Raw genomic sequence first — 56,471 nt, 5'->3', positions numbered from 1 at the left:
CTGGAGCTGCTTTTGAACACGATCGGTTTTGCGGCAAAGGTTGCGAGCGACAAGCTCGGGGTTTCCTCGGCGGTGAAGATGTGCCGCAGCGTCATGATCAAGGGCCTGGAGGCCATGGTCATCGAAAGCTTTACCACCGCGCGCGCCTATGGAGTCGAGGATGCGGTGCTGGCTTCATTGGCGGAAACCTTTCCCACGATCGATTGGGAGAAGCAGGGCGCTTATTGCTTCCAGCGCGTGATCGAGCATGGCCGCCGCCGCGCCGAGGAAGTACGCGAGGTCGCCGGGACCGTGCGCGAAGCGGGGCTGGCGCCGTGGTCCGCGCAGGGCACTGCCGAGCAGCAAGCCTGGGTGGCGGACCTCGCCGACGAGGGCCTGTTTGGAATGAAGGGCACCGAGGAATTCGCCCGCAGCGCCGACTGGCGCACCGAGGCCGACCGAATCCTGGCGAAGATCAATCGCGAGAAATAGGGCGGCTCCTGCTCAGGACTTTGCCGTGCGACAGCCGGTGAGCTCGTCGCGGGCGCGTTCGATCAACGCCATCAGGTCTTCGGCCTTGCGGGCCAGCCGATCGTTCGCGACTTCGGTCCGGAATTCTGCGCGGATCGATCGAATACATTTGTCGGCGGTATCGAGCGTCAGGAGCATGCGCGTCAGGTCATCCTGTGTCCCGACGCCCGCCAGATCGAGCTCCGACAGGACGTGCCCGATGCCGTCGAGCCGCTTCACGGCAGCCTCGCTGGGCGTTCTCGCTCGCTTGGATTGGTAGTCGATGTCGCTGAATGCGCTGAACATGTCGATGCTTCCCCGTTGAATGCAGACATCAGTGCCGGTCCTACTATGACCGGCACCGCGGGACTTGCAATGCGCGCAGCTATCGAGAATCAGCAAGAATCTACTATCCGGGAATCTACCGGATTCGGAATTGCGGAACGATGAGCGGTAACATCGAACGGAAGCTGCTCGGAAATCAGCCGCCCTTCAATGCAGATATGCATTGAGAGCGATCAGGAGCCGGGGCCAAATAGAGTGGGCCGTTGCCGTGCAAAAGTCTGCCGACCCCGCTTGAAGCCCATCACGATATCCGGCAGCTCGGCGATCGCGAAGCGGCTGTCTTGCGTATCGAGCACGACGAGATCGGCAGGGTTTCCGACCTTGATGCCGTAATCCCCGAGGTTCATCAGCCGCGCCGGCAGCTCGGTCACGAGATCAAGGCAGGTATCGAAGTCGTTGACCGAGGCATGCGCCACGTTGGCGTAGAAATTCGCCATTCGCAGCAGTGAGGCGTCGCCGAACGGCGTGAAGGGATTGAGCACGTTGTTGGTCGCGACCGAGCACACCACGCCTTCGCCGGCGAGCTTGTGGGCGAGCGTCAACCCGCGTGGCGCGTTGTGGGTCGCCTCGCGCCCCATCAGATAGAGATCGGTCGCCGGCAGCACGGTGACGGCAACGCCGGCCTTCACGAGTTGCGCGGTGGCGGCCCTCAGCCGCTCCGGTGGCAGTGCGGAGAGTTTCGTCGCATGGCCGATTGCCACGCGCCCCCCGTAGTTGCGCCGCTCGGTCTGCCGGCAGACCTCGTCGAGGTGCCACCAGGAGGGATCGAGATCGAAATCGAGATGGAGATCGACGTCCACGTCGAACGCCTCGGCGAGGTCGAAGATGCGTGCGAGATGGGCGTTCGGGTCGGTGTCCGTGTAGGGACAGCCGCCGATCACCTCGCCGCCGTCGCGCAGCGCCTGGATCAGAAGCTCCTCGCTGCCGGGATCGTTGGTGAGGCCTTCCTGCGGAAAGACGCAGAGCGACAGGTCGATCGCCCAGGCATAGTCACGCTTCAGCGCCTTCACCGCCTCGAAGCCGCGCAAGCCGATGCGCGGATCGATCTCGACGTGGGTTCGCATGCGCGTGGTGCCGTGGACGATGGCACGTTCGAGCACCCGGGCGCCGCGTTCATATACGTCCTCTACCGTAAAGTCCTTCTTCATCCCGGAGACGGCGCGGATCGCTTCCGAGACGCTGCCGTGATCATGCCCGCAGCGGCCGAGCAGGCAGGCCTTGTCCAGATGGATGTGGCTGTCCACGAAGCCGGGCAGGGCGAGGCGCCCGCCGACATCGACCTCGACGGCCTCGCAGGCGAGCGTCGGTTCGATGGCGGTGATCCGGCCGCGCGTGACGCCGATGTCCATTGGGTCGGCGGCACCACGCAGCAAGGCGTTGCGAAAGATGAGGTCAAAGGCGGGTTGCGTGGTCATGGCTCTTGCGGAAGGAATTTAGTGCGGTCGGCCGCGTTTGGCGGCTCCAGATTGTCGGCAGTGTAGCGACGGAAATGTTCAAAATATATGCACGTATTCCCCGAGCGCGGCGTTAGTATTCCGCAAACCCGGGAGAATGAGCCATGTCCGCTACCGCAAAAGCCGAAGCCGGTCCGTCGTCCGATGCCGAGATCGTGGAAGCCTATCTCACGGCGTCGATGATCCCCGATCCGGACACCGCGGCGGCCTATATGGCGCCCGGCACGGTGATCACCTTTACCGGCGGGCGCGAGTTCGATCATCCGCGTGGCCCGACCGGGTTCAACGCCAAGCGCTACCGCTGGGTCAAGAAGAAGATGGACCGGTTCGACGTCTGCCCCGGCGACGGCGAGACCGTGGTCTATAGTGTGGGCACGCTCTACGGCGAATGGATGGATGGGACCCCATTCGAGGGCAACCGCTACGTCGACCGCTTCGTCGTACGGAACGGCCAGATCACCAAGATGGACGTCTGGAACGACAGCGCCGAGCGCATCCTGGTCCAGCGCGGCATCGACGCGTAACAGCCATACTAGCGCTTGAGCCGCCCTGACTTCACGGAGACAAACGGCTGGTCACCGTATCGCAAGCCGCGATAGCTGATAGACGCAAGCTCGTCTGGCGGCTGCGGCGCGCCTGCGCTATCAACGGTGCGATTGCTGCGCCCGGCATGGAGGCGTGAGCCTCCTCGAGGAGTTCCCGATGCGTTTACCCACTGTTGTCCTGGCTCTCACATGTCTTGCAACTGCCGCCTCCGCCGAAGACCTGTCGGGCACGCTTCAGAAGGTCAAAGAGACCAAGAAGATCACGCTGGGCTATCAGGAGGCCTCGGTCCCATTCAGCTATCTCGACGGCAACCAGAAGCCGGTCGGCTTTGCCATGGATATCTGTCTCAGGATCGTGGATGCCGTGAAGAAGCAGCTCGGCATGCCCGACATCGCCGTCGATACCCTCGCCGTGACGTCGTCGAACCGGATTCCGCTGATGGTCAACGGGACGCTCGACCTGCATTGCTCGGCGACCACCAACAATGCCGATCGCCAGAAGCAGGTCGCCTTCACCAACACGCACTTCCTTAGCGCAACGCGATTTGCGGCCAAGAAAGCCGCAAAAATCAACACCATCGATGATCTCAAGGGCAAGGCGGTGACGGCGGTGGCCGGCTCGGTCAACCTGACGCAGCTCGCCAAGGTCAACACCGAGCGCAATCTCGGCATCAACGTGATGCCGGCCAAGGACCAGGCCGAAGCCTTCCTGCTGCTGGAAACCGATCGCGCCCAGGCCTACGCGCTCGACGACGTGCAGCTCGCGGTCGCGATCGCGCGCTCGAAGGAGCCGCAGCTCTTCATGATCAGCGAGGAGACGTTCTCGAAGCCGGAGCCTTACGGGATCATGCTGCGGCGGGAAGACGCGCCGTTCAAGGCGCTCGCCGATCGCGCGACCGCGGAGCTGTACGCGAGCCAGGAGATCGAGGTCCTCTACAAGAAGTGGCTGGAATCGCCGACGCCGCCGAACGGCCTCAACTACAACGTCCCGATGTCGGGCGCCTTGCGCAACGCCTTCAAGAAGCCGAGCTCAAGCTTCGACCCGGATGTCTACGTGGTGAACTGAGGCGAGGGCTGTCGCCGCCGGAAGCGTGTTGCGCGCAAGCGGTCCGCCGAGATGTCAGTAGGCCGTCGGGAACCCCCGCCTCGCCGCGGGGCCGGCCTGGGGGCCGGGCCAGCCTGCTGCATGATATCGCCCCGAGGAACTTGCGGTCACCTTCGCGACTCTCCAGCGCATAGAACGGTGGGCAAGCCGCCAAGACCGACGCCGAAGCGAAATAGCCATGCGCGCAAATGAACCGTTCCTGGTCCGCCACGCGGACCTTATTTTCGCTTTGAAGACGTTCGCCGCGTCGATCCTGGCGCTCGTCATCGCGCTGGCGATGGATCTGCCACGGCCATATTGGGCGATGGCAACCGTCTACATCACCTCGCAGCCGCTGGCGGGCGCGACCAGCTCGAAGGCGTTCTTCCGCGTGATGGGCACACTGGTCGGCGCCGTCACGACGGTGGCGCTGGTTCCAAACCTGATCGATGCACCCGAGCTGCTGTGCCTCGCCATCGCGCTCTGGGTCGGGCTCTGTCTTTATCTCTCGCTGCTCGACGGCACCCCGCGCAGCTACGTCTTCATGCTGGCCGGATACACGGTGGCGCTGATCGGCTTTCCCTCGGTATCCGAGCCGGGCGCCATTTTCGAAACCGCGGTGGCGAGGCTGGAGGAAATTTCGCTCGGCATCATCTGCGCCAGCCTGGTTTCGACCATCGTCTTTCCACGCAGCGTCGCGCCGGCTGTTGCCAATCGCATCGAGAATTGGGTGGCGGACGCGCAGCGCCTAAGTCAAGTCGTCCTGTTGCGCCACGGGACGAACGAGACCCGCCGCGCCAAGCGCATCAAGCTTGCGACCGACATCGTCGAAATCGACACGCTCTCCACCCATCTTGCTTATGACCGGTTGACCGACCGCAATGCCGTCGTCGGACTGGGTGAAATCCGGCTGCGCATGCTGATGCTCTTGCCGGTGATCGCTTCGCTTGAGGACCGGCTCGCTGCGCTGGGCGAGGAGGCGTTGTGGCGGCAACCCGAGCTGAGGCGGCTCCTGGAAAATCTCGCGGAATGGATCACCAGCGACGCCAACGCACGGCAGCCGGCCGAGCGGATTCGCGCCATGATCGCACGGCAGCAGGCGGTCCTCGACGACAGCGCCTCCTGGGAGCGGATCATCGTCACCAGCCTGTTGTCGCGGCTGCGCGATCTGGTCGACCTCTCGCGCGATTGCCGCGCCCTGACGGAAGCAATCGCCGAGAGCCGGAACGTCTCGACGCTCGATCTGGATTTCCAATCCGAAGCAGGTGCCGCGCCGGTGCGCCATAGGGATCGCGGCCTTGCCCTGTGGTCGGCTGCCGGCGCGGCGGCGGCCATCCTGATCTGCTGCGCGTTCTGGATCGGTACCGGCTGGCCGGACGGCGCGTCGGCGCCGATGATGGCGGCCGTCGCCTGTTCGTTCTTCGCCGCGCAGGACGAGCCCGCGCGCTTCATCCGCAGTTTTGGCCTGTGGTCCCTGGTCGCCATTGTCGTCGTGGCGATCTACCTTTTTGCGCTGGTGCCCGCAATCTCGCATCTCGAGGTTTTGGTCGCCGCGCTCGCGCCAACGTTCCTCTTCTATGGCTTCCTGATCGCACGGCCCGCAACGACCGGAACCGGCATGGCGCTCGCGGCCAACACGGCGACGCTGCTGGCGCTGCAATCGACCTACAGCGCGGACTTTGCGTCATACGCCAATTCCGCCGTTGCCTTCTTCGTCGGCGTCGCCATCGCCGAGTTGGTGACGCGGATCGCGCGTGGGGTGGGGGCGGAGTGGATTGCCAATCGCTTGGTGCTGTCGAACTGGAAGACGCTCACCGTTGCCGCCGAGCGGCGCGGAAGGGGCGATCGCGCCGTATTTGCAGGCCTCATGCTGCACCGGCTCGGATTGCTCGTACAGCGCATCGCCTTCCTCTCCGAGAGCGACCGGCGCGATACCGACAGCCTCGTCCAGCTCCGTATCGGAATCAACATCATCGATCTGCGCCGTGCCCGCTATGCGCTCGCGGCATCCACCATTGCCGTCATCGACGACATGCTCGACGAGCTCGCCATCGCCTGCCGCAAATATGCGGGCGATGGAATGCCGGCCGAACTTCTGGCAAGCGTCGATCGGGCACTGGCCCGTGCGGTGAAGGATCCCAATGAGAAGGCGCGCGAGGACGCTCTGGTCGGCCTCGTCGGCATAAGGCGCGGCCTGTTTCCGGATGCGCCGGCCTATCGGCCGCGGGCAGGCGAGAGTGTTGCAGCATGAGATACGTGATCGATATCTATGGTGTGCTCGTGCCAGCGCTGCTGTTGTGGATCATCATCGCCTACGGGCTGAGTGCTCTGCTGCGCCGTTTCATGCAGCGCTTTGATCTCTACCGGCTAGTTTGGCACCGCGCGCTGTTCGATTTCGCGATCTACGTCTGCATTCTCGGCGTCGTCGTCTATCTCTCGGAGTACCTTGCATGAAAGGGAATCTTGCCTGGCTCGGGCGCCTCGCGTTGACGCTCCTTGCCGTTGTCGCCGCGCTCGCCGTCGGCCGCGAGCTCTGGGTCTATTACATGGAGCAGCCATGGACCCGCGACGGCCGGGTGCGCGCCGACGTGGTGCAGGTCGCGCCCGACGTGTCCGGCTTCGTCACCGAGGTGCTGGTCAAGGACAATCAGAAGGTCCATCGCGGTGACGTCCTGTTCAAGATCGATCGCGAGCGATTTGCGCTGGCGCTGCGGCAGGCCGATGCGTCCGTGGCAGGTCATCAGGCCACGCTCGATCAGGCCAATGCCGATTTGAAGCGCTACAGCGCGCTCACGACGGATGCCGTGTCGCAGCAGAAGCAGGAGCAGGTCCTGGCGACCCAGCTCCAGGCCAAGGCTGCCTTCGACCAGGCCGTTGCCGACCGCGCGGTCGCCCAGCTCAACCTCGATCGCAGCGAGGTGCATGCCTCCGTGAACGGCGTGATTACGAACATGAATCTGCGTCCCGGTGCTTACGTCACGGCCGGGAAGGGCGTGATGGCGCTGGTCGACACCGACACGTTGCATGTCGAAGGCTATTTCGAGGAGACGAAACTCGCGCGCATTCGTATCGGCGACAAGGTGCAGGTCCGACTGATGGGCGAGAAGGTGACGCTGCTGGGTCATGTCGAGAGCATCGCGGCCGGCATCGAGGATCGCGACCGTGCCGAGGGGGCCAGCCTGCTTGCCAACGTCAACCCGACCTTCAGCTGGGTGCGCCTCGCCCAGCGCGTCCCGGTGCGCATCGCGCTGGATCATGTGCCTGACGGGATGTCGCTGGTGGCCGGGCGTTCGGCGACGGTTGAGGTGTTGAACTAGGCGCGACTGCCATCACTCGCTTCAAGCGTTCGAATATTTCTTCAGCTCGAACCGTGCGATCTGGTTCCTGTGGACCTCATCCGGGCCGTCGGCGAGACGCAGCAAACGCGCGGTGGCGTAGGCCTGCGTCAATCCAAAGTCGTTCGACGTGCCGCCGCCGCCGTGGGCCTGGATCGCCCAGTCGATGATTTGGCAGGCCATGTTGGGCACGGCGACCTTGATCATCGCGATCTCGGCTTTCGCCACCTTGTTGCCGACGGTGTCCATCGCGTAGGCTGCGTTGAGCGTCAGCAGCCGGGCCTGCTCGATCATGATGCGGGATTCCGCGATGCGTTCCTGCGTCACCGTCTGCTCGGAGACCGGCTTGCCGAAGGCGACGCGACTGCGCACCCTCCGGCACATCTTCTCCAGCGTGCGCTCGGAGAGCCCGATCAGCCGCATGCAGTGGTGGATACGGCCGGGGCCGAGGCGCCCTTGCGCGATCTCGAAGCCGCGGCCCTCGCCGAGCAGCATGTTCTCCTTGGGCACGCGTACATTGGTGAAGACGACCTCGGAGGCGCGATCGGGCACGCCGTAGAAGCCGAACACGGGCAGGGCACGCTTGACCTCGACGCCCGCTGTGTCCATCGGCACCAGGATCATGGATTGCTGCTTGTGGCGGTCCGCATTGTCAGGATCGGTCTTGCCCATGAAGATGCAGATCTTGCAGCGTGGGTCAGTCGCGTTGGTGGTGTACCATTTGCGGCCGTTGATGACGTAATGGTCGCCGTCGCGGACGATCGAGCTTTCGATGTTGGTCGCATCGGACGAGGCGACGGCAGGCTCGGTCATGGCGAAGCAGGAGCGGATTTCGCCTGCGAGCAGCGGCTTCAGCCAGCGCTCCTTGTCCTTCTCCGTGCCATAGCGCTCCAGAACCTCCATGTTGCCGGTGTCCGGCGCCGAACAGTTGAAGACCTCGGGGGCGAGATGCGAGCGGCCCATGACCTCGCAGAGCGGCGCATATTCGAGATTGGTCAGGCCTGCTCCGTGGCCGGAGTCCGGCAGGAACAGGTTCCAGAGGCCCTCAGCGCGCGCCAGCGGCTTCAGCTCCTCGACGACAGGATAGACCTTCCAGGGCCCCAGCTCCTCCGCCTCGCGATAAAAGCGCTCCTCATTCGGATAGATGTGCCGGTCCATGAAACTTTCGAGCTTGCGCTTGAGCTCGACGACTTTGGGCGACATCGGGTAGAGCATCTTTGTCTCCTTGATCGATGGACAGGCCGGGCGCGATCGGCTCACGCGACGCGATACTCTCTGAATTTCTCGCGCAGCGCCGATTTGAGCACCTTGCCGGTGCCGGTCATCGGGAATTCGTCCATGAACTCGACGGCGTCGGGCATCCACCAACTCGCGATCTTCGGACGCATGTGGTCGAGCAGCGTCTTGCCGTCGACCGTCGCGCCTTTCTTGCGGACGACGAGGAGCAGAGGCCGCTCCTGCCATTTCTCATGGTTGATCGCGACCACGGCGGCTTGCAGCACATCGGGGTGGGACAAGGCGACGTCCTCGAGCTGGATCGAGGAGATCCATTCGCCGCCGGACTTGATCACGTCCTTGGAGCGGTCGGTCAGCGTGACGTGGCCCTGGGGGTCGATCACGGCCATGTCGCCGGTGATAAGCCAGCCGTCGCGGTCCAGGCCTTCGTCGAGCTTCATGTAGCCGGATGCAACCCACGGTCCCCGCGCGCGCAGATGACCGACGCTCTTGCCGTCGCGCGGCAGCTCGTTGCCGCCGTCGTCGACGATGCGCAAGGCGGTACCGAAACAGGCGCGGCCGGACACCTGGCGGCGGTCGAACTTCTCCTTGTCGTCGAGATGCTCGGAGCCCGGCCGCAAGCCCGGCATCGAGCAGCCCAGGGCCTCGGTCATGCCCCAGGCCTGGATGTAGTCGACGTCATACTCGCGCTTGAGCTTCTCGACCATCGCGCGGGGCGGCGCCGAGCCTGATGACAATGTTGCACGAAGGGTCGAGAACCTGTTGCCGGTGCGTCCGAGCCAGTCGAGCAGGATCAGCCAGAAGCTCGGCACGCCCGCCGACAGCGTCACCTTCTCGCCTTCGAGCAGCTCGTAGAGCTTGTCGGGCTCGTAATTGCGGCCGGGCAGCACCAGTTTCGAACCGGTATAAGGCGCGGTGAACGGCATGTTCCAGCCGTTGCCGTGGAACAGCGGCGCCATCGGCATCATCACCTCGCGCACGCCTTCCAGGTGCCCGGGCAGGAAGTCGAAATTGCAGGAGACCATGGTCTGCAGGATCGCGGCGCGGTGCGAATAGATCACGCCCTTCGGGTTACCCGTCGTGCCCGAGGTGTAGCAGATGGTGGACGCCGACTTTTCGTCGAACTCCGGCCAGGCAAATCCGGCGTCGTTCTCGTTGTCCAGCAGATCCTCGTAGCAATGGACGTTGGCAAGCCTGGTCTCCGGCATGCGCTCGCGCGAGCACATCACGACATAAGCTTCGATCGATTTGAGCTGCGGCGCGATGGCCTCGACGATTGGCAGCGTGGCGCGGTCGATGAACAGCAGCCGGTCCTCGGCGTGATTGACGATGTAGACGAGCTGCTCGGGGAATAGCCGCGGGTTGACGGTGTGCAGCACATAGCCCATGCCCGGCGCGGCATAGAACATCTCGAAATGCCGGTGCGTATTCCAGGCCAGCGTGCCGACGCGGTCGCCGGGCATCATGCCGAGCCTCTTGAGCGCCAATGCCATGCGCTTGATGCGCGGATGGGCGTCCGCATAGGTGTAGCGATGGATGTCGCCCTCGATCTCGCGGGCGACGACCTCGGCCTCGCCGTGATAGTCGGCGGCATACTGGATCAGGCCGCTGATCAGGAGCGGCATGTCCATCATCAATCCCTGCATCGTTTCCTCCGGACCGCCATGTCGTTGCATGACGTACGCTTTGATGTGCGCTTGAGGTTAGCGGAACGCCGCGCGACGTTCACGCAAAAAGCGAGAGACGCGATTGCATGCGTCACTTTTTCAGGGCTAAGTGATGCGAGCTGCCGGCGAAGCAGTGTCCGCCGGGGAGGAAATCGATGTCAGCGGAAAGACACAAGACCGGTGCAGCCGGCGAATCTACAATCGACATTGACGCACTCCGTGCGCGCTATCGCGATGAGCGCGATCGTCGCCTGCGCACCGAGGGCAAGGCGCAATATGTCGAGGTGACCGGCGAGTTCGGGCGCTATCTCGACGATCCCTGGGCCAATTCCGGATTTGCGCGCGAGGCCGTCAGCGAACAGATCGAGGTGCTGATCGTCGGCGGCGGCTTCGGCGGCCTTCTGTGTGGCGCGCGACTGCGCGCGGCTGGCATCGATGATTTCCGGGTCGTGGAAAAGGCCGCTGATTTCGGCGGCACCTGGTACTGGAATCGCTACCCTGGTGCGGCCTGCGATACCGAGAGCTACATCTACCTGCCGTTACTGGAAGAGACCGGCTACATGCCGGTGCGCAAATATGCGCGAGCCCCCGAGATCTACGAACATTCGCGCCGCATCGGCCGTCACTTCGATCTCTACGAGCGCGCGCTGTTTCAGACCGTCATCACGCGCATGGAATGGCAGGAGTACGAGGCACGTTGGCTGGTCGAGACCGATCGCGGTGATTGCATCCGCGCGCGCTTCGTCATCCTTGCTGGAGGCCCACTGAGCCGTCCGAAGCTGCCGGGCATTCCCGGTATCAAAAACTTCAAGGGACACAGCTTCCACACCAGCCGCTGGGATTACGCCTACACCGGAGGGACGGCCGAAGGTGGTCTGACCGGTCTTGGCGACAAACGCGTCGGGATCATCGGCACCGGCGCCACGGCCGTGCAATGCGTGCCGCATCTCGGCCGCTCGGCCAAGGAGCTCTACGTCTTCCAGCGTACGCCGTCGGCGATCGGCGTGCGCGACGACCGCCCGACGGATCAGAGCTGGGCGCAGGGGCTCAGGCCTGGCTGGCAGCGCGAGCGCATGGACAATTTCACGGCGGTGATCTCGGGCGAGCCATTCGAACAGGATCTGGTGCAGGACGGCTGGACCGGCCTGCTCGGTGAGATCCTGCTGGCGCCGCGCCGCCAGCCCCAGCCGGTGACCTCGATCGAGGAGGCGCTGAAGGTCATCGAGCAGGCCGATTATCGCAAGATGGAAGAGATCCGGGCGCGCGTCGATGCGATCGTCAAGGACGAGGCGACGGCTTCGGCGTTGAAACCCTGGTACAAGGCCTTCTGCAAGCGGCCGTGTTTCCACGACGAATATCTCGACACCTTCAATCGCCCCAACGTGCATCTCGTCGACACCAGGGGACAGGGCGTCGATCGCATCACCGAGAACGCGGTCGTGGTCGACGGCCACGCCTACGAACTCGACTGCCTGATCTATGCCAGCGGTTTCGAGGTCGGCACCGACTACGCCCGCCGCATGGGCTTCGAGGTCTACGGCCGTGACGGCGTGAGCCTGTCCGAGCGCTGGCGCGACGGCGTCAAGACGATGCACGGCTTCTACAGCCGCGGCTTCCCGAACTGCTTCCTGATCGTCATGGTGCAGGCCGGCCAGAGCGCCAACTTCCCGCACATCATTGACGAGCAGTCGCAGCACATCGCCTACGTGATCGCCGAAGTGCGCAAGCGCAAGGCGCGAACCCTCGAGCCGACGCTAGCGGCCGAAGACGCCTGGGTCGAGGAGGTGGTCAAAGCCGCGCTCGGACGCCAGACCTATCTCGCCGAATGCACGCCCGGCTATTACAACAATGAAGGCGTGTTCGATCCGATCGCGGCGAGAAACAGCCAGTATTGGCGCGGGCCGGTGGCATTCCTGCGGCTGCTCGACAAGTGGCGCAAGGAGGGCAATTTGGACGGACTGGAACTGTCGTATGATCACGCCATGGAGTCGGCGCCTTCGTCCGGGTAAGCTCGGGCATTGGATCGCGCCAGAGAGAGGACATTGGACATGATCAGGGGCAGAACTGTAACTGCGGCGGTTTTCGGGGCGATGACGCTGCTCGGCTGCCTCTCGCCCGCCGCCCACGCCGCGCAATGCGGCAGTTCGCCGGCCGGCTTCGAGGCCTGGAAGCGCGAGTTCAGTGCGGAAGCGCAGGGCAAAGGCGTCGGCCAGACCGCGCTCGGGGCGCTGATGCAGACCAATTACGCCAGTGCCACCATCGCGGCCGACCGCGGCCAGCGCAGCTTCTCGCTGACACTCGACCAATTCCTCGCCAAGCGCGGCGCCACTACCATCGTCGCCAAGGGGCGCCAGCTCAAGCAGTCGCAGGCCGCCTTGTTCGCCTCGATCCAGCAGCGCTATGGCGTTCCGCCGGGGCCGCTGATCGCGATCTGGGGCATGGAGACCGGATTCGGCAGCCAGCGCGGCAACCAGAACATGCTCTCCTCGATTGCGACGCTCGCCTACGACTGCCGCCGTCCCGAATTCTTCACCGACCAGCTCTATGCGGCGCTGAAGCTGATCGATCGCGGCACGCTGTCGGGGGCAACCCGCGGCTCGATGCACGGCGAAGTCGGCCAGACCCAGTTCATGCCCAAGAACATCCTGGCCTACGGCACCGGCAATCTCGAAGTTGCCGCCAATGCGCTGAACTCGACGGCGAATTTCCTCAAGGCCCATGGCTGGCGCGCAGGAGCCGGTTACCAGCCGGGCGAGCCGAATTTCGCCGCCATCGAAGCCTGGAATGCCGCCGGCGTTTATCAGAAGGCGATCGCCCTGATGGGACGGCAGATCGACGAGGGCGGAGGAGCGGCCGCCTCGCGTTGAGCAGCTCAGCAAGGCGTGATGCGCCGGCAAGAGAAAGTTGTTGCCAACTGGAACCGACGGCACGAGGTTTGCTTTGATCGAACAGGGCTGGGCATGAGGAGACTCAACATGGCAACCCAGATCGTGATGGACCAGACTGGCGACACGCGCCACGAGTTTGATCCTGGCAATGCCGAAGCGCTGGCGCGGGCCGAACGGCGCTTTCGGGAGCTCACCGGAGCGGGCTTCACCGCCGCGCTGCGAACCGGACCCGGCGAAGTCACCCGGATCCGATCGTTTGACCCGACCGCGCAGGAAACGCTGTTCTATCCCCGCCTGGTCGGCGGTTGATCTGAGCTGCTCATGATCGCGGCAGTCTGGCTCCGCGCGCCGGCGCGTGCGCGTCTGCATGCGCTACGCGAACTCTATCGGCGCTTCTTCGGCGAGAACACGCCGGATGCCCGCGGCCGCCGGCTTCTGGCCGAATGGCTGTCGCCTGCGCAGCGCGCGCAGTTCGAGCAGCACCGGCATTTCGATGTCGTCGGCTGTGATACCGGTAAGACCTATCGCATCCACTATGGCACGGCCGCCAATGTCCATGAGATCGACGCGGCCGGAAATGCGACGATGGGGTGGTGCTTCGTCCCGTCAGGCTTTCTCGTTCCCGGCGACGTGATGCTCGCGCAGAAGATCGCGCTCGAAACGGACGAAAGGGGAGCTCTCGCGCTCGCCAACAGGTTTCCGCCCGCAACGCATTCTGAACATTTCTACCGGCGGCCGTTCTAGGGCAAGGCTGTCAGTGCAAGGCTATTAGTAATGGGTGGTGCGATAGGCATCCACCGCGTGCGCTGCAAAAACACCGACGCTGCAAAGCGCGAGCAAGGCCGAGATCAGCTCGATCATAGCTCGTCCTCCTGCGGCGGCAGGGCGACGAGGTGCTGACAGCAGGAATAATCCCAGATCAGGTTGAGGAAGAATTGCATGGTGGCCGTCCCTGTATGATTTTGACAACCAGATAACCGACGATCTGTTTCAGGCGTGTTTCGTCGCATCTGGAAACGGGTTTCGTGGGGGAACCCGGGCTGGTTTGTGCGCTGCGGAGCCGCTACATCCCGCTCTTGCTCAATCCTGTTAGCCGCGAGGCGGCGCATCACACTGCGAGGCGAAATCATGGCGCGGATCGAGTGGTTCGACGATCTCACCATTGGAATGCAGTTCAAATCCCCCGAAGTTCATGTCACCGAGGCCGACATCAAGCCGTTCGCGGCCGAGTTCGATCCGCAGCCGATGCATCTCGACCACGAAGCCGCCAAGCAGACCCTGTTCAGGGGTCTCGCTGCCTCGGGATGGCACACCGCCGCGATTGCGATGAGCCTTGCGATCCAGACCCGCCCCTTCGGCCCGCATCCGCTGATCGGCGCCGGCGTTGACGGGCTGCGCTGGACCATCCCGGTACGGCCCGATGACCGCCTGCATCTGGTCGGGGAGGTCATGAGCCTGACGCCGTCGAAATCGAAGCCGCAGGGCATCGCGCTGGTGAAATGGACGATGTTCAACCAGAACGGCGAGGAGGTTTACACCTTCACCCCGATCGCGATCGTGCCGCGGCGGGAGTAGGGCAGGGGCAGCGCCCTACGCGGTCGCCGAAGCCCTTGCGGGTCACCGGCAGAGGTGGTCATCTCGGTCCGGGGAACACGCTGGAGGCTGACATGAAACGATTTCTCCTCGCCGCTGGGTTGCTGGCCGGCGCCTTGGGCGCCGTCGCTTTGACCGCAAGTCCGGTGCAGGCGCAACAATCCAAGGTTGGCGACTGGACCATCGAGAAGCGCACGCAGGACGCACATTGCAATGCGAGCCGCGGCTACAAGGACAAGCAAGACGAGAACCGGGACTACGTCATCGTCATCACCTATTCCGAGAAAGCTATCGTCATCGTGATGATCTATGACGGCTGGGAGTGGGACAAGGTCGGCGAGATCCTCCGGGCTGACGTCGGTACCGACGACGCCGATATCATGAAGAAGGCCAAGTGGGAGGTCATGGACAAGACCACCGTTCGCGGCATCTTCGAATACGATCAGTCCATGATGGACCGGCTGTCCAAGGCCAAGCGTCTCTCGCTCGATTTCGAGGACGATGATGACGACAGCATCGAGATGCAGGTGCCGCGTGCCGGTGAAGCGCTGGCGGCGCTGAAATTCTGCGAGGAGAATCGCAAGTAAATTGCCGGAGCCGCATGCGAGGCCCAGGGGATCGGTGGCGACAGGGTTCTGCAGCGCGACCGACGCCTGACTGATCGCACGCGTGACTCATCGCACACAGTCCGCGCGCTGTTCGCTTTTATCCTAGTCTTTGGCGAAAACGTCCAAGCCGCATCCTGCGGTTGACGTTACGCAAGGACGATGTTCGATATTCCAGCATTTCGTTGCAACGTTTTCTCCCCGTCGAAGCCGGCCATTGAACGGCCCGTCTCCTTCGCCAGTCCCCCAGGGATAGCGATCTTTCTCGCACGCCCGAGCCATACGCAGATTGCGTCGGCCGGCCGATGACAATCCTCCACGCAAATCGGTTCTCGTCCCTCGTCGGCGCGATCTACGACGCGGCGGTCGATCCCGCGCTGCGCAGCGGGGTGCTGGAACGGGTTTCGCATTTCGTCGGCGGATGTGCCGCGACCATCCTGTCCAGGGACAGAGCCAGGCTTTCGATCGAGATCCAGGAGCATTTTGGCACCGAATCCCGCTTCCGCCAGCTTTATCGCGACCGATATGTGGAGCTCGACCCTCTGCTCGATCGTCATCTCACGCTCGCAGCGGGGCAGACGATCGGCGTAGCCGACATCATGCCTCATGCGGATTTCCTGGCAACGAGCTTCTATCGCGAGTGGGTGGAACCGCAAGGAGCGATAGACCTTGCAACGGTCGCGATCGAGACGTCGGCCACGCGCACCACGATTCTGCAGGTGTTGCGCCACAGGTCGCACGGACTCGTTGACGAGCCGATGCGTGAGCGCATGCGGCTGCTTGCTCCGCACCTCCAGCGCTCCAGAGCCATGGGCCGGCAGATCAGGGCCCGCTCGCATACCGTTGACGACCTTGCCGATGTCTTGGATGGGCTGAGCACGGCGATCTGCCTGCTCGACGCAGATGGCCGGGTCGTGCACGCCAACGCAGCATGCCGCGAGCTGTTCGCCAATGGGAGCCTGCTCACAATGGTCGGAGACCGGATCGTGGCCCGCAACACCCAGACCGACAAAATATTCCGCGGCCTGTGCGGAATCGATGCAGGCCGAGAAACTCGTTCCGCTGCCCGCCGTCAGATCGAGCTTGCGACATCAGTTGATGGGCAGCACTATCTGCTCCACGCTTTTCCCTTGAAGCGCGATCGCAGTCCATCGCGAGATGCTGCAGCCACGGTGCTGTTCGTGCAGAAGGCATCGGCGGCGACATGGCTCGCAGCCGATGCGATCGCTGCGGCCTTCAGGCTGACACCGTCAGAACTGCGCGTATTGATGGCCATTATCGAGATCGGCGGCGTTCCCGACATTGCGGCAAAGCTCGGCATCGCCGAAACGACCGTGAAGACGCATCTCGGCCGCCTGTTCGAGAAGACCGGCGCCGGCAGGCAGGCCGATCTGGTCAAGATTGCCACCGGCTTTGCCGTTCCATTCGCGCCTCGAACGAACGACGGTGACGATACCTTGTGATCCATTTCACATGGTTCGCCGGGTATGTGCCGCAATCTCAATCCATTGTGATGAGCCGAGCTCCCCTGTCCTCCGAATGCAGGACGCGAGTCATTTGATACTTTCGTATATCGCTTCCAGAAAAGTGAAGAGCAGCAAGCGCCGCGAAGCGATGCCGCGACGGAATCGAACGCGAGTGTGAGGAAACGACAGCGCGTGGCCGGACCTGCTCGTCGGTTGGAGGATTGCAGTGAGCCAGTTTGATTTTTCAGTTATTAACGTTTCAACGAACGAAATTCCCGAAAACGAGCGTATCCCGCTGCTTCGCGATTTCTATTGCCGCGGGGTGTTGAAGGCGGAGGTCGAGGTGAGGGAAGGAAAGCCGTTCGCGGCGAGCTTCACGTCCCACGTCTTGCCGGAAGCCCAATTGCTGATCGGAGGATTGTGCGGAGCGCGCGTCGTTCGCACCAAGCATCTGGTTGCCGATGGGGACGACAGCCTGGCCCTGATCGTGAATCGATCTGGCGTGCTTGGGATATCCGAGCGGGGACACGATCTGAGCCTTCGTGCGGGAGAGGCGGTCCTCACCAGCGCGGAGGACGTCACGACGTTCGAGCGATTGTCGCTGGGTAGCTGTTTCTCGCTCCGTGTGCCGAGACGCGTGCTGGCGCCGATGATCGTGGACGTCGATGACGCCGTGATGCGTGTCATGCCGGAGAGCTCGACGGGACTTCGATTGCTGGTCGATTACGCGGTGACGCTGGTGCGGGAGAAGGCGTTCGCGATGCCAAATTTGCGCCAGCTCGGGGTCGGGCATCTGCACGATCTTCTGGCAATGGTCCTCGGTGCCACCAACGAGCCGCGGGAGCTGGCCGGGCGCCGCGGCGTCAAGGCGGCACGGCTGCAGAAGGCGAAAGTCTCCATCGCCAACAATTGCTGGCGGCAGGACCTGTCGGTGGCCACGGTCGCCCAGGAGCTCGGCGTGACGCCGCGCTATCTCCAGCGCCTGTTCGAGGCCGACGGCAAGACGTTCTCGTCCTTCCTGATCGAACAGCGCGTCAAGCGTGCGCATCGCATGTTGCGCGAACCCGGATACGCTGAGCGGACGGTCAGCTCGATCGCCTACGATGTCGGCTTCGGCGATCTCTCCTATTTCAACCGCTGCTTCCGGCGAACCTATGGCGCCACTCCGAGTGACGTCAGGAGCGGTGACATGCCGTGACCGTGCGCGATTGAATTTCAGTCAAATGCCGATTGGAGACGGCACGGGCGTGCGCCGCCCGCAGTTGGAGTGTTGCATGCGCCGTTTTTTCTTTGATCTTATGCTCGGCAATATCGTGAAGATCGATCCGGGTGGCATGGTGTTCGAATGCCCCGAAGCGACATTCGTGGTGGCCAACGAGATGGCAAGCCACCTGTTCGTCTGGCGCGACGATTTGCGCGGCCGCGATGCCTGCATCCGGGTCAGAGACACCGACGGGCGCGAGATCTATCGCGCCGCGGTCTGGTCGGAGAATGTGGAGAAGGTCGGCTGGGACGAGATGTGAGCGTCCCGGTGCGGTATCGCGACTCTGCATCAGTAGCACCCGAACGGATATCCGTTCGTTGCCCGGCCGGCGTCCTCCGATCGGAGGATGCCGCATGCTGAGGTTGTGGTATGCTTGGTGATATTGATCACCCAGGCCATTTATAGCCATGCACGGACCGCGGAAGCTGCCCGACCTCGTCGAGGCCATCTACGATGCCGGACTCGATCCTTCGCTGTGGCACAACGTCGTCACCGGCATCCGCGACTTCGTCGGCGGCCAGGCCTGCGGACTGTTTTCCAAGGATTCCATCAGCAAATTCGGCGTCACGCACTATTATTGCGGGGCGGACCCGCACTATATCCAGCTCTATTCCGAGACGCATTCGAAGTTCGATCCGCTGACCGTCCTGCCGCCGCACGGCCAAATCGTCAGCATTCCGGATCTCGTCAATTTCGATGAATATCGGCGCGGACGCTTTTACCAGGAATGGATGCGGCCGCAGGGTTGCAGCGATGCGGCCAACGTCGTGCTCGACAATTCGAATGCGAGCTGCCCCGTGATGATGACGGTGCTGTCGGGCCGCCGGATGGTGGATCCGGTGATGAAGCACCGCCTCTCGCTGATCGTCCCGCACGCCAGCCGTGCGTTGCTGATCAACCGCGCCATGACCTCGCAACTGACGTTGGCGACGGCGTTGGCGGAGGTCCTGGACAATCTGGCCTGCGGCATCTTCCTGCTCGATGGATTCTGCCGGGTGGTGCACGCGAATTCCGCAGGGCACGTCTTGCTTGCGGCCGACGATCTGGTTCGGTCCGTTGCCGGGCAATTGGTGACCAGCAGTGCGGAGGCCAATCAGACGCTGCGGGAAGCGTTCGCGACCCGCAATGAAATTGCCCTGCTTGCCGCAAAGGGGCAGGCGTTTTCGCTGCTTTCGCCCTCGGGCGAGCGCTACGTCGCGCACATCCTGCCGCTGTCGTCCGTCCTCCGGGACGGTAGCAAGCGGGTGGTCGATGCCGTCGGTGCGCTGCTCCTGCGCAAAGTATCGATCGGCGGACAGTCCTACGGCGAATTGATCGCGCGGACCTTCGACCTTACACCGGCCGAGCTGCGCGTGTTCCTGTCGATCGTCGAGGTTGGCGGCGTCCCGGAGACGGCGGTCGCGCTCGGTATCGCAGAAACGACGGCGAAGACGCATCTGCATCGCGTGTTCGCCAAGACGGGCGTTTCGCGTCAGGCCGATCTCGTCAAGCTCGCGGCAGGATTCTCCAATCCGCTGATCAACTAGGCTGCCAATTGGGCCCTCAGGATTGAACCTTTCGCTCCATCGCCAGACTCACAGGAGCCGCCGGGCATGAAGAACATGTCGCCATCTCCATGTGTCACCATTGGCTCTTCCGATGCCCCGACCTCCAAAACCGTCCGAGTTGATCGAGACTATCTATGACGCGGGTCTCCAGCCGGAGTTGTGGAGCGAGGTCGTTGTCAAGCTCAATGCTTTCATCGGCAGCCAGGCCTGTGGTCTGATTTCGAAGGACCCGGTCAGCAAATCAGGCGCGACGCATTATTATTGCGGGGTTGATCCGCACTACATTCAGCTCTATGCGGAGACCTACGCCCGGTACGACCCGCTCGCTCGGCTTCCGCGCTATGGCGAGGTGCGGAACATCCCCGATCTCGTGGATTTCGACGAATATCGCCGCGGCCGCTTCTACCAGGAATGGCTGCGCCCCCAGGGCTGCGTCGACGTCGCCAATGTGGTGCTGGAGCAGTCGAAGTCGCCGTGTCCGATGCTGATGACCGTGATCCCCGGCAGGGAGATGCTCGACGCCGAGCAGCGGGCGCGGATGCAGTTCCTGGCTCCGCATGCGAGCCGGGCGCTCTTGATCAACCGGGCGATCGAGCGGAAGCAGCAGCGGGCGATCGCGCTCGCCGACGTCGTGGACCGACTGAATGCCGGTGTCATCCTGCTCGATTCGACCTGTCATATCGTCCACAGGAATCCGGCTGCGGACACGATCCTGGCCGTCGACGATGTCCTGCGGTCTGTCTCGGGCCGGCTGGTGGCAAGATCCTCCGCTGCAAATTCGGCCCTGCGCGATATTTTCCGTGACACAAGCGAGGTCGCGTCGGCGGCATCTTCGGGACGGAAAATTCCGCTGATGTCGCATGACGGTTCTTACTATGTCGCGCACGTGATCGCGCTGCCGTCATTGCTGCGCGAGGGTGTGGCCGAGCGAAGTTCGGCCATCGGAGCCTTGTTCATTTGGAAGGCGGAACTCGACGGCCGCTCGAGTGCCGGTCTCATTGACCACACCTTCCAACTCACGCCTGCGGAACTGAGGGTCTTGCAGTCGATCGTCGATGTCGGCGGCGTGCCGGAGACGGCGGTTGCGCTCGGCATCGCGGAGACGACGGTGAAGACGCATCTGCATCGCGTGTTCGCAAAGACCGGCGTTTCTCGTCAGGCCGATCTCGTCAAGCTCGCTGCTGGATTCTCCAATCCGCTCGTGCACTGAGATGCGTTCAAAAACGCAGGCGAGTCGCTGCAGCTCGCAATAGGTTCAATCAGAAGCATCATTAGAAAGTTATCGCGCGTCGTTCGATCGAATGACGCGATGTTCTGCGCTCTATTCTACTGAACATCACACGGTCTGTTGTTCGACGGGTCAGGAATTCGTGTGAAGCAACTCACTGCAGGCGGAAGTGGATCCCGTCAATCTCTCGAACAGGTTGAGAGGAGATTGTCATGCGAACGGGGTCACCAGTTCTGACAGGCAGGTTCCGCGATATCGTCGCCCGCATAGGCGCGATACTCCGCGCGCAGCGGGAAATCGACGCGCAGCGCGTGTTGCGGCGCTATCGCCACCTGCTGGACCAGCCGCACGAAGCGCCGTGTCTGAATGAAATTATGCACGTCTCCCGTGAAGAGGATACTTTTGAAAATGCCAACGGAGTTGATCCGCGCGAGCGCACGGCCGGCCACCCCAAATTCGAACGTGCGTGACGTCAGCATCGTCGCGATCGCGCTGACCGCGGCGCTCGTTGCTCTCCAACTGGTCGGCCTCGCGATGCTGGAGCGATCTCACGCTTACGCGATGCATCCGTCGGCTCCACTTGAGCCGGCCGTCTGCACGGAGAGCGCCGGGGTCCCTGTCTCGCAAATTCCGTACGACTGACCCGGAGGGCGGATTGTGCCTGATGTCACGACTCTGATGCTGCTCAGCGTTGCCGTGTTCGCCGGCGCCTTCGTCTCCGGGCTCTCGGGCTTTGCCTTTTCCGCGGTGGCGGGCGCCATCCTGCTCCGGGTGTTTCAGCCGCTCGAAGCCGTGCCGCTGATGATGGCGTGCAGCATCGGCGTGCAGGCCACCAATCTGTGGGCGCTTCGGCGCAATATTCGCTGGGAAGGCAGTCTGCTGCTGATCGTCGGTGGCTTGATCGGCGTTCCCATTGCGGTGTCGCTGCTCCAGAACACGGATACGCATCTGCTCCGGCGCGGCTTCGGCATCATCGTTGCGCTCTATGCGGCCTACATGCTGCTGCGGCCGACGCTGGTGACGGCCGGCGAGGCGGTCGGGCGGCACTGGGTCGCGTTGATCGGGTTCGGGGGAGGACTGGTCGGCGGGTTGACTGCGATGCCCGGCGCGATTCCGACGATCTGGTGCGACATGCGCGGTATGCCCAAGAGCGAACAGCGTGGCTTGGTGCAGCCGTTTATCGCCGCGATGCAGCTGTTCGCGATCGCGCTGCTGGTCGGACATCAGGATCTGTCGTCAAAAGTCTTCGTCGATGTCGCGGTGAGCCTGCCGGCGCTGTTCGCAGGCTCCGCGCTCGGCGTGATCGCGTTCCACAAGGTCAACGAGACGGTCTTTCGCAAGACCGTGCTCGTTCTGTTGTTGCTGTCGGGAATTTCCCTGATCTAATGCCCCACGGTTTGCACCGGCGCCGCGCTGGTGTCGCTGCCGTGATGCGTCAGCGGCTTCATGCCGGTGACGGTCCGCAGCAGCACATAGAACACCGGCGTCAGGAACAGACCGAATACGGTGACGCCGATCATGCCGGAGAACACGGCGACGCCCATGGCGCGCCGCATCTCCGAACCTGCGCCGGTAGACAGCACCAGCGGCAAGACGCCCATGATGAACGCCATCGACGTCATCAGGATTGGACGCAGCCGCAGCCGGCTCGCCTCGATCGCGGCCCGGATCGGCGTGCGGCCTGCGAATTCGAGCTCGCGCGCGAATTCGACGATCAGGATCGCGTTCTTGGCCGAGAGTCCCACCAGCACGATCAAACCGATCTGGGTGAAGACGTTGTTGTCGCCCTTGGAGATCCAGACGCCGAACATCGCAGCCAGCAGACCCATCGGCACGATCATGATGATCGAGAGCGGCAGGGTCAGGCTCTCATAGAGCGCAGCCAGTACCAGGAAGACCAGGAGGATCGCCAGCGGGAACACCCACAGTCCGGAATTGCCGGCGATGAACTCCTGATAGGTCAGGTCGGTCCATTCGAAGGCAAAGCCGGGCGGCAGCGTCTCCGCCGCGATCCGCGTCGCGACCTCCTGCGCCTGTCCGGAGGAGAAGCCGGGAGCAGCCGCCGCGTTGATATCGGAGGACAGGAAGCCGTTGTAACGGATCGCGCGCTCGGGTCCGGCGCTCTGGCGAACGCTCAACAGCGCCGAGAGCGGCATCATATCGCCCGAGGACGAGCGCACCTTCAACTGCCGGATGTCGTCGGCGCGCGCGCGGAACGGCGCGTCGGCCTGCACCCGGACCGAATAGGTGCGGCCAAACTTGTTGAAGTCGTTGACGTAGTAGGAGCCCAGGTAAATCTGCAGCGTATTGAACACCTCGGTCACGGGCACGCCCAATTGGAGCGCCTTGGTGCGGTCGATGTCGGCGAACAGCTGGGGCACGTTGACCTGGAAGCTCGAGAACACGCCGGCGATCTCCGGCGCCTTCTGCATCGCCGCCATGAACGCCTTGGTCGCCTCGTTCAGCGCCTCATAGCCGAGACCGGCACGGTCCTCGATCTGCAGCTTGAAGCCGCCGATGGTGCCGAGGCCGTTGACCGGCGGCGGCGGGAACATGGCGATGAAGGCTTCCTGGATGCCGGCATATTTCTTGTTCAGCTCAGCCGCGAGCGCGGGGCCGCTGAGCGAAGGATCCTTGCGCTCGTCGAACGGCTTGAGCGTGGAGAACACGATGCCGGCATTGGAGGAGTTGGTGAAGCCGGCGATCGACAGGCCCGGAAAGGCGACGGAACTCTCCACACCGGGCTGGGTCAGCGCGATGTCGCTCATCTTGCGGATCACCTCTTCAGTGCGATCGAGCGATGCACCGTCGGGCAGCCGCGAGAAGCCGACCAGATATTGCTTGTCCTGGCCCGGCACGAAGCCGCTCGGCACCTGCTGGAACAGGAGCGCGGTCACGCCGACCAACACCACATAGAGCCCCATCACTGCGGCCTTGCCCGAGATCACCTTGGTGACGGTTCCGCTGTAATTCTCCGACGAGCGTGTGAACACCTTGTTGAAGCCGCGGAAGAACCAGCCGAGGCCCTTTTCCATGATGGTCGTCAGCCGGTCCTTCGGCTCGTTGTGTCCCTTGAGCAGCAAGGCCGACAGTGCCGGCGACAGCGTCAGCGAGTTGACGGCGGAAATCACCGTCGAGATCGCGATCGTCAGAGCGAACTGCTTGTAGAATTGCCCGGTGAGGCCGGAGATGAAGGCGAGCGGCACGAACACCGCGATCAGCACCATCGCAATCGCGATGATCGGCCCCGACACTTCGCGCATCGCCTGGTAGGTGGCGTCGCGCGGCGACAGCCCTCCCTCGATGTTGCGTTCGACGTTCTCGACCACGACGATGGCGTCGTCGACGACGATGCCGATCGCAAGCACGAGGCCGAACAGGCTGAGTGCGTTGATGGAGAAGCCGAATACGTGCATCACGGCGAAGGTGCCAACGATCGACACGGGCACGGCCAGCAGCGGAATGATCGAGGCGCGCCAGGTCTGCAGGAACAGGATCACCACCAGCACCACCAGCGCGATCGCCTCCAGCAGCGTGTGGATCACCGCCTCGATCGACGAACGGACGAATTGGGTCGGGTCGTAGACGATTTGGTAGGACACGCCTTCCGGCATGTTCTTCTTGATCTCGGCCATGGTGGCACGGACGTGATCGGAGATCTCCAGCGCGTTGGAGCCGGGCGCCTGAAAGATCGGGATCGCCACTGCCTGCTTGTTGTCGAGCAGCGAGCGCAGGCCGTATTCGGACGCGCCGAGCTCGATGCGGGCGACGTCGCGCAAGCGCACGACTTCGCCACGCGTACCGGTCTTGACCACGATGTCGCCGAATTGCTCTTCATTCGCGAGCCGCCCTTCGGCATTGACGGACAGTTGCAGGTCGATGCCCTTGATGTTCGGGGAGGAGCCGACTACGCCGGCAGCGGCCTCGACGTTCTGCGCCTGGATCGCCTTGACGATGTCGCTCGCAGTCAGTCCGTGTTCGGCGGCCTTCTGCGGATCGACCCAGACCCGCATCGAATAGTCGCCAGCGCCATAGAGCTGGACGTCGCCGACGCCGTCGATCCGTGCAAGGCGGTCCTTGACGTTGAGCACGGCGTAATTGCGCAAATACGTCATGTCGTAGCGGCCGTTGGGCGACAAGAGATGCACGACCATGGTGAGGTCGGGCGACGACTTCTTGGTGATGATGCCGAGCTGGCGCACCACGGCCGGCAGGCGCGGCTCGGCCTGCTGCACGCGGTTCTGCACCAGCTGCGTCGCCTTGTCGGGGTCGGTGCCGAGGCGGAACGTCACCGTCAGCGTCATCGCGCCGTCGGTGGTGGCCTGGCTCGACATGTAGAGCATGCCTTCGACGCCGTTGATCTGCTCCTCGATGGGAGTCGCCACCGTCTCGGCGATCACCTTGGGATTGGCGCCGGGATAGGTCGCGCGCACGAGGACGGAGGGCGGCACGACGTCGGGATATTCCGAGATCGGCATCGCGAACAGCGAGATCAGGCCCGCGAGAAAGATCAGGACCGACAGCACACCGGCAAAAATCGGACGATCAATGAAGAACTTCGAGAGATTCATGGCTTTGCCCCTGCGCGAGAGACAGCTCTCCCGTCATTCCCGGGCGCGGGCCAAGCCCGCAAACCCGGAAATCCAGAAGTGATGTCCTGGTAGTTCAACGAATTCGACATTCCGGTTCGCGCTGCCCGCGCGCTCCGGAAGCGGAGAATGCTAGCGTTGCACCACGTCCTGGTTGCTGTGGTTGGAGGCCTGCTGCGGCCCACGCGCGCCCATCGCCGCGACCTCGGTCTTGAGGAGGGCGCCGGGACGCACGCGCTGCAGGCCGTTGACCACGATACGGTCGCCGGACTTCAGGCCCGCGGTGACGATGCGCAAGCCATCGACCGCGCCGCCGAGCGTGATCGGCCGATAGACCGCACGGCTGTCGTCGCCGACCGCCATCACGAACTTCTTGTCCTGGTCGGTGCCGATCGCGCGCTCATCGATCATCACGAGCGATTGCTGCTTGGGCTGGCCCATGCGCACGCGGGCGAACTGGCCGGGGATGAGGCGCCCGTCCTCGTTGTCGAACACCGCGCGGACACGGATGGTGCCGCTCTGGCCGTTGACCTGGTTGTCGATGAGCTGGATGTGGCCCTTCGCCGCGAGGCCGCCGGAGGTCGCCATCGCGACCGGGATCTGGTCGAGATTGCCGCGCTTGCCGGAGACCTCGGAAATCGAGTTCAACGCCCGCACCACCAGCTCTTCATCCGCATCGAATGACGCATAGATCGGGTTGACCGAGACTAGCGAAGTCAGCACCGGAGAGGCGGTGCCGGCGGCGACGAGATTGCCGACGGTGATTTCGATCTTGCCGACGCGGCCGTCCACGGGCGCACGCACCTCGGTGTAATCGAGATTGAGCTTTGCGGTCTGGAGCGTCGCCTCGGCCGCCTTCACGTTGGCGATGGCCTCGCGGTTGGCGTTGTCGCGCTGGTCATAGTCGCGCCGCGTCACGACGGCGTTGCCGACCAGTTGCGCGCCGCGCTCGAGTTCATTCTGCGTGAACACGACGCGCGCTTTCGCAGCTTCGAGCTGGGCCGCGGCCTTGTCGACCTCGGCCGCGTAGGGTGCCGGATCGATCTTGAACAGGATGTCGCCTGCCTTCACCAGCGCGCCTTCGGTGAAGTTGGTCGCAAGGATCGCACCCGCGACGCGCGGGCGAAGCTCGACGCGGTTGATGGCCTCGAGCCGGCCGGAGAAGTCGTCCCACAGCACGGTCTGCTTTGCTTCGATCAGCGCGATCGTGACAGGGACGGCTTGCTCGGCCGCGGCGGCCGTCGCGGTCGCCTGGGCGGCACGAAAGTAATGGCCGGTCGCAATCGAACCGGCCGCGGCGAGGGCGCCCACGATGGCCACGCCGCCGAGGAGGCGGCGGAAACGGCCGGTGCGGCGAGCATTTTGGGCAGTGTTTTGGGAGGGATGCATTTGCGCGCTCCAGATATGTAGTGTTCACTACAGATGTGGAGCTGGATACCGCAGCGCAAGATACTTATGTACCATTCACTAAGAAAATTGTAGCCCCTTACCGCAAGAGTTGGCAAGCGGAAGAGAAAATAAAGCGAGAACAAATAGATAGGATCAGGCGTTAGATCAGCGACGACGCCGATTTCGAGGAGAACAGGCACATGGGCATGGGACGCCCCCGCGAATTCGACGCCGAAACGGCGTTGGACCAGGCGATGGAAGTGTTTTGGCGTCATGGCTATGAGGGTGCCACGATCGCTCAGTTGACCGAAGCCATGGGGATCAACCCGCCCAGCCTCTATGCCTGTTTCGGCAACAAGGAAGGGCTGCTGAAGGCCGCGCTCGACCGCTATACAAAACTGCGCAATGTCTGGATGGACGAGGTGGTCGCGGCACCCACCGCCCGCGAAGTCGCCGAGCGGATGTTGATGGGCATCGCCGACAAGCAGACCGATCCCGCCAACCCGCCCGGTTGCCTGCTCGTGCAGGGCGGCATTGCATGCGGCACCGGATCAGAGAGCGTCCCCTTCGAGCTCGCCGCCCGTCGCGCCCAGAACGAGGACCAGCTTCGCGATCGTTTTGTTCGCGCCAAGGCCGAAGGCGATCTCAAGCCGACCTCGGATCCCGCGGCACTCGCGCGCTACGTCTCGGCCGTCTCGGTCGGCATGGGCGTGATGGCGTCCTCGGGCACCGACCGCGAGGCATTGCAGCAGGTCGCGAGTGTCGCCGTGCAGGCGGTCGAGGCGCAGTCGACTGAAAGAACATGACGACCGTTGGCGTCTTCGCCCCGATCATTTGACGGGTTGCGTGGCAGCCAACGACGGCGGCGGGACGAAGCCGCCGAACTCGCGTTCGATCAGTCCGGCGAGGGCAATCGTGGTGCGGTCCTCGAGATAAGGCCCGATGATCTGGACGCCGATCGGCAGGCCCGATGGTGTGCGCTCGATCGGAACGGCCGTTGCAGGCAGTCCGCAGGTCGAAGCGGGATCTGCCCAGATGAAGCACGCATCGGCATAGGGATAGAGCTGTCCGTCGATATCCAGTTGCCGCGCGTCGAACGGCTCGGACTGGTCCTGTGGAAAGGCCGGCACGGCGGCGGCGGGGTAGATCACTGCGTCGAAATCGCGGAACAGCTCCTGCCATCGTTGCTGCAGCCGCAAGCGCGCCGCATCGGTCGCCAGCCATTCACGATGAACCATCGCCCAGCCGCGCGCGCGCTCGGCCTGCAGGCTGCGGTCGTCGGGCGAGAGTGCCGCGGCAACTCCTTGCGCCTCTGCGAGGGCGGCCGGTGTCAGGCGCGGACTTCGCGCCGCGTTCAACAGCTTCATGTAGAGCCGCGCGGATTCGGCGAGGTCGGGCAGCGACGCACTCGAGCGCGCGACCCGTGCGCCTGATCGTTCGAGCCGTTCGGACAACCGCCCGATGGCGGAACGGACGGGATCGCCCGTCGGCATCAACGGATGCGTATCGATCACGAGAATCCTGAAATCCCTGAGCTGGTCGTGTCGCGGGGCGGGCAGCGCAAGACGATAGCCGATCCCGTCGCGCGTCTCGTCGGGGCCGGCGATCACGTCGAGGGCCAGCGCGAGATCCGAGGCAGTGCGCGTCATCGGTCCAACGACGGCGAGATCACCCTGGCCGGCAACGGGCGGCGCCGGCGGCAGGCTGTATCCGCGCAGCGGCACCAGGCCGAGGGTCGGCTTGTGTCCGAATACACCGCAGAAATGCGCGGGCACCCGGATCGAACCGCCGATATCCGAGCCGATCGAGAGCGGTCCGAATCCCGCAGCCAGCGCCGCGCCCGATCCGCCTGAAGAGCCGCCGGGCGATCGGCCGAGATCCCACGGATTGTTCGTCGTACCGTAGATCTCATTGTAGCTCTGGAAATCTCTGAGGCCGATCGGGATATTGGTCTTGCCGATGATGACAGCACCCGCCGCCTTCAACCGCGAGACGACAAGGGCGTCCACCGCCGGTTGGAAATCTTTGAAATGCGGAAAGCCCCATGTCGTCGGCAGGCCGGCGACGTTGAACGGTTCTTTCAACGTCACGGGGATGCCGAGCAACGGCAGGCGCTCGCCCCGGCCAAGCGCGGTATCGGCGGCGCGCGCGGCGTCTCGTGCGCGATCGAAATCGCGAACGATGACGGCATTGATCCGCCCGTCCAGCGCCTCGATGCGCGCGATCGTATGCTCGATCAACTCCGACGCAGAAAGCTTGCGCGCGTGCAGGGCGCTCAGCAATGTGCTGATCGAGCCGTAGTCCCAGTCAGTGGCGGTCAATCCGGGCGGCATCACGATCTCCATTGTCTTGCATCGCCGCGTCGATGTCGTTCGGCTGCAAATCGATCCGAATATCGAGCATGCAATTTGGCGGATGGGCTGAGGAGGCCGCGCAACGGGAACCAGATCTGTCCGCCGGTCGGGGGCCGGAGGCGGCGCCTGGCCATCAGATCGCGGGATACGCGCTTCCTGCCGCGGTCTATGCGGGATCGATGGGCTCTGTACGCGCTGCTGCTCACGTGGCATTGGGGGCGGTGAAGCCTGGATACTGACGAGCATGTTCGCCCTGACATTCCTTGGGACTTCGGCTAGCGTTCCGTCGGCGGAGCGCAACCATCCCGCTCTCCTCGTGGAGGCAGGGGGCAAGCGCGTCCTCATCGATTGCGGCGAGGGCACGCAGCGCCAGTTGCTCCGCAGCGGCACGGGATTTCGGCGGCTTGACCGCATCCTGCTGACGCATGCCCATCTCGATCACGTGCTCGGCATCCCCGGTCTCTTCTCGACGCTGGGGTTGCGCCAGCAATCCGACGCGATGACCGTTCATGGAGGGCAGGGCACCCTCGACATCGTCATCCGCATGCTTGCCGGGCTGTGGGGCGCGGGCAGGGCGCCGATCCCTGTGGAGTTCGCACCGCTGGCCGAAGGACAGGTTATCGACGCCGGTGACTTCACCATCGATTGCTTTCCGGTTCGCCACCGCGACACCGACAGCTTTGGTTTTTGCTTCCAGAGTCCGGCACGCCGCCATCTTGAGCAGGCGCGCCTCGCCGAGTTCGGTGTTCCCGATGGGCCGATGCGCGGAGAACTGGCCGCGGGACGACCAGTCGTGATCGCCGGCCGCACGATTGATCCCGAAGACGTCATGGGGCCGCCGAGCGGCGGCAGGAAGCTCGTGCTGATCGGCGACACCGAAACCACCGACGGGCTGTCCAAACATGTGGCCGACGCCGATCTGCTGGTGATCGAGGCGACCTTCCTCGAGCGCGACGCCGCGACCGCACGGGACTATGGCCACCTCACCGCACGCGAGGCGGCTTCATTTGCCGCCGCGAACAACGTCGGGCAACTCGTGCTGAATCACATGTCCGGGCGTTATCGCGACGAAGAGATTCTGGCCGAAGCGACAAGCGTTTTTCCAAACACGCGGATCGCCGCCGACTTCGATCGCATCGTGATTTAGCGGCACCGCTCAAAGAGAGCGCAACCTCTGACGGTCTGATTGTGGGCTGCTTAACCTGCGGTGGCTGGGGAACTAGGATTCGAACCTAGACAAACAGAGTCAGAGTCTGTTGTGCTACCGTTACACCATTCCCCAACGGAATAGCCGAACAAATTCAAGGACTTGTTGATTTGTCCGGCTGCGGCCGATGGCACTTATCGCGCAAATCACGGCTCAGGCGTGGAGGGTTTCTACCCGCTCGGCTGTGGGCTGGCAAGCGCTGCGACGCAGGGATGTTTTGCGGTCCACATGGGACGTGCGGGCCGTGGCATCGTGGGCTCCGGCGGAGCGCCGCGGCGGCGCGCGACCGTTTGCCTCATCCGAAAATCACGTTTCATGGTCGGATCGTCACGCACCGCATCGTCCTTCGGACACACGATCCAAGGAGATCCCTGATGCCCTATGTCGATGGTTTTGTGCTGGCCGTGCCGAAGGACAACATCGAGGCCTACAAGGCGCTGGCGAAAACGGCCTGCGCGATCTGGATGGAGTACGGTGCGCTCGATTACGTCGAGTGCATCGGCGACGACGTGCCCTATGGCGAGTTCACCTCGTTTCCGCGTGCCGTGATGGCGAAGGAGAACGAGATTGTGGTGTTTTCCTGGATCGTCTATCGCGACCGGGAGACTCGCGACGCCGTCAACAAGAAGGTGATGGCGGACCCTCGCCTGAAGTTGGACAGCATGCCGTTCGACGGCAAGCGCATGATCTATGGCGGCTTCACGACGCTGCTGAGGGCGAGCGACCCCGTGGGGTGAGGGCGCTGATCCGGCCCACATATCGGTGCTTGTCCATGCAGCATCGTGGCAAGCCGTTTTACTTGCCGGTACCGGGCCAGCATGCCATCCTCTCGTCGCCAGGCATAAACAAAGGGAAGCGGGCGCTTAGCCGGGCTTCCAAAAAATCTGGTTGGGGAAACCCTTTGGGAGGTCTGATTTCATGAGATTGAAGCACGTCACCGGGCTGCTTTGCGCGGCCGCGATGTCCCTTGCGCTCGCTTCAGCCGCGCAGGCCCAGGACAAGGTCGTCAAGATCGGCGCGATCCTGCCGATGTCGGGCGGCACCGCCTCGATCGGGGCGCACGCCAAGGCGGCGCTCGAGGTCGCCATGGACATCATCAACAGCGCTCATCCCGAACTCGGCGCTCTGCCGCTGGCCAAGAACGCAGGCCTTGCGGGCCTCGGCGGCGCCAAGATCGAGATCGTGTTCGCCGACAACCAGGGTAACCCGGCGACAGGCCAGAACCAGGCGCTGCGCCTGATCACGGAAGACAAGGTGGCCGCCGTGTTCGGCTCGTATCAGTCCGGCGTCACGCTGACCTCGAGCGCGATCGCCGAAAAATACGGCATTCCCTTCCTGAACTCCGAGTCGGTCGCCGCCAATCTCACCGAGCGCGGCTTCAAATGGTTCTTCCGCACCACGCCGATCGCCACCGACTTCGCCAAGGCCTATGTCGATTTCCTCGCCGACATCAAGGCGCAAGGCGCCAAGACCGATGCAATCGCGCTGGTTCACGACAACACCGAATACGGCACCTCGGTCGCCAACACGATCAGCGCCGCCTTCAAGGAGAAGGGCCAGGCCATCGCGGTTGACGTGGCCTATCCCGTCAACGCGACCGATGTTCAGGGCCAGGTGCTCCAGCTCAAGGACAAGAAGCCCGACGTGATCATCATGATCAGCTACACGTCGGATGCGATCCTGTTCGCCAAGACCATGCAGTCGCTCGACTACAAGCCGGCGGTGCTTTTGGCCGACGACGCCGGCTATTCAGATCCCTCCTTCATCAAGGCGGTCGGCAAGATATCGCAAGGCGTCTTCAACCGTTCGTCATGGTCGGTGGGGCCGGCCGGCTCGCCATCGGCCATTATCGCCGACATGTACAAGAAGAAGAGCGGCGAGGAGATGGACGACACCGTCGGCCGCCAGATGCAGGGCTTCTTCGTGTTGGCCGACGCGATCGACCGCGCCGGCTCGACCGATCCGGCGAAGATCCAGGCCGCGTTGAAGGCGACCGATCTGAAGCCCGAGCAATTGATGATGGGCTACAAGGGCGTGAAGTTCGACGACAAGGGCCAGAATATCCTCGCCTCCGGGCTCATCATCCAGCTCCAGGACGGCGAGAACTACAGCGCGGTATGGCCGAAGGCCAATGCCGCGAAGGCGCCGGTGCTGCCCTACAAGGGCTGGTGAGATTTGAAGGCGGGGCCGCGGGCCTCGCCTTTCCCGAAATGATTGATCAGAGCAACGCTGGCTCATGTCCTTTGTCCTCGTGCAGGTGATCGTCGGCGGTCTTCTGCTTGGCGCTGTCTATGCCCTGTTTTCCTCAGGCCTCACGCTGGTGTGGGGCATGATGAACATCGTCAATTTCGCGCATGGCGATTTCGTCATGCTCGGCATGTACGTGGCCTACGTCGTCTACACGCTCATGGGGGGAGGGCCGATCCTCGGCGCGCCGCTGGCGACGCTGGTGCTCGCGACCGTCGGCGTCGTGGTCTATTTCACCCTGATCCGCGACATCATGAAAGGGCCGATGCTGGCGCAGATCCTCGGCACTTTCGGGCTTGCGCTATTGCTGCGCTATTCCGTGTTCTGGTGGTTCGGCGCCAACTTCCTGTCGATGCCTCCGAACATCGTCGGCGGCACCTATGCGTTCGCGGGCTTGCGCATCGAGGCCTCGCGGTTGCTTGCCGGCGTGGTCGCGCTGCTCGTCACGCTCGGGCTGCATCTGCTGCTGACGCGGACGTCGCTCGGCTCGAAGATGCTGGCGGTGGCGGAGGATCAAACAGCGGCGCAACTGATGGGCATCCGTCCCGATACCATGCAGGCAATCGCCTGGGCGATTGCGGCCGGCGCCACCGGGCTTGCCGGCGCGCTGATCGCGAACTTCTTCTACATCGTTCCGACCGTCGGCGAGACGCTCGGCATCGTCGCCTTCGTCACCGTGTCGCTCGGCGGTTTTGGCAGTGTGCCGGGCGCCCTTGTCGCAGGCCTGCTGATCGGCGTGATCGAGTCCCTGTCGGGCTATCTGATCGGCGCGATCTACAAGGACATCGTCGTCTATGTCCTGTTCCTGCTCTTCCTCTGGTTCCGGCCACAGGGCCTGATGGGGAAGATGTGATGAGCAAGCTGTGATGCGGCGCTTGATCTGGCTCTCGGTTGTCGCGGCGATTGCGATCGCCTATCCGCTGCTGCTGTCCTCGCCGTTCCAGCAGCGCCTGGGCGCGCTGGTGCTGCTTTATGCGATTGCGGCATCCGCGTGGAATATCGTCGGCGGCTATGCGGGCCAGGTCTCGGTCGGCCACGTCGTGTTCTTCGGTTGCGGTGCTTATGCCGCGATGGGATCCTACGCAAAGTTCGGCCTGTCGCCCCTGTTCGGCATTCCCGGTGGGATCGTGCTCGCCGTGGGCCTGGCCGCGATCATCGGCGTGCCGACGCTGCGCCTGTCGGGCCATTATTTCAGCATGGCGACCATCGCGGTTGCCGAGACGATGCGGCTGATCGTGACCAACACCGACTGGCTCGGTGCGGCCGTCGGGCTCTCCGGGCCGACCGTGCCGCGCAACATCTTCGATCTCTCGTTCCTGTCGTCGCTGCCGTATTATTATCTCTTCCTCGCAATCCTCGCGATCACGCTGCTGATCACCTGGTGGATGACCAACAGCCGCATGGGATTTTACCTGCGCGCGATCAAGGATTCCGAGCGTGCGGCGCGCTCGCTCGGCGCACCCGCCAGCCGCACCAAGCTCTACGCCTACATGCTGAGTGCGGCGCTGACGAGCGTCGCCGGCGCGCTCTATGCCATGATGTTCGGCTTCGTCGATCCCGAGTCCGGGTTCGGCATCCTGATCTCGGTGAAAATCCTGATCATGGGGGCGCTGGGCGGGGCAGGGCTGCTGTTCGGGCCGCTGGTCGGTGCCGCGATCCTGGTGCCGCTGGAGGAGATCTCAAACAGCTGGCTCGGCGGCAAGGGCGCCGGACTCACCTTCGTGCTCTATGGCGCGATCATCGTGGTGATCGCGCGCTTCCAGCCCGGCGGTCTGCTCAGCCTGTTCACGCGGCGCAGCAAGCCGACAAAGGACACCGGAGCTGGCCATGCTCCTTGAGGCACGCGCAATCACAAAAGCGTTCGGCAGCTTCAAGGCGGTGGACGACGCCTCCGTGACTTTGGAGCAAGGCGATATCCTCGGCCTGATCGGCCCGAATGGCGCGGGCAAGTCCACCTTCTTCAATTGCCTGACTGGCGATCTCAAGACCACTTCGGGCCGTGTCCTGTTCGAGGGTCGCGACATCACCGACTTCACGCCGGAGCTGCGCGCCGGGCTTGGGCTTGCCCGTACCTTCCAGGTGCCGCAGACCTTTGAGGGCATGACGGTGCTGGAAAACGTCATGATCGGCGCGTTCCTGCGCACCTCGCATCGCAAGGACGCCGAGACCAGAGCGCGCGCGGTGCTCGAGCGCGTCGGCATGATCAGGCTTGCGGATGCGCCGGCGCGCTCGCTCGGCACGCCTGGTCGCAAGAGGCTGGAGATCGCGCGGGCGCTGGCAACCGAACCGAAGGTGCTTCTGCTCGACGAAGCCATGGCCGGCCTCAACGCCCATGAGGTGAGGCTCGCCATCGACCTAGTGCGCGACATTCATCGTTCCGGCATCACGCTCGTGATCGTCGAGCACATCATGGAAGTGATCATGTCGCTCGCCAGCCGCGTGATGGTGTTCCACCAGGGCAAGGAGATCGCCCGCGGCTCGCCGCGCGAGGTGACATCCAACCCGGCGGTGATCGAGGCCTATCTCGGCAAGCGCGCAGCCAAGGCAGCCGCCGGCCACACGCCGGTCGAACTGATGGGCGGGCCGGACCTATGAACGGGCCGTTGCTGCGGATCGAGCACCTCGAGGTGCGCTACGGCGATCTCATCGGCGTGTCCGACGTCTCGCTGGAGGTTCCCGAAGGCAGCGTGGTCGCGCTGCTCGGCTCTAATGGTGGCGGCAAGACCACGACGCTGAACGCGATCGCCGGCCTCATTCCCGTGCATTCCGGATCGATCCGCTTTCGCGGCGAGGACATCGCCGGCGAGAGGGCCTTTGCGATCGTGCGCAAGGGGCTGGCGCTGTCGCCGGAAGGCTGGCGGCTGTTCGTGCAGCAGAGCGTCGAAAACAATTTGATGCTTGGCGCAACGCCGCTGCGCGACAAGTCGCGCCAGGCCACGCTGCTCGAACGCGTCTACGAGATCTTTCCGCGTCTGAAGGAGCGCCGCAACCAGCGCGCCGGCACGATGTCCGGCGGCGAGCGGCAGATGCTCGCGGTCGGGCGCGCGCTGATGAGCGACCCGAAGCTGTTGATGCTGGATGAACCTTCGCTCGGTCTCGCGCCGGCGGTGGTCGAGTCCATGTACGAGACGTTCGGCCGCCTGCATCGCGAGGGCCTGACCATTCTGCTCGCCGAGCAGTCGATCGAGCTCGCACTGGAGGTCTCGGATTTCGCCACAGTGCTCCAGGTCGGCAAGAGCGTGTTGTCAGGTACGGCGGCGGCGCTCGCGGAGGACCCGCAGGTGCAGAAGGCTTATCTCGGCGTGGACTGACTGATTGCCGCCCATGGCCTGCAGCAGAAGAGGGATGACGCGCAGCTTCTACGTCGGCTAGGGCCATCTCGTGCACGCCCCAACATCGGCGGCAGTCACCAGATCATCCGCCTGGGCGCAAGATGCCGTCAGGTTCGCGTCGAGAAAAAGCGTCAAAAGAAGAGACTGGAGCTCCGTTCCGTTCCGTCGGAACGGAAATGGCTCTAGCGGCGCTACTTGATCTTATCGTAGGCAGCCGCGAAATCGCCGAGCGGCATCGGGATCGCGATCGTTTCCTTGGCCATGTTCTGGAAGGAGACCTTGAGCTGTTTGCCCGACCGCAAGGTCGCAAGCAGGTCCGGCGCGATCGGCGTGGAGGCGTAGCAGCCGCGGTTCTCGCAGGTCTGGATCTGGAGATCGACCGTCTTGCCCTCGTCGACCTGGAGCTTGGCGCCGATGGGAAGGTTGAGGCCGAGCGGCAATTGCAGCAGCGCGACTGGTGTGCGGGTGTCGGGCGCGACACGGATGTTGATCAGGACGATGGTCTGGCCGGTCTTGGTCAGCACCGCGTTCTGCTCCATCGCGCATTCGAGCGGCGCGTCGCGGCTGACGCTGGTGCAGCGCACGACCCAACCGGGCTGCTGCGCCGGAGCGCCGTCAGCCTGCGGCTGCGTCGGAGCCGGCGCGGGCTGTGCCGCCGGAGCAGAGGGAGCCGCGCTCTTCTTGGCGCCCTGCTGGGCATGCGCGGCACCCGCCGACAACAGGACAGCGGCGGCAAGGGCGACAAGTCTGGATTGCATGGGCATGGCAAGACCGCGTTCACGTGAACCGAGGGCCTCGCTGTAACGTCGTGAGACGCGCGGTGCAAGCTGCTACTCGGCAGCCTCCTTAACGGTGCCGTGCTCGACTGTCTCGTCGCCTTCGCCGTCACCCTTACGGCCCCAGCCCGAGAACCAGTTGTTGAGCTCGTCGAGATAGAGATAGACGACCGGGGTGGTGAACAGCGTCAGCGCCTGGCTGACGATCAGACCGCCGACCATGGCGTAGCCGAGCGGTTGGCGAATTTCGGCGCCGGTGCCGTGGCCGAGCATCAGCGGCACGCCGCCGAGCAGGGCAGCCATTGTCGTCATCATGATCGGACGGAAGCGCAACAGCGCCGCCTGCCGGATCGATTCCGCCGGCGTCTTGTGCTCATCGCGCTCAGCGGCGATGGCGAAGTCCACCATCATGATGCCGTTCTTCTTTACGATGCCGATCAGCAGAATGACTCCGATCAAAGCAATGAGGCTGAACTCGAAGCCCGCCGCCATCAGAATCGCGAGCGCGCCGACGCCTGCCGAGGGCAGGGTCGACAGAATTGTGATCGGATGGATGTAGCTCTCGTAGAGGATGCCGAGGATCAGATAGACCACGACCAGCGCGGCGAGGATGAGGAGCGGCACGGTGCCGAGCGACTGCTGGAACGCCTGTGCCGTGCCCTGGAAGCTCGAATTGAGCGTCGGCGGCGCGCCGAGATCGGCCATCGCCTTCTGCACGGCCTCGGTGGCCTGGCCGAGCGCGACGCCCTGGGCGAGGTTGAAGCTGATCGTGATCGCCGGGAACTGGCCCTGGTGGCTGATCGAGAGCGGGCGAACCGGATCGGTGCTCCAGGTCGCAAACGTCGACAGCGGCACCTGGTCGCCGGTCAGCGGAGATTTCAGGTAGAGCTTGTTCAGGCTCTCGAGGCTGCCCTGCATCTCCGGCAGGATCTCGAGGATCACCTTGTAGGTGTTGAGCTGGGTGAAATACTGCGTGACTTGGCGCTGTCCGAAGGCGTCGTACAGCGTGTCGTCGATCAGCTGCGGCTGGATGCCGTAACGCGCAGCCGTATCGCGGTTGATCTTGAGCTGAACCGTGGTGCCCTGGGTCTGCTGGTCGGTCGCGACGTCGCGCAGTTGCGGCAAGGTCTGCATCTTGGCGAGGATCTTCGGCGCCCAGTCGTTGAGCTCGGCGAGATCGGCGTCCTGCAGGGTGAACTCGAACTGCGTACGCGTCGGCCGGCCGCCGAGCCGGACGTCCTGGGCCGCCTGCATGTAGAGGCGGGCGCCGGACACCTTCTCGAGCTTGGGACGCAGCCGCGCGATGATCTGCTGCGCGGAAGCATCGCGCTGGTTGCGCGGCTTCAGCGTGATGAACAGGTTGCCATTGTTACCGGCCCTCCCGCTGCCGCCGATCGCCATGGCGACGCTGGCAATGTCCGGATCCGCCATGATGACCTTGCCGAGAGCTTCCTGACGCTCCTGCATGGCCTTGAAGGAAATATCCTGAGAGGCCTCGGAAGTCGCAGTGATCAGGCCAACGTCCTGCTGCGGAAAGAAGCCCTTCGGGATCAGCACGAACAGATAGACCGACAGGGCAAGAGTCGCGAAAAAGATCGCGAGCGTGGTGCGGCGCCAGCTCAGGGCGTGGTCGAGCACCCATTCGTATCCGCGCAGCATCGCATCGAAGCCGCGCTCGCTCCACTGGTAGAACTTGCCGTGGGTGACCTCGCCATGGGCGCGCAGGAAGCGCGAGGCCATCATCGGGGTCAGGGTCAGCGACACGAACATCGAGACGAAGATCGTCATCGCCAGCACGACGGCGAATTCGCGGAACAGGCGCCCGATGATCCCGCCCATCAGCAGCAGCGGAATCAGGACCGCGACCAGCGAGATGCTGATCGACACGATGGTGAAGCCGATTTCCTTCGAGCCCTTGAAGGCCGCCGCCATCGGCGATTCGCCTTCCTCGATGTAGCGCGTGATGTTCTCGAGCATCACGATGGCGTCGTCGACGACGAATCCGACCGCGATGGTGAGCGCCATCAGCGACAGATTGTCGAGCGAATAGCCGAATACCCACATCAGCGCGCAGGCGCCCAGCAACGCCAGCGGCACCGTGATGGTGGGAATGACGGTTGCCCAGAAGCTGCGCAGGAAGATGAAGATGACCATGACCACCAGCGCAATGGTCAGTAGCAGCGTGAACTGGACGTCTTCGACCGCGGCGCGGATCGTGGTGGTGCGGTCGCTGATCACCTCGATCTTGATCGCGGGCGGGATCGCTGCGACGAGGCGAGGCAACGTCGCCTTGATCCGATCGACGGTCTCGATGACGTTGGCGCCCGGCTGCTTGAACACCACCAGGAACACGCCGCGCTTGCCGTTGGCCCAGGCCGCCTGCTTGGCGTCCTCGGGGCCGCTGACCGCCTGGCCGATGTCGCGGATACGCAAGGGACCGCCGTTGCGATAGGCGATGATGACGTCGTTCCAGTCCTTGGCCTGGGTGAGCTGGTCGTTGGCGTAGATCGTGTAGGCACGCTTCGGGCCGTCAATGTTGCCCTTGGGGCTGTCGACCGTGGTGATCGCGATCTGGCTGCGCACGTCCTCCATCGACAGGCCCTTGGCGACGAGTTTCGCCGGGTCGATCTGAATGCGGATGGAGGGCTTTTGCTGGCCGCCGATGAAGACCTGCGCCACGCCCGAGAGCTGGCTGATCTGCTGGGCGAGCTGGGCATCGACCGCGTCGCTGACGCTGGTCAGCGGCATTGTCTCGGAGGTTGCCGACAACAGCAGGATCGGTGCATCGGCCGGGTTGACCTTGCGGTAGGTCGGCGGCGAGGGCAGGTTCTTCGGCAGCTGACCGCTCGCTGCGTTGATGGCGCCCTGCACGTCGTTGGCGGCGCCGTCGATGCTGCGGTTGAGGTCGAACTGGATGGTGATCGACGCGGTGCCCAGATAGCTCGTCGAGGTCATCTGGGCGATGCCCGGGATCTGGGCGAATTGCCGTTCGAGCGGCTGGGCCACCGACGAGGCCATGGTCTCCGGGCTGCCGCCCGGCAGATTGGCGGTGATCTGGATGGTCGGGAAGTCCACCTGCGGCAGGGGCGCGACGGGCAGCAGGGGATAGGCGACGAGACCGACGAAGAGAATGCCGGCCATCAGCAGCGAGGTGCCGATGGGATAACGGATGAAAGGTGCCGAAATCCCGCCCGCGTTCATTCCCGTCGAACCTTGTTCTGGGCCGGATCCGTACTCGCCACGGCCGTGGAGACGAGGCTTCCGGGCTGGACCTTGAATTGGCCGCCGGTGATCACCTGCTGCCCGGGCGTGAGCCCTTCGTCGACGACCGAACGTCCGTCGATGGCGTAGCTGACCTTGATCTTGTGCACCTCAGCCTTGTTGTCCTGATTGACGGAATAGGCGTAGAGGCCGTTGGTGGAGTGCTGGACCGCGTCATCCGGGACAACAGTCGCATCCTTCAGGGTGCGCACCAGCAGGCGGGTCGACACCGACTGCCCGGGCCACAGCGCATGGTCCTTGTTGTCGAACACCGCCTTGAGCCGGATCGTGCCGCTGCTGGTGTCGACCTGGTTGTTGATGACCGCGAGCTTGCCCTCGGCCAGCGTCTTCTTGCCGTCGGTCGTGAAGGCGATCACCCTGAGCGCGCCGGCCTTCTGGCCCTCGCTGATATAGGGCAGCTGATCCTCCGGCGCGGTGAAGATCACCGAGATCGGCTCGACCTGCGAGATCGTGACGATGCCGGTCTGCGTCGAGGAATTGACGATGTTGCCGACGTCGACCTGGCGCAGGCCCGCGACGCCGGTGATCGGCGCCTTGACCTGGGTGTAGTCAAGCTGGGTCTGCGCGTTGGAGATCGAAGCTTCGTCGGCGGCGATCTGCGCGGTAAGCTGGGCGACCGTGGAGCGCTGGGTATCGACCCGTTGTGCGGTGGCGAATTCGCCGAGCTTCATGGCGCGCTGGAGCTCGAGATTGGCGTTGGCCAGATTTGCCTCGTCCTGGGCCTTCTTGGCCTTGGCCTGGTCGAGCGTGGCCTGATAGGGGCGGGGATCGATCGAGGCGAGGAGCTCGCCCTCCTTGACGATCTGGCCTTCGGTGAAGGCGATCTTGTCGATTTGGCCGTCCACCCTGGTCCGGACTTGGACGGTGTTGAAGCCCGCAACCGTGCCGAGACCGGTCAGATATACCGGAAAGTCCACCGTCTGGACCGGAGAAACGCTCACGGGGACGGCGGGCGGGCGCTGCGGCCCCTTCTGCGCGGTCTGGGTTTTTCCGGCGTCGGGCGAGCCGAATTTCTGCCAACCATAGTAACCCGCGGAGGCCACGGCCGCGATGATCAGAATCCAAAGGATCGGCCGGGACTTTTTCATATCGTCTCGTGTCGGCTCTTATGCCTTAAACTACGAATTATGAGGCAATCATAGGGTTCCAGCGCGCTTGTATAATACACGCCAAGTTCCAGTGTAAACAGCACTATCGGTTGAGAATCCTAAACAATCGGAAAGCTTTGCACCGGTTAGGCAGCTCCGTGTCACTACGGTGTGCAGTGCTGCATTCTCCCGTCAGGAACGATCAGCGTGCAAAGTTTGTGCAATGCTCGAAAGCGGTGTGCTCTGGACTGAGCGGCGCCGCGCATGGGCCGCGAGGCGACGGCTCGCAAGAACGGTTCTAAATCGAGCGGAGGTCGTTTCGGTTGTCAGGAAAACCGGCATCGGTCATATCGGCGCGCCACAACGGGAGCGCAGCATGGACGAACTGAACGGCAAGCTGATCGCGTGTCAGATCCTGATCACGGGACTGATCGCACGCGTCGCCAACGAGCAGCGTGATCCCTTGCGCTTTCTCACTGACTTCCGCGACGAGATCAGAGCAGTCGTCAACGGCGTCAACATCGCTGGCATGGACGATAGCGATCGCGTGCGCGCGGTGGCGCAGAAGACCGTCGATGAATTGTTCTCGCTGATGAAGCCGCCGAGCAGCGATTGACGATGCGCGCGCGACCGCCGGATTTCGCAGCATTTTCGCGCTCTCTTTAGAACTAATCCAATCTCGATTTAGAACGGTTTCAAACTGCAATTTAGAATCGCTTTGATCTGGACTTATTCAAGGGTTCTCGCGGCTTACTCGCATTGACCCGCTATTTTGCGGCCGATACCAACACTCCAATCGCTCATCGAAGTGAATGGGCGAACAGGAATATGGGGCGTGTTTGGTGATGGGGCAGGTGGTCGCACCGAAGTCGTTGCGTTCGGTCGCAGCATTCGATGAAAAGTTCACGGGCGTTTCCGGCAAGAAGGTCTCCGCTGTCGCGGGCCTGATCGCGGCAGCATCGGTGTCGAGCGGCGCAGAGGCGCAGCAATCGAATCTGCCCCCGGTAACAGTCGACGCGCCGGTCGCGCGTCCGCGCCCGGTGGCTTCGAAGCCGACGGCGGACCAGGTCCGCGCGCGCAATGCGCTTCGCCGCGCCGCGCAGCGGCAGCAGGCGGCGCAGCAGACCGCTCCTGCGACGCCGTCCGGTCCCGCCGACGCCAATCCGTATGCGGATCCGGCCGCGCCCTACAAGGTCGATCACGTGCAGGCCGGCGGCAAATTCCCCGAGAAGCTGGTCGATACGCCGAAATCCATCACGGTTCTCAGCAAGGAAGTGCTCGCGGACAAGAATGCCACGTCGCTGAAGCAGGCAATTCTGAGCACGGCCGGCGTGACGCTCGGTTCAGGCGAGGGCGGAAATGCGTTCGGAGACCGTTTCTTCATTCGCGGCTTCGATGCTCGCAACGACATCTTCATCGATGGCGTGCGCGATTCCGGCGTGAGCGTTCGCGAGAACTTCTTCACCGAGCAGGTCGAGATCCTGCGTGGTCCCGGCTCGACCTTTTCCGGCCGCGGTATCGCTGGCGGTGCGATCAACATCGTCACCAAGCAGGCAAATCCGGACAAGAGCTTCTACAACATGGACACGACGTTTGGCACCGACCAGACCAAGCGTGTTACGCTCGACGTCAACCAGGTGATCAACCCGACGCTCGCCGTTCGCGCCGGCGGTCTTTTCCAGGACGCCAATGTCGCTGGTCGTGACTACGTCAAGGACGACCGCAACGGCGCCTTCGTCGCGACCACCTGGAAGCCTGTCGACGCCGTCAAGGTCACCGCTGGCTACATTCATACCGAGTTGACGGGAGTTCCGGACTTCGGTGTGCCCTATTATCGGCCGAGCACCTCGACCACCGCCAGCGGTCCATTCCCGGACTTCGGCGCCAACCGCAACAACTGGTATGGCCAGATCAACCGCGACTTCTACCGGACCGGCCAGGACATCGGTTCGCTCAACGCGGAAGTGCAGATCACCCCGGACCTGATGGTCAGCAACAAGTTCCGCGCGTCTCGCTCGACCCAGAATTACGTCGGAACGCTGCCGGAGAGCCCGGTCAACGGCACCCCGCTGTCGGCTTCGACGCTCACGATGAATCCGCAGAGCCGTCTCCAGATCACCGACGTGCTCGCCAACCAGACCGAGGCGACCTACAAATTCCAGGATGGCGCCGGCTTCAAGCATACCGCGCTGGCAGGAATCGAAGTCGATCGCGAGAGATCGTCGATCGACAAATATCTCGGCCTTACCTCGGAGGGGAGCGGAGTTCCGACAACTCCGTCGGGCTCACCCACGGGTGTCAGCGTGTTCTCTCCCCAGGACACGTATCTGCCCGGCAAGGCGCTCGCGTTGGCGGGTCTGCCGACCAAGATCGGCATCGACACCGTCAGCGGCTACGTCATGGATAGCGCGAACTACCACGACCTGCTGATCCTCAATGGCGGTTTCCGCTACGACAATTACAGCATCAGCTCCACGGGCTATGCGGCGAACGGCACGCTCGGCCGGCAGTCGGCGGAGTTCCTGATCCCCAACTTCAATCTCGGCCTCACGCTCAAACCTGCGCCGAACGGCAGCGTCTATGTGGCCTATGCCACCTCGGCGAACCCGGTCGGTGCTGAGTTCGACGGCACCAGCACGGCCTATGGCGGTCTTAATCCAACCCTCGCCGGCGGCAACACCCAGATATTCGGGCCCGAGAAAAACAAGGCCATCGAACTCGGCACCAAATGGGAGCTGTTCGATCGTCATCTGCTTTTGACCGCGGCGTTGTTCCAGACCACAAAGGACAACGCGCGCGAGTCGCAGAACGTCGGTAGTGCGGCCGCCGCTGCACCCTTGGGATGCGTTTACCCAACCGGAACGACCGGCAACATATCGTGCATCACGGCCGGTGCAGCCTACCGCATCCGCGGCATCGACCTCGGTATCGGTGGCAAGCTCACCGACAAGTGGAGCGTCTTCGGCGGTCTCGTGCTGATGCAGTCAGAGGTGACGCAGTCGCTGGCACCGTCGGCCAACAAGACGCTGTATCCGACCAATGTCGGGCGTCCGCTCGCCAACGTCGCCCATGAGTCCTTCAGCTTGCTCACGAAGTACCAGCTCACCGACGTCTGGGAACTGGGTGGACAGGCGGTCTACCGTTCGAAGATTTACGGCGGGACCTTGCTCGCGGCCAACCAGGGCACGTCGCTTCCGAGCTATTGGCGTTTCGACATTTTCGCGGAGGCCAAGATCAACAAGAACTGGCAGGTCAAGCTGTTCGTGAACAACATCTTCGACAAGCGCTACTACGACGCGCTGTACCAGAGCGCGACACCGTTCGTGCTGGAAGCACCGGGCCGTGCCGCCTATGTGGTCCTCTCGGCGCGCTACTGATGGAGCGACAACCAGTTTCATGCTGACATGCATAGAAAGCGTTCTGAGCAAGGATGATGTGGCGGATTTCCGCCGCACCATGGACGCCAGCGAATGGGAAGACGGGCGCTCCACCGCGGGCTCGCAGTCGGCAATGGTCAAGCGCAACGAGCAATTGGCGCCGGACAGCGAGGTCGCGCGCAAGCTCGGCAACCGCATCATTTCGGCGCTGACGTCGAATCCCCGCTTTATCGCGGCCGCGATCCCGCTCCAGATATTCCCGCCGCTGTTCAACCGCTATGCGGCCAGCAGCGGCCACCATTTCGGCCTGCACGTCGACAATGCCATCCGCGGCGACCGCCTGACCGGCCTTCGCATCCGCACAGACCTCTCGGTCACGCTGTTCCTGGCCGAGCCGGAGGAGTACGACGGTGGCGAACTTGTGATCGAGGACAGTTACGGTTCGCACGAAGTCAAGTTGCAGGCCGGGGACTGCGTGCTCTATCCCTCGACCAGCCTCCATCTGGTCACCCCGGTGACGAGGGGAACGCGGGTTGCGTCTTTCTTCTGGCTTCAGAGCATGATACGGGACGATCAAGCCCGGAGCATGATCTTTGACCTCGACACCGCGATACAGGCGCTGGTGGAACGGCTCGGGCGTGACGATCCCGAAACGGTCAAATTGACGGGTATCTATCACAACCTCATTCGTTACTGGGCCGAAGTATGAAGATCATGTCCTTCCAAGCAAGCCTTGCCGCAGCTCTGGTGCTGGCGGCCGCCTGGCTTGCATCCCCTGTTTCTGCGCAGACACAGGCCGCGCCCGCGGCACCGGTCCAGTCGACGGCTCAGCCGTCCGCGGTCAGCCCGGCCCCGGTTGTTGCTCCGCCTGCGGCGCCCCAAGCTGCCGTGCCCGCGGCTGCAAAGTCCGATACGGCAGCCGGCATTGCGCCGGCCATGAAGGAACTATCGCCCTGGGTGATGTTCATGTCGGCGGACATCATCGTGAAGGCGGTGATGATCGGGCTCGCCTTTGCATCGCTGATGACCTGGACGGTGCTGATCGCCAAGTCGATCGAATTGTCGATTGCCGCGACCAAGCTCCGTTCGGCGCTGAAGAAGATCGCAGAGGCGCGCTCGCTCGCGGAAGCGCAGATGGCGCTCGGCGCCAAGGAGGGCATCCTGCCGTCCTTCCTGGCGGCGGCGTTGCGGGAGGCGCGGATGTCAGCCGGCCTCTCCAGCGACACCGGCATCAAGGAGCGGGCGGCTTCGAGCTTTTCCGAGATCCTACGCGCGGAGGCGCGGCGCATCCGCGTCGGTATGGGCGTGCTCGCGACCATCGGCTCGACCTCGCCCTTCGTCGGCCTGTTCGGCACGGTGTGGGGCATCATGAACAGCTTCATCGGCATCTCGAAGTCGCAGACCACGAACCTCGCCGTCGTCGCGCCCGGTATCGCCGAGGCGCTGCTCGCCACCGCGATCGGCCTGGTCGCCGCCATTCCCGCCGTCATCATCTACAACTACTTCTCGCGCGTGACGAAGAGCTACCTCGAACTCGTCAGCCGTGCCTCGGGCGCGGCGGGGCGGTTGCTCTCGCGCGATCTCGACCGCAGCCACGGCGGCGCGCATTCGCGCGCGGCGGAGTGAACCATGGGCGTTTCGCTCGCAGACAATGATGACGACGACGATTTCGGCGAAACGCATGAAATCAACGTCACGCCGTTCATCGACGTCATCCTGGTGCTGCTGATCATCTTCATGGTGGCAGCGCCGCTCTCGACCGTCGACCTGCCGATCGATCTGCCGACGTCGAGCGCGACGCCGCAGAAGAAGCCGGACAAGCCGACCTATCTCAGCATCAAGCCCGATTTGACGCTTGCCATCGGAGAGAACCCGGTCAACCGCGCCGAGTTGATCGGCACGCTCGACGGTCTGTCCGACATGAGCAAGGACAAGTATGTCTTCCTGCGCGCCGATCGCTCGGTGCCGTATGGCGAGTTGATGGGCATCATGGAGCTCTTGCGCTCAGGCGGCTATACGCGGGTGAAACTGGTTGCGCTGGAAGGTGCTCCGGGGGCGCCCGCGGCAGGCGCCGCTCAGCCTTAGAGGCCCGCGATGTCGGACGAGTCCAGACCAGCCCGGACGCTTTGGATTTTGGCAGCGGTGGCGGCGCTCGCGCTCCATCTGGGCGGTGCCGCGCTTGCGCTGGCGCACCTGCGAGCCGATGACGGCGACGATGGCCTCGGCGCGGCCGGCGCGGAGTTCGCGGTCGAGATGGCTTCGCCGAAGGCGCCTGACACCGACCTTCCGCCGGGACCGGATAGCGAAGCGATGCAGGAGCAGCAGGCGCTTCCCGAGCAAAAAGCCGAGACCAAGGAAACCGAGCTTCCAAAGGATCAGTCGCAACAGGTCGACGATCCCGATCGGGTCGTCACCGAGAACATCTCGAAGAAGCCGCAGGACGAGGATCCGAAGATTGCGGCGGTCGAAACGCCCGCTGCGGAGGCCTCGCCGAAGTCCGTTGCGACGGCGCGGCAGACGCTCGACGAGGACGCGCGCGAGGCTGAGAAGGCGCTGGCGCCTGTGCTGGGCATTGGCAAGGACATCTTGAAGATAACGGCCGACTGGAACCGCAAGATTAGCGCGCACCTTACGGCCCACAAGGTCAATCCGGAGGGCAAGGAGCCCAACAATCAGAAGGTCAAGGTCTCCTTCGCGATCAACCGACGGGGCAACGTGCTTTCAGTCGACGTTGTCGAGTCGTCCGGGGATGCAGCTTACGATGCAGCCGCGATCTCGATTGTCCGCAAGTCCGATCCCATCCCGCAGCCGCCTGCCAGCCTGACCGACGACCGGTTCGAGCGCACCGTCGACATCATCTTCACGCCGCCGGACGCAAGGAAAAAGAAGAAGACGGCTCACCGCCAGTAGAGCCTGATCCCGACATAGACCACGACCAGGCAGGCGAAGATCAGCGCCACCGGGAGCGGCCGTTTCTGGGTTGCGCCAGCGGTCGTGGCCGCAAAGAAACCAGACTTCTTCGGCTTCGGTTCTGGGCGGCGGAAAGCGGTAACATTGTCCGCCGCCGGTTCGGCCGCGCGGGGGCGGACGTCAGGCGGGGTTCCCGCGCCGCCCATCTCGACATAGTAGGCCTTGTAGATGGCGCCGATGGTGGCCTCGGTAGCCTCACCCTCGTTCATCTGCGCCTGCAGGTTCTTGTAGCTCACCAGGAACTCCTGCGCCTCCGGAGGCAGCGCGGATGACCCGTTGAGCTTGGCCATCATCTTCCAGGTGGCGAAATCGGCGCGGGCACGGGTATCGGCGCGTCGCGCGATCAGCATATCGGCAGCTTTGACCAAGTCGGCCTCGAGCCCTTCGGCTTGTGTTCGGGTGTGTCGCCGTTCAACTACGCATTGCCGGTCAGAATGAGAACAGCCTGAATCACATAACCGGTCAACGTTCGCAGTATTGCTGAAATAACATCAAGATTTAGACCGAACTGCGAGCCTGCCAGCGGTAGCAGGATCAGCAAGCCGATCAGGATCAGCATCCCGAACGGCTCGAGCCGCGCCAGCGGCAGGGCGAGCGGCGGGGGCAGCAGCCCGACCGCGACGCGCCCGCCGTCGAGCGGCGGGATCGGCATCATGTTGAACACCGCCAGGGCGGCATTGATCAGCAGTGCGTTCTTGAGATTGTCGAAGATCCATTGCGCCGAGTTCGCCGGGGCCAACGGCAGGGCGTGCAGGGCAAGAGCTGCGGCCAGCGCCAGCAGGATGTTGGTGGCAGGCCCGGCCAACGCCACCCACACCATGCCGAGCCTGGGGTCGTTGAGCTTGCGGAAATTCACCGGCACCGGCTTGGCATAGCCGAACAGGAACGGCGAATGCGCGAACAGCAGCATCGCCGGCAATATCAGCGTGCCGAACGGGTCGATGTGGCGGAGCGGGTTGAAGCTGACACGGCCGAGCTGCCATGCGGTGTCGTCACCGAGACGATATGCGATGAAAGCGTGCGCAGCCTCGTGGAAAGTGATGGCGAGCACCAGCGGCAGCACCCACACCGAGAGGTCATAGAGAGAGATATTCACGGTTCGTCCGTCCCGGTTTGCCTGCGGTCTTGCAGCCGACCCAGCCAAACCGGTGGTGCAGCAGCGCTTCACCTCACATAGGGTGGCCAGCTCCGAAATGCCACGCCGCAAATGATTGGCGAGACCGGCGGCCTTGACACCGAGCCTTGCCGCCGCATGAGCTACGTCGGGATCGTCCCCTCATATCGGATCATGCCGTCTTCGATCGTCACCCAGCCCATCTTTTCGCTGACCCAGATGTGTTCGGTCGGCGCGAACGCGTTGCGGTCATCAAAAGTCGCGAGCGCGACGCCCGCCAACGTGCCGTTGCGCCGCCAGGCGAACAGCCGCGTGCCGCAGTGTTTGCAGAACACGCGGTCGATGTTCTCGGAGGACGCATAGCGGGCGGTGTCGCCCTCGACGGTCAGCGCGCGCTGATCGAACTGCGCGCGGGCGAAGTAGGGCGAGCCCATCGCCTTCTGACACATGCGGCAATGGCAGATGCGAACGTTGAGCGGCTCACCTTCCGCCTTGAACCGCACCGCCCCGCACAGACATCCGCCTTCTCTGATCATGACGCCCTCAGTAAGTTGCGCGCCCGCCAGAGATGTCGAACACCGCGCCGGTCGAAAACGCGCAATCCTCGGATGCGAGCCACGCCACCATCGCGGCGAGCTCTTCCACCAGCACGAAGCGGCCTTTTGGAATCTTCGACAGCATGAAGTCGATATGCTGCTGCGTCATCTGGTCGAAGATCGCGGTCTTCGCAGCCGCGGGCGTCACCGCATTGACCAGAATGTCATGTGCCGCCAATTCCTTGCCGAGCGACTTCGTCAGCGCGATCAGGCCGGCCTTGGAGGCCGAATAGTGCGAGGCGTTGGGATTGCCTTCCTTGCCGGCGATCGAGGCAATGTTGACGATGCGCCCGTATTTCTGCTTGAGCATCGCGGGCACGACCGCCTTGCAGACGATGAACGGGCCGTCCAGGTTGATGCGCAGAACTTTCCGCCATTCCTCGAGATCGGTCTCCCAGACCGGCTTGTTGACCCCGGCAATGCCGGCATTGTTGACGAGGATGTCAATCTTGCCGAAGGCGGCCAGCGTCGCGTCGCGCGCCTGCTCGACGGCCGCGGGATCGGTGACGTCGACCTTGAAGACTTTTGTTTCGCCGCCGATTTCCTTTGCCGTCTTCTCGGCCAGCGCGGCATCAAAATCCCAGATCGCGACCTTGGCGCCGGAGGCGACGAAGCGCTGAACAATGGCGCGGCCAAAGCCCTGCGCGCCGCCGGTGACGATGGCGACACGGCCGTTGAGATCGATCTTGTTCATGCTGGATGCCTTGGCGTCAGAGCATGTAGCCGCCGTCGACGACGAGGTCGACGCCGGTGGTGAAGGCGCTCTCGTCACTGCCGAGATAGACCGCCATGGACGCGATCTCGTCGGCGGTGCCGAGCCGGCCCATCTTCTGGCGGGAGACGAACATCTCCTTGCCCTGCGGCCCTTGCGCCGCGGCGCGGTCGAGCATCGATGGCGTCTCGACGGTGCCCGGGCAGATGCTGTTGCAGCGGATGCCTTTGGTGATGAAGTCGAGCGCGACCGCGCGCGTCAGCAGCGATACCGCGGCCTTCGAGGCGCTGTAGACGTAGCGGTTGGCCGGCGGTCGCAGCGCCGCGCAGGAAGAGATGTTGACGATGCTGCCGCCGCCACCCGCGAGCATGTCCGGCAGGAAGGCCCTGATGGTCCGGTGCATCGACTTGACATTGAGGTCGAACGAGAAATCGAAGTCCTCTTCCGAGCATTCGAGGATGGTGCCGTGGTGCACGAAGCCGGCCGCGTTGAGCAGGATGTCGACCTTGCCGACGCGCTTGGCGAAGGCGTTGACGTCGGCGGTGTTGCGGACGTCGAGCTTCGCGGTTTCGGCGATGCCTTCCTTGGCCAGGCTCGCGATGCCGCTCTCGTTGATGTCGGTGGCGATGACGGTTGCGCCTTCACGCGCGAATGCGATGGCGCATGCGCGTCCGATGCCTGCCGCTGCAGCCGTGACGACGGCGCGCTTCCCCTTGAGGCGGTCTGCCATGTTGTTGTTCTCCTCGATTTGCTCAGTGCCGTAGCCCGGATGAGCGCGCGAGCGCGATATCCGGGAGCGGATGTCCCGGGTGTCGCTTCGCTCACCCGGGCTACGTGTTCCTAACTCAGTGATTATCCCGCGCCACACCGAACGTGCCGGCGACGTTCTGGTAGCGCGTGGCGAGCTCCATGCAGGCGCCGGTCGACTGCTGGCCGACGGTGTTGCGATAAAGCTCCTGCCACGGCGTCTGGTTCGGCGGATGCTTGAAGCCGCCATTGGACTTGAGCTCGGCATGGCGCTTCTTCACCTCGTCGTCCGAGATCAGGATGTTGGCGCTGCCCTTGTTCAGATCGACGCGCACCTTGTCGCCGTTCCTGAGGATCGCGAGCCCGCCATTGGCGGCGGCTTCCGGCGAAGCATTGAGGATCGAAGGCGAGCCCGAGGTGCCCGACTGGCGGCCGTCGCCGATGCAGGGCAGGGACATGATGCCGCGTTTGATCAGCGCCGCAGGCGGCTGCATGTTCACGACCTCGGCGCCGCCGGGATAGCCGATCGGGCCGGTGCCGCGGATGAACAGCACGCAGCGCTCGTCGATCTCGAGCGAGGGATCGTCGATCCGCTCGTGGTAATCCTCGGGACCCTCGAATACGACGGCGCGGCCCTCGAAGGCATTGAGATCGGTCGGGTTGCTGAGATAGCGATCGCGGAATTCCTTGGAGATCACGCTGGTCTTCATGATCGCGGAATCGAACAGATTGCCCTTCAGCACCAGGAAGCCGGCGTCCTTCACCAGCGGCTTGTCGTAAGCCCAGATCACGTCGTTGTCGGGCTTTGGCGCATTGGCGCAGTTCTCGCCGATGCCACGGCCGTTGACCGTGACCGCGTCCTCATGGATGCGCTTGTGCTTCATCAGTTCGCGCACCACGGCCGGCACGCCGCCGGCACGGTGGAATTCCTCGCCGAGATAGAAGCCGGCCGGCTGCATGTTGACCAGCAGCGGCACGTCGTGGCCGACCTTCTGCCAATCGTCGATGGAGAGCTCGACGCCGATGTGGCGCGCCAGCGCGTTGATGTGGATCGGTGCGTTGGTTGAGCCGCCGATCGCCGAATTGATCACGATGCAGTTCTCGAACGCCTTGCGGGTCAGGATGTCCGAAGGCTTGAGGTCTTCCCAGACCATGTCGACGATGCGTTTTCCCGTCTCGTAGGCGATCTGGCCGCGCTCGCGATAGGGGGCGGGAATCGCCGCACATCCCGGCAGCGAGAAGCCGAGCGCTTCGGCAAGCCCGTTCATGGTGGAGGCGGTGCCCATGGTGTTGCAATGGCCGACCGAGGGCGCCGAGGACGCCACGATCTCCATGAATTCTTCATAGTCGATCTCGCCGGCGGCGAGCCGCTCGCGCGACTTCCAGACGATGGTGCCGGAGCCGGTGCGCTCGCCATTGTGCCAGCCGTTCAGCATCGGCCCGCCCGACAGCACGATCGCGGGCAGGTTGACGGTCGCCGCCGCCATCATGCAGGCCGGCGTGGTCTTGTCGCAGCCGGTGGTCAGCACCACGCCGTCGAGCGGATAGCCGTAGAGGATTTCGACGAGGCCGAGATAAGCGAGGTTGCGGTCGAGCGCCGCGGTCGGGCGCTTGCCGGTCTCCTGGATCGGATGGGTCGGGAATTCCATCGCAATGCCGCCGGCCTCGCGGATGCCTTCGCGGACGCGATGAGCAAGCTCGATATGGTGGCGGTTACAGGGGGAGAGGTCGTTGCCGGTCTGTGCGATGCCGATGATCGGCTTGCCGGACTGGAGCTCGGTGCGGGTGAGACCGTAGTTCAAATAGCGCTCCATATAGAGCGCGGTCATGCCCGGATTATGCGGATTGTTGAACCATTCCTGCGAGCGGAGATGGCGGCGAGCGCCGTTGCCGGCGGGGGCATGCCCATTGGTTGGCTTTTTTGTCATTGGCTTCTCCTGCAATGCAAACGCACTGACGTCCGTTTTATGGTATCGGCTTGTGCGATGCCCAACGGCGCGAGCGACGATTTGCCTGCCCGCTGGCGGGTCGTTTCCTCACAAATCCGATACTAGTCATGACCGCTTGGTAACGCTACCATTTTGTTCGCAACGCCCCCGCCTGAAGCGGCTGGCCGGTTGTCCGACCGCCGGGCCAACGAGCTTTGCCGCTCGATCACCTTGAAGCCGAGATCGAGCACCGGATGCTCCGGACGCCGTCCGTCGATCGCGTCGATCAGCATGCTGGCGGCCGTGTTGCCCATCTCGTAGCGGTTGGTGCGCACGCTCGTGAGAGTCGGGACGGCGGATGCCATGAATTCGAGATCGTTGAAGCCGACGATCGCGATCTGTTCGGGGATCGCGATCTCGCGGCGCCTGCATTCGAACAGCACACCCAGCGCGAGGTCGTCGTTGGCGCAGAACACCGCGTCCATGCCAGGCTCCCGCGCCAGGAGATCGGTGAACAGGGCGCCGCCGAGCGTCACCGAGGTCGGTGTCGCCGTCGTGACGACGAGGCGTTGCTCGAACAGTCCTGCGTCCTTCATGGCCGAGACGTACCCGTCGAGCCGCCGCTGCACCCGCGGATCCATCCGCGCGCCGACGAAGCCGATCTTGCGGTGACCTTGCGCGAACAGATGCGCAACCGCCGCACGGGCTGCTTCATAGTGCGAAAAGCCGATCATCATGTCGACCGGATTGGGTCCGATCTCCATGATTTGCACGATCGGGCAGTCGGCGGCATCGAGCATCGCGCGCGATTCCGTGGTCTGGTCGATGCCGGTGACGATCAGCCCGGCCGGCTTCTGCGCAAGAAACAGGCGCAGCAGCTTCTCCTCCTGGAGAACACTGTAGCGTGTGTTGGACAGCTGGATCGAGTAACGGCTGTTTTCGGAGGCGTCGTAAATGCCGCGCAGCACGTCGGAGAACACGTTATTGGTCAGTGACGGAATCAAGACACCGATGACCTCGGTGCGCTGCGAGGCCAACGCGCGCGCCGCCAGGTTCGGCACATAGCCGAGCTCTCTGGCCGCGCTTTCGACCCGGGTCCGCTTCGCGACCGACAGCGCCTCGGGATTGCGGAAGAAACGGGACGCCGTGATCGGGCTGACGCCGGCAAGCTCGGCGACTTCCGCCAGCCGGATTTTGCCTGACTTGGTGCGGTTTCGACCCATTTGCTGCTCATAACACACTCACTGTCGCAAACAAAGGAACGTTGACAGCGCTACCAGCACAGACTAACCAAAGACAAATTGCCAAAACTGCACAAACTGCCGACAATGTCGCCCGTTAAGGTTGGGCTTCGTTCGGTGAAGTCTGAAAAAACAAGACGGTCGCGGCGCGAGATGCGTCGTGGACTTTCGAGGAGGGAGCTAGATGTCGTCTGTGCAAATCCGCGACGTGCGGAAATCGTTCGGCAATTTTGAAGTCCTGCACGGCGTTTCGATTCCGATCGAGGACGGCCAGTTCGTCGTCCTGGTTGGCCCCTCCGGCTGCGGCAAGTCGACGCTTCTGCGCATGCTCGCGGGTCTCGAGAACATCACCTCAGGCACGATCTCGATCGGCGACCGCGTCGTCAACAATGTCCAGCCGAAGGAGCGGGACATTGCGATGGTGTTCCAGAACTACGCGCTCTATCCGCACATGACGGTCGGCGAGAACATGGGCTTCTCGATGAAGCTGCGGGGCGAGAGCACCGAAGAGATCAACAAGCGCGTCAAGCGCGCCGCCGAGATCCTGGCGCTGTCGCCGCTGCTCGAACGCTATCCGCGCCAGCTCTCCGGCGGCCAGCGCCAGCGCGTCGCCATGGGCCGCGCCATCGTGCGCGATCCGCAGGTGTTCCTGTTCGACGAGCCCTTGTCGAACCTCGACGCCAAGCTGCGCGTCGCGATGCGCACCGAGATCAAGGAGCTGCACCAGCGGCTGAAGACCACGACCGTCTACGTCACCCACGATCAGATCGAGGCCATGACCATGGCCGACAAGATCGTTGTCATGCATGACGGCATCGTCGAGCAGATGGGGACGCCGCTCGAGCTCTACGACAAGCCCGAGAACCAGTTCGTCGCCGGCTTCATCGGCTCGCCGTCCATGAACTTCCTGAAGGGTCATGTGCGCGTCAACGGCGTTGCGACCTTCGAGGGGCCGAACGGCGTCAAGCTGCCGCTCAGGAACGCGCCGGCGGCGTCCGACGGGCGTCCTGTCGTTTACGGCGTGCGTCCCGAGCATTTCACCATTGCTGACGACGGCGCCGATGCCGAGATCGTCGTGGTCGAGCCGACCGGCTCGGAAACGCAGGTGTTTGCGAAGCTCGGTGGTGAGCAGGTCGTCGCGGTCTTCCGCGAACGTCACCAGTTCAACCCGGGTGACAAGGTCAAGCTGAAGCCCGATCCTTCCGTGATTCATCTGTTCGACGAAGCGACGGGCAAGCGAGTGTAGCGAGGCCGAAGAACGGCCCAAGCAGAACTACCCAATACAAGACGACCCAATACAAATATAAAATTAGGGAGAGAACGATGAGCGATTTCGACAGGCGAAGTGTGCTTAAAGTCGGCCTGGGCGGCGCGGCGCTGCTGGCCGGCCCGGGTATCGTCCCGGTGCGCGCGGCGGAGTGGACCAACACGCCCGAGCCGAACGCCTCCATCCGCGTGCTGCGCTGGAAGCAGTTCATTCAGGCCGAGTTCGACAAATTCGCCGAGCAGACCAAGGCGTTTTCCGAGAAGACCGGCGTCAAGGTCAAGCTCGAGGCCGAGAGCTGGGAGGACATCCGCCCGAAAGCCGCGGTCGCCGCCAACGTCGGCGCCGGTCCCGACCTGATCATCGGCACGCTCGATGATCCCCACAAATTCCCGGAAAAGCTCATCGACATGACTGACGTCGCCAACTATCTCGGCGCGCAGTATGGCGGCTGGTATCCGGTTGCCGAACGTTACGGCAAGAAGGGCAACAGCTGGATCGCCATTCCGCAGGGCGCGACCGGCGGCTGCCTGAACTACCGCATCAGCCACGTGAAGGCCGCCGGCTTCGATGAATTCCCCAAGGACACCGCCGGCTTCCTCAAGCTCTGCCAGGCGCTGAAGAAGAACAACACGCCGGCCGGCTTCGCGCTCGGCCACGCCACGGGCGACGCCAACGGCTGGTGCCAGTGGGCGCTGTGGGCCTTCGGCGGCAAGGTCGTCAACGACAAGAACGAGGTTGTGATCGACTCGCCGGAGACGATCGCCGCGCTCGAATACGTCAAGCAGCTCTACGAGACCTTCATCCCCGGCGTGCTGTCGTGGAATGACTCGAACAACAACAAGGCGTTCCTCAACGGCGAGCTCAGCCTGACGCTGAACGGCATCTCGATCTGGACCGTCGGAAAGAACTCGACCGATCCGAAGCAGCAGGAGATCGCCAAGGACATGAACCACGCGCCGATGCCGATCGGTCCCGTGGGCGTGTCGACCGAGCAGCAGAACGTGCTCGTCTACTACGGCTACAGGCACTCGAAGTATCCCAAGGCGGTCAAGGAATACATCAAGTTCATGATGGACAAGGCGAACTACGACGCCTGGGAGGTCTCCTCCAACGGCTACGTGTCGCCGCCGCTTCCGGCCTACAACGACAACCCGGTGTGGACGTCGGATCCGAAGATCACGCCGTATCGCGACTGCCTGAAGCGTTGCCGCGACAACGGCTATGCCGGCGATCTCGGCTATGCCTCGGCCGCCGTGATGGGCGACTTCGTCGTCGTCGACATGTTCGCGGAAGCCGCGTCGGGCTCCGTGACGCCGAAGGCGGCAGCCGCACGCGCAGCCGAGCGGGCCAAGCGCTACTACCAGGTCTGATCAGCTCCAATCTGCGCGGGGGGGGCGGGGGGCGGGGGCGGGGGGGGGGCGCGGGGGGCGGGGGCGGGGGGCCCCCGGGGGGGGGGGGCCACAGCGCGCGCGGCCGGGACTCCGCGGCGGGGGCGCGGAGCGCGAGCAG

The 56,471-nt window shown here is 63.7% G+C and carries 52 protein-coding genes and 1 tRNA gene (1 of these 53 running past the window's edge); 34 read left to right on the top strand and 19 right to left on the bottom strand.

Annotated elements, in window-relative coordinates:
* Nucleotides 1–471, top strand: partial view of a DUF1932 domain-containing protein gene (locus AC0L2J_RS09175; protein ID WP_473388911.1) — the 3' portion only. 453 nt of this gene lie to the left of the window's left edge; the window shows 471 of its 924 coding nt (coding positions 454–924); its start codon lies off the left edge, out of view; the stop codon is at nucleotides 469–471.
* 12 nt (nucleotides 472–483) lie between these two features.
* Here the strand turns inward: AC0L2J_RS09175 and AC0L2J_RS09170 are convergent, their stop codons facing one another.
* Both AC0L2J_RS09170 and AC0L2J_RS09165 read right to left on the bottom strand, forming a co-directional pair.
* Nucleotides 484–795, bottom strand: a complete 312-nt coding sequence (locus AC0L2J_RS09170) for a hypothetical protein (RefSeq protein ID WP_007608928.1) — start codon at nucleotides 793–795, stop codon at nucleotides 484–486.
* A gap of 212 nt (nucleotides 796–1,007) precedes the next feature.
* A complete protein-coding gene (locus tag AC0L2J_RS09165; RefSeq protein WP_007608929.1) occupies nucleotides 1,008–2,249 on the bottom strand; it encodes an amidohydrolase family protein in 1,242 nt (413 codons plus the stop codon).
* A gap of 143 nt (nucleotides 2,250–2,392) precedes the next feature.
* On the opposite strand from AC0L2J_RS09165, the gene AC0L2J_RS09160 reads away from it, so the two are divergent.
* The 5 genes from AC0L2J_RS09160 (at nucleotide 2,393) to AC0L2J_RS09140 (ending at nucleotide 7,234) form a co-directional block, all read left to right on the top strand.
* On the top strand, nucleotides 2,393–2,812 hold the full coding sequence (locus tag AC0L2J_RS09160) for a nuclear transport factor 2 family protein (protein WP_007608934.1): 420 nt from the start codon (nucleotides 2,393–2,395) through the stop codon (nucleotides 2,810–2,812).
* A gap of 178 nt (nucleotides 2,813–2,990) precedes the next feature.
* Complete coding sequence (locus tag AC0L2J_RS09155) at nucleotides 2,991–3,899, top strand: amino acid ABC transporter substrate-binding protein (protein ID WP_007608938.1); 909 nt, start codon at nucleotides 2,991–2,993, stop codon at nucleotides 3,897–3,899.
* A gap of 217 nt (nucleotides 3,900–4,116) precedes the next feature.
* A complete protein-coding gene (locus tag AC0L2J_RS09150; protein WP_473388907.1) occupies nucleotides 4,117–6,168 on the top strand; it encodes an FUSC family protein in 2,052 nt (683 codons plus the stop codon).
* Nucleotides 6,165–6,371: a DUF1656 domain-containing protein gene (locus AC0L2J_RS09145; protein WP_007608941.1), complete on the top strand. Its 207-nt coding sequence runs from the start codon at nucleotides 6,165–6,167 to the stop codon at nucleotides 6,369–6,371. The genes AC0L2J_RS09150 and AC0L2J_RS09145 overlap by 4 nt, the downstream gene beginning before the upstream one ends.
* Nucleotides 6,368–7,234, top strand: a complete 867-nt coding sequence (locus AC0L2J_RS09140; RefSeq protein WP_007608943.1) for an efflux RND transporter periplasmic adaptor subunit — start codon at nucleotides 6,368–6,370, stop codon at nucleotides 7,232–7,234. Before AC0L2J_RS09145 ends, AC0L2J_RS09140 begins: the two co-directional genes overlap by 4 nt.
* A gap of 21 nt (nucleotides 7,235–7,255) precedes the next feature.
* On the opposite strand, the gene AC0L2J_RS09135 is transcribed toward AC0L2J_RS09140, so the two are convergent.
* Together AC0L2J_RS09135 and AC0L2J_RS09130 are read right to left on the bottom strand one after the other, a co-directional pair.
* Nucleotides 7,256–8,467: an acyl-CoA dehydrogenase family protein gene (locus AC0L2J_RS09135; RefSeq protein ID WP_473248404.1), complete on the bottom strand. Its 1,212-nt coding sequence runs from the start codon at nucleotides 8,465–8,467 to the stop codon at nucleotides 7,256–7,258.
* A gap of 41 nt (nucleotides 8,468–8,508) precedes the next feature.
* Complete coding sequence (locus AC0L2J_RS09130) at nucleotides 8,509–10,134, bottom strand: long-chain fatty acid--CoA ligase (protein WP_473388901.1); 1,626 nt, start codon at nucleotides 10,132–10,134, stop codon at nucleotides 8,509–8,511.
* Nucleotides 10,135–10,310: 176 nt separating this feature from the next.
* Here AC0L2J_RS09130 and AC0L2J_RS09125 point away from each other — a divergent pair, with 176 nt between their 5' ends.
* The 11 genes from AC0L2J_RS09125 (at nucleotide 10,311) to AC0L2J_RS09075 (ending at nucleotide 20,728) form a co-directional block, all read left to right on the top strand.
* Complete coding sequence (locus tag AC0L2J_RS09125; protein WP_473388899.1) at nucleotides 10,311–12,164, top strand: flavin-containing monooxygenase; 1,854 nt, start codon at nucleotides 10,311–10,313, stop codon at nucleotides 12,162–12,164.
* A gap of 39 nt (nucleotides 12,165–12,203) precedes the next feature.
* Nucleotides 12,204–13,022, top strand: coding sequence for a lytic murein transglycosylase (locus tag AC0L2J_RS09120; RefSeq protein WP_063992828.1), 819 nt, complete (start codon nucleotides 12,204–12,206; stop codon nucleotides 13,020–13,022).
* Nucleotides 13,023–13,130: 108 nt separating this feature from the next.
* On the top strand, nucleotides 13,131–13,352 hold the full coding sequence (locus AC0L2J_RS09115; RefSeq protein ID WP_007592399.1) for a hypothetical protein: 222 nt from the start codon (nucleotides 13,131–13,133) through the stop codon (nucleotides 13,350–13,352).
* A gap of 12 nt (nucleotides 13,353–13,364) precedes the next feature.
* Nucleotides 13,365–13,787, top strand: a complete 423-nt coding sequence (locus AC0L2J_RS09110) for a hypothetical protein (protein ID WP_063992827.1) — start codon at nucleotides 13,365–13,367, stop codon at nucleotides 13,785–13,787.
* A 384-nt stretch (nucleotides 13,788–14,171) separates the two neighbouring features.
* Nucleotides 14,172–14,618, top strand: a complete 447-nt coding sequence (locus AC0L2J_RS09105; protein WP_473388891.1) for a MaoC family dehydratase — start codon at nucleotides 14,172–14,174, stop codon at nucleotides 14,616–14,618.
* A gap of 92 nt (nucleotides 14,619–14,710) precedes the next feature.
* The gene (locus AC0L2J_RS09100; protein ID WP_007608964.1) at nucleotides 14,711–15,223 is read left to right on the top strand and encodes a hypothetical protein; all 513 of its coding nucleotides are present in this window, start codon (nucleotides 14,711–14,713) and stop codon (nucleotides 15,221–15,223) included.
* Between the two features lie 323 nt (nucleotides 15,224–15,546).
* Nucleotides 15,547–16,704: a helix-turn-helix transcriptional regulator gene (locus AC0L2J_RS09095; protein ID WP_473388887.1), complete on the top strand. Its 1,158-nt coding sequence runs from the start codon at nucleotides 15,547–15,549 to the stop codon at nucleotides 16,702–16,704.
* 229 nt (nucleotides 16,705–16,933) lie between these two features.
* Entirely contained in the window at nucleotides 16,934–17,905 is a 972-nt protein-coding gene (locus tag AC0L2J_RS09090; protein WP_007608966.1) for a helix-turn-helix transcriptional regulator, read from the top strand.
* Between the two features lie 76 nt (nucleotides 17,906–17,981).
* Nucleotides 17,982–18,230, top strand: a complete 249-nt coding sequence (locus AC0L2J_RS09085) for a DUF6894 family protein (protein WP_007608973.1) — start codon at nucleotides 17,982–17,984, stop codon at nucleotides 18,228–18,230.
* Between the two features lie 148 nt (nucleotides 18,231–18,378).
* A complete protein-coding gene (locus AC0L2J_RS09080) occupies nucleotides 18,379–19,497 on the top strand; it encodes a helix-turn-helix transcriptional regulator (RefSeq protein WP_473388883.1) in 1,119 nt (372 codons plus the stop codon).
* A 112-nt stretch (nucleotides 19,498–19,609) separates the two neighbouring features.
* Nucleotides 19,610–20,728: a helix-turn-helix transcriptional regulator gene (locus AC0L2J_RS09075; protein WP_473388879.1), complete on the top strand. Its 1,119-nt coding sequence runs from the start codon at nucleotides 19,610–19,612 to the stop codon at nucleotides 20,726–20,728.
* A gap of 242 nt (nucleotides 20,729–20,970) precedes the next feature.
* On the opposite strand, the gene AC0L2J_RS09070 is transcribed toward AC0L2J_RS09075, so the two are convergent.
* Nucleotides 20,971–21,225 (bottom strand): hypothetical protein, encoded by a 255-nt coding sequence (locus AC0L2J_RS09070; protein ID WP_198287885.1) that lies wholly within the window; start codon nucleotides 21,223–21,225, stop codon nucleotides 20,971–20,973.
* 178 nt (nucleotides 21,226–21,403) lie between these two features.
* Between AC0L2J_RS09070 and AC0L2J_RS09065 the strand changes: the two genes are divergently transcribed.
* Nucleotides 21,404–22,132 (top strand): sulfite exporter TauE/SafE family protein, encoded by a 729-nt coding sequence (locus AC0L2J_RS09065; RefSeq protein ID WP_473388875.1) that lies wholly within the window; start codon nucleotides 21,404–21,406, stop codon nucleotides 22,130–22,132.
* On the opposite strand, the gene AC0L2J_RS09060 is transcribed toward AC0L2J_RS09065, so the two are convergent.
* Nucleotides 22,129–25,317: an efflux RND transporter permease subunit gene (locus AC0L2J_RS09060; RefSeq protein WP_473388871.1), complete on the bottom strand. Its 3,189-nt coding sequence runs from the start codon at nucleotides 25,315–25,317 to the stop codon at nucleotides 22,129–22,131. The genes AC0L2J_RS09065 and AC0L2J_RS09060 overlap by 4 nt on opposite strands.
* A 150-nt stretch (nucleotides 25,318–25,467) precedes the next feature.
* Nucleotides 25,468–26,724: an efflux RND transporter periplasmic adaptor subunit gene (locus AC0L2J_RS09055; RefSeq protein ID WP_473388867.1), complete on the bottom strand. Its 1,257-nt coding sequence runs from the start codon at nucleotides 26,722–26,724 to the stop codon at nucleotides 25,468–25,470.
* 200 nt (nucleotides 26,725–26,924) lie between these two features.
* Here AC0L2J_RS09055 and AC0L2J_RS09050 point away from each other — a divergent pair, with 200 nt between their 5' ends.
* Nucleotides 26,925–27,530 (top strand): TetR/AcrR family transcriptional regulator, encoded by a 606-nt coding sequence (locus AC0L2J_RS09050; protein WP_007608985.1) that lies wholly within the window; start codon nucleotides 26,925–26,927, stop codon nucleotides 27,528–27,530.
* Nucleotides 27,531–27,554: 24 nt separating this feature from the next.
* Here the strand turns inward: AC0L2J_RS09050 and AC0L2J_RS09045 are convergent, their stop codons facing one another.
* Nucleotides 27,555–29,057 (bottom strand): amidase, encoded by a 1,503-nt coding sequence (locus tag AC0L2J_RS09045; protein WP_473388861.1) that lies wholly within the window; start codon nucleotides 29,055–29,057, stop codon nucleotides 27,555–27,557.
* 265 nt (nucleotides 29,058–29,322) lie between these two features.
* On the opposite strand from AC0L2J_RS09045, the gene rnz reads away from it, so the two are divergent.
* Nucleotides 29,323–30,225 (top strand): ribonuclease Z, encoded by a 903-nt coding sequence (gene rnz, locus AC0L2J_RS09040; RefSeq protein WP_473388857.1) that lies wholly within the window; start codon nucleotides 29,323–29,325, stop codon nucleotides 30,223–30,225.
* Between the two features lie 61 nt (nucleotides 30,226–30,286).
* On the opposite strand, the gene AC0L2J_RS09035 is transcribed toward rnz, so the two are convergent.
* Nucleotides 30,287–30,360, bottom strand: a tRNA-Gln gene (locus AC0L2J_RS09035).
* A 299-nt stretch (nucleotides 30,361–30,659) separates the two neighbouring features.
* On the opposite strand from AC0L2J_RS09035, the gene AC0L2J_RS09030 reads away from it, so the two are divergent.
* The 6 genes from AC0L2J_RS09030 (at nucleotide 30,660) to AC0L2J_RS09005 (ending at nucleotide 35,843) form a co-directional block, all read left to right on the top strand.
* Nucleotides 30,660–31,022 (top strand): DUF1428 domain-containing protein, encoded by a 363-nt coding sequence (locus AC0L2J_RS09030; protein ID WP_007608994.1) that lies wholly within the window; start codon nucleotides 30,660–30,662, stop codon nucleotides 31,020–31,022.
* Between the two features lie 181 nt (nucleotides 31,023–31,203).
* Complete coding sequence (locus AC0L2J_RS09025) at nucleotides 31,204–32,457, top strand: ABC transporter substrate-binding protein (protein WP_007608997.1); 1,254 nt, start codon at nucleotides 31,204–31,206, stop codon at nucleotides 32,455–32,457.
* A 64-nt stretch (nucleotides 32,458–32,521) separates the two neighbouring features.
* A complete protein-coding gene (locus tag AC0L2J_RS09020) occupies nucleotides 32,522–33,385 on the top strand; it encodes a branched-chain amino acid ABC transporter permease (RefSeq protein WP_007608999.1) in 864 nt (287 codons plus the stop codon).
* A gap of 13 nt (nucleotides 33,386–33,398) precedes the next feature.
* Nucleotides 33,399–34,370 carry a branched-chain amino acid ABC transporter permease gene (locus AC0L2J_RS09015; protein WP_473388850.1) on the top strand — a complete coding sequence of 324 codons (972 nt, stop codon included), beginning with the start codon at nucleotides 33,399–33,401 and terminating at the stop codon, nucleotides 34,368–34,370.
* Entirely contained in the window at nucleotides 34,360–35,127 is a 768-nt protein-coding gene (locus AC0L2J_RS09010) for an ABC transporter ATP-binding protein (RefSeq protein WP_007609003.1), read from the top strand. The genes AC0L2J_RS09015 and AC0L2J_RS09010 overlap by 11 nt, the downstream gene beginning before the upstream one ends.
* Entirely contained in the window at nucleotides 35,124–35,843 is a 720-nt protein-coding gene (locus AC0L2J_RS09005; protein ID WP_063992809.1) for an ABC transporter ATP-binding protein, read from the top strand. Before AC0L2J_RS09010 ends, AC0L2J_RS09005 begins: the two co-directional genes overlap by 4 nt.
* 212 nt (nucleotides 35,844–36,055) lie before the next feature.
* Here the strand turns inward: AC0L2J_RS09005 and AC0L2J_RS09000 are convergent, their stop codons facing one another.
* The 3 genes from AC0L2J_RS09000 to AC0L2J_RS08990 form a co-directional block, all read right to left on the bottom strand.
* Entirely contained in the window at nucleotides 36,056–36,628 is a 573-nt protein-coding gene (locus AC0L2J_RS09000; RefSeq protein WP_063992808.1) for an invasion associated locus B family protein, read from the bottom strand.
* 66 nt (nucleotides 36,629–36,694) lie between these two features.
* A complete protein-coding gene (locus AC0L2J_RS08995; RefSeq protein WP_007609008.1) occupies nucleotides 36,695–39,841 on the bottom strand; it encodes a multidrug efflux RND transporter permease subunit in 3,147 nt (1,048 codons plus the stop codon).
* Nucleotides 39,838–41,010 (bottom strand): efflux RND transporter periplasmic adaptor subunit, encoded by a 1,173-nt coding sequence (locus AC0L2J_RS08990; RefSeq protein ID WP_473388844.1) that lies wholly within the window; start codon nucleotides 41,008–41,010, stop codon nucleotides 39,838–39,840. The genes AC0L2J_RS08995 and AC0L2J_RS08990 overlap by 4 nt, the downstream gene beginning before the upstream one ends.
* Nucleotides 41,011–41,386: 376 nt before the next feature.
* On the opposite strand from AC0L2J_RS08990, the gene AC0L2J_RS08985 reads away from it, so the two are divergent.
* The 6 genes from AC0L2J_RS08985 to AC0L2J_RS08960 all read left to right on the top strand — a co-directional run bounded on the left by AC0L2J_RS08985 (nucleotide 41,387) and on the right by AC0L2J_RS08960 (nucleotide 47,297).
* Entirely contained in the window at nucleotides 41,387–41,626 is a 240-nt protein-coding gene (locus AC0L2J_RS08985; protein ID WP_106943130.1) for a hypothetical protein, read from the top strand.
* 229 nt (nucleotides 41,627–41,855) lie between these two features.
* Complete coding sequence (locus AC0L2J_RS08980; RefSeq protein WP_473389031.1) at nucleotides 41,856–44,387, top strand: TonB-dependent receptor; 2,532 nt, start codon at nucleotides 41,856–41,858, stop codon at nucleotides 44,385–44,387.
* Between the two features lie 19 nt (nucleotides 44,388–44,406).
* Nucleotides 44,407–45,096 carry a Fe2+-dependent dioxygenase gene (locus AC0L2J_RS08975; protein ID WP_473389030.1) on the top strand — a complete coding sequence of 230 codons (690 nt, stop codon included), beginning with the start codon at nucleotides 44,407–44,409 and terminating at the stop codon, nucleotides 45,094–45,096.
* Nucleotides 45,093–46,013, top strand: coding sequence for a tonB-system energizer ExbB (exbB, locus tag AC0L2J_RS08970; protein WP_473388837.1), 921 nt, complete (start codon nucleotides 45,093–45,095; stop codon nucleotides 46,011–46,013). The genes AC0L2J_RS08975 and exbB overlap by 4 nt, the downstream gene beginning before the upstream one ends.
* A 3-nt stretch (nucleotides 46,014–46,016) precedes the next feature.
* The gene (gene exbD, locus AC0L2J_RS08965) at nucleotides 46,017–46,472 is read left to right on the top strand and encodes a TonB system transport protein ExbD (protein ID WP_473388833.1); all 456 of its coding nucleotides are present in this window, start codon (nucleotides 46,017–46,019) and stop codon (nucleotides 46,470–46,472) included.
* Nucleotides 46,473–46,481: 9 nt separating this feature from the next.
* Nucleotides 46,482–47,297, top strand: coding sequence for an energy transducer TonB (locus AC0L2J_RS08960; protein ID WP_473388829.1), 816 nt, complete (start codon nucleotides 46,482–46,484; stop codon nucleotides 47,295–47,297).
* On the opposite strand, the gene AC0L2J_RS08955 is transcribed toward AC0L2J_RS08960, so the two are convergent.
* The 7 genes from AC0L2J_RS08955 to gntR all read right to left on the bottom strand — a co-directional run bounded on the left by AC0L2J_RS08955 (nucleotide 47,285) and on the right by gntR (nucleotide 53,677).
* Entirely contained in the window at nucleotides 47,285–47,707 is a 423-nt protein-coding gene (locus tag AC0L2J_RS08955; RefSeq protein ID WP_035974016.1) for a hypothetical protein, read from the bottom strand. The genes AC0L2J_RS08960 and AC0L2J_RS08955 overlap by 13 nt on opposite strands.
* 65 nt (nucleotides 47,708–47,772) lie before the next feature.
* On the bottom strand, nucleotides 47,773–48,453 hold the full coding sequence (locus AC0L2J_RS08950) for a site-2 protease family protein (protein ID WP_473388825.1): 681 nt from the start codon (nucleotides 48,451–48,453) through the stop codon (nucleotides 47,773–47,775).
* 161 nt (nucleotides 48,454–48,614) lie between these two features.
* Nucleotides 48,615–49,007, bottom strand: coding sequence for a GFA family protein (locus tag AC0L2J_RS08945; RefSeq protein ID WP_473388821.1), 393 nt, complete (start codon nucleotides 49,005–49,007; stop codon nucleotides 48,615–48,617).
* A 7-nt stretch (nucleotides 49,008–49,014) separates the two neighbouring features.
* Nucleotides 49,015–49,761, bottom strand: a complete 747-nt coding sequence (locus AC0L2J_RS08940) for an SDR family NAD(P)-dependent oxidoreductase (protein ID WP_007609025.1) — start codon at nucleotides 49,759–49,761, stop codon at nucleotides 49,015–49,017.
* A gap of 16 nt (nucleotides 49,762–49,777) precedes the next feature.
* Entirely contained in the window at nucleotides 49,778–50,509 is a 732-nt protein-coding gene (locus tag AC0L2J_RS08935) for an SDR family oxidoreductase (RefSeq protein ID WP_473388809.1), read from the bottom strand.
* 115 nt (nucleotides 50,510–50,624) lie between these two features.
* A complete protein-coding gene (locus AC0L2J_RS08930) occupies nucleotides 50,625–52,454 on the bottom strand; it encodes an IlvD/Edd family dehydratase (protein ID WP_473388805.1) in 1,830 nt (609 codons plus the stop codon).
* Nucleotides 52,455–52,576: 122 nt separating this feature from the next.
* Nucleotides 52,577–53,677 (bottom strand): HTH-type transcriptional regulator GntR, encoded by a 1,101-nt coding sequence (gntR, locus tag AC0L2J_RS08925; RefSeq protein ID WP_007609028.1) that lies wholly within the window; start codon nucleotides 53,675–53,677, stop codon nucleotides 52,577–52,579.
* A 202-nt stretch (nucleotides 53,678–53,879) separates the two neighbouring features.
* Here gntR and AC0L2J_RS08920 point away from each other — a divergent pair, with 202 nt between their 5' ends.
* Entirely contained in the window at nucleotides 53,880–54,941 is a 1,062-nt protein-coding gene (locus AC0L2J_RS08920; RefSeq protein ID WP_007592328.1) for an ABC transporter ATP-binding protein, read from the top strand.
* 77 nt (nucleotides 54,942–55,018) lie between these two features.
* Nucleotides 55,019–56,332: an ABC transporter substrate-binding protein gene (locus AC0L2J_RS08915; protein WP_473388798.1), complete on the top strand. Its 1,314-nt coding sequence runs from the start codon at nucleotides 55,019–55,021 to the stop codon at nucleotides 56,330–56,332.
* The last annotated feature ends 139 nt before the right edge of the window (nucleotides 56,333–56,471 follow it).

The organism is Bradyrhizobium sp. MV1.5, from assembly GCF_055807615.1.
This window is presented reverse-complemented; position numbering and strand designations above follow the sequence as displayed.

Coding starts and splice junctions, on each gene's coding strand:
- AC0L2J_RS09170 (WP_007608928.1), bottom strand. CDS start 795: ATGTTCAGCGCATTCAGCGACATCGACTACCAATCCAAGCGAGCGAGA.
- AC0L2J_RS09165 (WP_007608929.1), bottom strand. CDS start 2,249: ATGACCACGCAACCCGCCTTTGACCTCATCTTTCGCAACGCCTTGCTG.
- AC0L2J_RS09160 (WP_007608934.1), top strand. CDS start 2,393: ATGTCCGCTACCGCAAAAGCCGAAGCCGGTCCGTCGTCCGATGCCGAG.
- AC0L2J_RS09155 (WP_007608938.1), top strand. CDS start 2,991: ATGCGTTTACCCACTGTTGTCCTGGCTCTCACATGTCTTGCAACTGCC.
- AC0L2J_RS09150 (WP_473388907.1), top strand. CDS start 4,117: ATGCGCGCAAATGAACCGTTCCTGGTCCGCCACGCGGACCTTATTTTC.
- AC0L2J_RS09145 (WP_007608941.1), top strand. CDS start 6,165: ATGAGATACGTGATCGATATCTATGGTGTGCTCGTGCCAGCGCTGCTG.
- AC0L2J_RS09140 (WP_007608943.1), top strand. CDS start 6,368: ATGAAAGGGAATCTTGCCTGGCTCGGGCGCCTCGCGTTGACGCTCCTT.
- AC0L2J_RS09135 (WP_473248404.1), bottom strand. CDS start 8,467: ATGCTCTACCCGATGTCGCCCAAAGTCGTCGAGCTCAAGCGCAAGCTC.
- AC0L2J_RS09130 (WP_473388901.1), bottom strand. CDS start 10,134: ATGCAGGGATTGATGATGGACATGCCGCTCCTGATCAGCGGCCTGATC.
- AC0L2J_RS09125 (WP_473388899.1), top strand. CDS start 10,311: ATGTCAGCGGAAAGACACAAGACCGGTGCAGCCGGCGAATCTACAATC.
- AC0L2J_RS09120 (WP_063992828.1), top strand. CDS start 12,204: ATGATCAGGGGCAGAACTGTAACTGCGGCGGTTTTCGGGGCGATGACG.
- AC0L2J_RS09115 (WP_007592399.1), top strand. CDS start 13,131: ATGGCAACCCAGATCGTGATGGACCAGACTGGCGACACGCGCCACGAG.
- AC0L2J_RS09110 (WP_063992827.1), top strand. CDS start 13,365: ATGATCGCGGCAGTCTGGCTCCGCGCGCCGGCGCGTGCGCGTCTGCAT.
- AC0L2J_RS09105 (WP_473388891.1), top strand. CDS start 14,172: ATGGCGCGGATCGAGTGGTTCGACGATCTCACCATTGGAATGCAGTTC.
- AC0L2J_RS09100 (WP_007608964.1), top strand. CDS start 14,711: ATGAAACGATTTCTCCTCGCCGCTGGGTTGCTGGCCGGCGCCTTGGGC.
- AC0L2J_RS09095 (WP_473388887.1), top strand. CDS start 15,547: ATGACAATCCTCCACGCAAATCGGTTCTCGTCCCTCGTCGGCGCGATC.
- AC0L2J_RS09085 (WP_007608973.1), top strand. CDS start 17,982: ATGCGCCGTTTTTTCTTTGATCTTATGCTCGGCAATATCGTGAAGATC.
- AC0L2J_RS09080 (WP_473388883.1), top strand. CDS start 18,379: ATGCACGGACCGCGGAAGCTGCCCGACCTCGTCGAGGCCATCTACGAT.
- AC0L2J_RS09075 (WP_473388879.1), top strand. CDS start 19,610: ATGCCCCGACCTCCAAAACCGTCCGAGTTGATCGAGACTATCTATGAC.
- AC0L2J_RS09070 (WP_198287885.1), bottom strand. CDS start 21,225: ATGCTGACGTCACGCACGTTCGAATTTGGGGTGGCCGGCCGTGCGCTC.
- AC0L2J_RS09060 (WP_473388871.1), bottom strand. CDS start 25,317: ATGAATCTCTCGAAGTTCTTCATTGATCGTCCGATTTTTGCCGGTGTG.
- AC0L2J_RS09055 (WP_473388867.1), bottom strand. CDS start 26,724: ATGCATCCCTCCCAAAACACTGCCCAAAATGCTCGCCGCACCGGCCGT.
- AC0L2J_RS09050 (WP_007608985.1), top strand. CDS start 26,925: ATGGGCATGGGACGCCCCCGCGAATTCGACGCCGAAACGGCGTTGGAC.
- AC0L2J_RS09045 (WP_473388861.1), bottom strand. CDS start 29,057: ATGCCGCCCGGATTGACCGCCACTGACTGGGACTACGGCTCGATCAGC.
- rnz (WP_473388857.1), top strand. CDS start 29,323: ATGTTCGCCCTGACATTCCTTGGGACTTCGGCTAGCGTTCCGTCGGCG.
- AC0L2J_RS09030 (WP_007608994.1), top strand. CDS start 30,660: ATGCCCTATGTCGATGGTTTTGTGCTGGCCGTGCCGAAGGACAACATC.
- AC0L2J_RS09025 (WP_007608997.1), top strand. CDS start 31,204: ATGAGATTGAAGCACGTCACCGGGCTGCTTTGCGCGGCCGCGATGTCC.
- AC0L2J_RS09020 (WP_007608999.1), top strand. CDS start 32,522: ATGTCCTTTGTCCTCGTGCAGGTGATCGTCGGCGGTCTTCTGCTTGGC.
- AC0L2J_RS09015 (WP_473388850.1), top strand. CDS start 33,399: ATGCGGCGCTTGATCTGGCTCTCGGTTGTCGCGGCGATTGCGATCGCC.
- AC0L2J_RS09010 (WP_007609003.1), top strand. CDS start 34,360: ATGCTCCTTGAGGCACGCGCAATCACAAAAGCGTTCGGCAGCTTCAAG.
- AC0L2J_RS09005 (WP_063992809.1), top strand. CDS start 35,124: ATGAACGGGCCGTTGCTGCGGATCGAGCACCTCGAGGTGCGCTACGGC.
- AC0L2J_RS09000 (WP_063992808.1), bottom strand. CDS start 36,628: ATGCCCATGCAATCCAGACTTGTCGCCCTTGCCGCCGCTGTCCTGTTG.
- AC0L2J_RS08995 (WP_007609008.1), bottom strand. CDS start 39,841: ATGAACGCGGGCGGGATTTCGGCACCTTTCATCCGTTATCCCATCGGC.
- AC0L2J_RS08990 (WP_473388844.1), bottom strand. CDS start 41,010: ATGAAAAAGTCCCGGCCGATCCTTTGGATTCTGATCATCGCGGCCGTG.
- AC0L2J_RS08985 (WP_106943130.1), top strand. CDS start 41,387: ATGGACGAACTGAACGGCAAGCTGATCGCGTGTCAGATCCTGATCACG.
- AC0L2J_RS08980 (WP_473389031.1), top strand. CDS start 41,856: ATGGGGCAGGTGGTCGCACCGAAGTCGTTGCGTTCGGTCGCAGCATTC.
- AC0L2J_RS08975 (WP_473389030.1), top strand. CDS start 44,407: ATGCTGACATGCATAGAAAGCGTTCTGAGCAAGGATGATGTGGCGGAT.
- exbB (WP_473388837.1), top strand. CDS start 45,093: ATGAAGATCATGTCCTTCCAAGCAAGCCTTGCCGCAGCTCTGGTGCTG.
- exbD (WP_473388833.1), top strand. CDS start 46,017: ATGGGCGTTTCGCTCGCAGACAATGATGACGACGACGATTTCGGCGAA.
- AC0L2J_RS08960 (WP_473388829.1), top strand. CDS start 46,482: ATGTCGGACGAGTCCAGACCAGCCCGGACGCTTTGGATTTTGGCAGCG.
- AC0L2J_RS08955 (WP_035974016.1), bottom strand. CDS start 47,707: ATGCTGATCGCGCGACGCGCCGATACCCGTGCCCGCGCCGATTTCGCC.
- AC0L2J_RS08945 (WP_473388821.1), bottom strand. CDS start 49,007: ATGATCAGAGAAGGCGGATGTCTGTGCGGGGCGGTGCGGTTCAAGGCG.
- AC0L2J_RS08940 (WP_007609025.1), bottom strand. CDS start 49,761: ATGAACAAGATCGATCTCAACGGCCGTGTCGCCATCGTCACCGGCGGC.
- AC0L2J_RS08935 (WP_473388809.1), bottom strand. CDS start 50,509: ATGGCAGACCGCCTCAAGGGGAAGCGCGCCGTCGTCACGGCTGCAGCG.
- AC0L2J_RS08930 (WP_473388805.1), bottom strand. CDS start 52,454: ATGACAAAAAAGCCAACCAATGGGCATGCCCCCGCCGGCAACGGCGCT.
- gntR (WP_007609028.1), bottom strand. CDS start 53,677: ATGGGTCGAAACCGCACCAAGTCAGGCAAAATCCGGCTGGCGGAAGTC.
- AC0L2J_RS08920 (WP_007592328.1), top strand. CDS start 53,880: ATGTCGTCTGTGCAAATCCGCGACGTGCGGAAATCGTTCGGCAATTTT.
- AC0L2J_RS08915 (WP_473388798.1), top strand. CDS start 55,019: ATGAGCGATTTCGACAGGCGAAGTGTGCTTAAAGTCGGCCTGGGCGGC.